Annotated in this window: 35 protein-coding genes and 1 pseudogene (1 of these 36 running past the window's edge); 24 read left to right on the top strand and 12 right to left on the bottom strand. The window is 62.4% G+C overall.

Annotated elements, in window-relative coordinates:
• Positions 1–306 precede the first annotated feature (306 nt).
• From QYQ93_RS17410 to QYQ93_RS17400, 3 genes and pseudogenes are all read right to left on the bottom strand, one after another.
• On the bottom strand, positions 307–633 hold the full coding sequence (locus QYQ93_RS17410; RefSeq protein WP_043046704.1) for a DUF2388 domain-containing protein: 327 nt from the start codon (positions 631–633) through the stop codon (positions 307–309).
• Between the two features lie 571 nt (positions 634–1,204).
• Positions 1,205–1,768, bottom strand: a complete 564-nt coding sequence (locus QYQ93_RS17405) for a hypothetical protein (RefSeq protein WP_043046705.1) — start codon at positions 1,766–1,768, stop codon at positions 1,205–1,207.
• 75 nt (positions 1,769–1,843) lie between these two features.
• Positions 1,844–1,932, bottom strand: a pseudogene (locus QYQ93_RS17400) (DUF159 family protein); the annotation flags it as partial.
• 249 nt (positions 1,933–2,181) lie between these two features.
• On the opposite strand from QYQ93_RS17400, the gene QYQ93_RS17395 reads away from it, so the two are divergent.
• From QYQ93_RS17395 to QYQ93_RS17365, 7 genes are all read left to right on the top strand, one after another.
• On the top strand, positions 2,182–2,346 hold the full coding sequence (locus tag QYQ93_RS17395) for a hypothetical protein (protein WP_161796494.1): 165 nt from the start codon (positions 2,182–2,184) through the stop codon (positions 2,344–2,346).
• Positions 2,346–3,275 (top strand): ZIP family metal transporter, encoded by a 930-nt coding sequence (locus QYQ93_RS17390; RefSeq protein ID WP_338475144.1) that lies wholly within the window; start codon positions 2,346–2,348, stop codon positions 3,273–3,275. The genes QYQ93_RS17395 and QYQ93_RS17390 overlap by 1 nt, the downstream gene beginning before the upstream one ends.
• Before the next feature lie 166 nt (positions 3,276–3,441).
• A complete protein-coding gene (locus tag QYQ93_RS17385) occupies positions 3,442–3,603 on the top strand; it encodes a hypothetical protein (RefSeq protein ID WP_164484442.1) in 162 nt (53 codons plus the stop codon).
• 5 nt (positions 3,604–3,608) lie between these two features.
• Positions 3,609–3,926, top strand: coding sequence for a hypothetical protein (locus tag QYQ93_RS17380; RefSeq protein ID WP_043046708.1), 318 nt, complete (start codon positions 3,609–3,611; stop codon positions 3,924–3,926).
• 150 nt (positions 3,927–4,076) lie between these two features.
• On the top strand, positions 4,077–4,817 hold the full coding sequence (locus QYQ93_RS17375) for a hypothetical protein (RefSeq protein WP_043046709.1): 741 nt from the start codon (positions 4,077–4,079) through the stop codon (positions 4,815–4,817).
• 142 nt (positions 4,818–4,959) lie between these two features.
• Positions 4,960–5,229 carry a hypothetical protein gene (locus tag QYQ93_RS17370; protein ID WP_043046710.1) on the top strand — a complete coding sequence of 90 codons (270 nt, stop codon included), beginning with the start codon at positions 4,960–4,962 and terminating at the stop codon, positions 5,227–5,229.
• A gap of 135 nt (positions 5,230–5,364) precedes the next feature.
• Positions 5,365–7,482, top strand: a complete 2,118-nt coding sequence (locus QYQ93_RS17365; protein WP_338475143.1) for a TonB-dependent receptor family protein — start codon at positions 5,365–5,367, stop codon at positions 7,480–7,482.
• On the opposite strand, the gene QYQ93_RS17360 is transcribed toward QYQ93_RS17365, so the two are convergent.
• On the bottom strand, positions 7,483–9,303 hold the full coding sequence (locus QYQ93_RS17360; protein WP_043046712.1) for a sigma-54-dependent Fis family transcriptional regulator: 1,821 nt from the start codon (positions 9,301–9,303) through the stop codon (positions 7,483–7,485).
• Between the two features lie 353 nt (positions 9,304–9,656).
• On the opposite strand from QYQ93_RS17360, the gene QYQ93_RS17355 reads away from it, so the two are divergent.
• The 10 genes from QYQ93_RS17355 to QYQ93_RS17310 all read left to right on the top strand — a co-directional run bounded on the left by QYQ93_RS17355 (position 9,657) and on the right by QYQ93_RS17310 (position 20,703).
• Positions 9,657–10,751, top strand: coding sequence for an ABC transporter ATP-binding protein (locus QYQ93_RS17355; protein WP_311903544.1), 1,095 nt, complete (start codon positions 9,657–9,659; stop codon positions 10,749–10,751).
• Entirely contained in the window at positions 10,751–11,848 is a 1,098-nt protein-coding gene (locus tag QYQ93_RS17350; protein ID WP_043046714.1) for an ABC transporter ATP-binding protein, read from the top strand. The genes QYQ93_RS17355 and QYQ93_RS17350 overlap by 1 nt, the downstream gene beginning before the upstream one ends.
• Positions 11,845–12,711 (top strand): carbohydrate ABC transporter permease, encoded by an 867-nt coding sequence (locus QYQ93_RS17345; protein ID WP_005789024.1) that lies wholly within the window; start codon positions 11,845–11,847, stop codon positions 12,709–12,711. The genes QYQ93_RS17350 and QYQ93_RS17345 overlap by 4 nt, the downstream gene beginning before the upstream one ends.
• 10 nt (positions 12,712–12,721) lie before the next feature.
• Entirely contained in the window at positions 12,722–13,522 is an 801-nt protein-coding gene (locus QYQ93_RS17340) for a carbohydrate ABC transporter permease (protein ID WP_003232361.1), read from the top strand.
• An 11-nt stretch (positions 13,523–13,533) separates the two neighbouring features.
• Positions 13,534–13,806, top strand: a complete 273-nt coding sequence (locus QYQ93_RS17335; protein WP_003232363.1) for a DUF2160 domain-containing protein — start codon at positions 13,534–13,536, stop codon at positions 13,804–13,806.
• 144 nt (positions 13,807–13,950) lie between these two features.
• A complete protein-coding gene (locus tag QYQ93_RS17330) occupies positions 13,951–15,693 on the top strand; it encodes an ABC transporter substrate-binding protein (protein ID WP_338475142.1) in 1,743 nt (580 codons plus the stop codon).
• Between the two features lie 218 nt (positions 15,694–15,911).
• Entirely contained in the window at positions 15,912–17,291 is a 1,380-nt protein-coding gene (locus QYQ93_RS17325) for an iron-containing redox enzyme family protein (protein ID WP_338475141.1), read from the top strand.
• Between the two features lie 11 nt (positions 17,292–17,302).
• Positions 17,303–18,247: a class I SAM-dependent methyltransferase gene (locus tag QYQ93_RS17320; RefSeq protein ID WP_338475140.1), complete on the top strand. Its 945-nt coding sequence runs from the start codon at positions 17,303–17,305 to the stop codon at positions 18,245–18,247.
• A 5-nt stretch (positions 18,248–18,252) separates the two neighbouring features.
• A complete protein-coding gene (locus QYQ93_RS17315; protein ID WP_338475139.1) occupies positions 18,253–19,371 on the top strand; it encodes a carboxylate-amine ligase in 1,119 nt (372 codons plus the stop codon).
• Positions 19,372–19,455: 84 nt separating this feature from the next.
• A complete protein-coding gene (locus QYQ93_RS17310; protein ID WP_338475138.1) occupies positions 19,456–20,703 on the top strand; it encodes a zinc-dependent alcohol dehydrogenase in 1,248 nt (415 codons plus the stop codon).
• Positions 20,704–20,819: 116 nt separating this feature from the next.
• Here QYQ93_RS17310 and QYQ93_RS17305 read toward each other — a convergent pair whose 3' ends face one another.
• Positions 20,820–21,251, bottom strand: coding sequence for a hypothetical protein (locus QYQ93_RS17305; protein WP_043046719.1), 432 nt, complete (start codon positions 21,249–21,251; stop codon positions 20,820–20,822).
• Between the two features lie 653 nt (positions 21,252–21,904).
• Entirely contained in the window at positions 21,905–22,693 is a 789-nt protein-coding gene (locus QYQ93_RS17300; protein WP_338475137.1) for a helix-turn-helix transcriptional regulator, read from the bottom strand.
• 85 nt (positions 22,694–22,778) lie between these two features.
• On the opposite strand from QYQ93_RS17300, the gene QYQ93_RS17295 reads away from it, so the two are divergent.
• From QYQ93_RS17295 to QYQ93_RS17280, 4 genes are all read left to right on the top strand, one after another.
• On the top strand, positions 22,779–23,777 hold the full coding sequence (locus tag QYQ93_RS17295) for a bile acid:sodium symporter family protein (RefSeq protein WP_034134518.1): 999 nt from the start codon (positions 22,779–22,781) through the stop codon (positions 23,775–23,777).
• Between the two features lie 86 nt (positions 23,778–23,863).
• Positions 23,864–24,226, top strand: a complete 363-nt coding sequence (locus tag QYQ93_RS17290) for a type 1 fimbrial protein (RefSeq protein WP_043050689.1) — start codon at positions 23,864–23,866, stop codon at positions 24,224–24,226.
• 110 nt (positions 24,227–24,336) lie between these two features.
• The gene (locus tag QYQ93_RS17285) at positions 24,337–25,524 is read left to right on the top strand and encodes a sugar transporter (protein WP_338475136.1); all 1,188 of its coding nucleotides are present in this window, start codon (positions 24,337–24,339) and stop codon (positions 25,522–25,524) included.
• Positions 25,525–25,546: 22 nt separating this feature from the next.
• Positions 25,547–26,107 (top strand): hypothetical protein, encoded by a 561-nt coding sequence (locus tag QYQ93_RS17280; RefSeq protein ID WP_043050691.1) that lies wholly within the window; start codon positions 25,547–25,549, stop codon positions 26,105–26,107.
• Between the two features lie 434 nt (positions 26,108–26,541).
• Here the strand turns inward: QYQ93_RS17280 and QYQ93_RS17275 are convergent, their stop codons facing one another.
• From QYQ93_RS17275 to QYQ93_RS17250, 6 genes are all read right to left on the bottom strand, one after another.
• Positions 26,542–26,820: a hypothetical protein gene (locus QYQ93_RS17275; protein ID WP_338475135.1), complete on the bottom strand. Its 279-nt coding sequence runs from the start codon at positions 26,818–26,820 to the stop codon at positions 26,542–26,544.
• 344 nt (positions 26,821–27,164) lie between these two features.
• Positions 27,165–28,364 carry an NAD(P)/FAD-dependent oxidoreductase gene (locus tag QYQ93_RS17270; protein ID WP_043050692.1) on the bottom strand — a complete coding sequence of 400 codons (1,200 nt, stop codon included), beginning with the start codon at positions 28,362–28,364 and terminating at the stop codon, positions 27,165–27,167.
• A 112-nt stretch (positions 28,365–28,476) separates the two neighbouring features.
• Complete coding sequence (locus tag QYQ93_RS17265) at positions 28,477–29,475, bottom strand: GlxA family transcriptional regulator (RefSeq protein ID WP_338475134.1); 999 nt, start codon at positions 29,473–29,475, stop codon at positions 28,477–28,479.
• Positions 29,472–30,395, bottom strand: coding sequence for a transaldolase (tal, locus tag QYQ93_RS17260; RefSeq protein WP_043050694.1), 924 nt, complete (start codon positions 30,393–30,395; stop codon positions 29,472–29,474). The genes QYQ93_RS17265 and tal overlap by 4 nt, the downstream gene beginning before the upstream one ends.
• 183 nt (positions 30,396–30,578) lie before the next feature.
• Positions 30,579–30,830 carry a DUF6124 family protein gene (locus tag QYQ93_RS17255; protein ID WP_217882295.1) on the bottom strand — a complete coding sequence of 84 codons (252 nt, stop codon included), beginning with the start codon at positions 30,828–30,830 and terminating at the stop codon, positions 30,579–30,581.
• Positions 30,831–31,186: 356 nt separating this feature from the next.
• Complete coding sequence (locus tag QYQ93_RS17250) at positions 31,187–31,447, bottom strand: DUF6124 family protein (RefSeq protein WP_338475133.1); 261 nt, start codon at positions 31,445–31,447, stop codon at positions 31,187–31,189.
• Between the two features lie 626 nt (positions 31,448–32,073).
• Here QYQ93_RS17250 and QYQ93_RS17245 point away from each other — a divergent pair.
• The 3 genes from QYQ93_RS17245 to macA all read left to right on the top strand — a co-directional run.
• Positions 32,074–44,985 (top strand): amino acid adenylation domain-containing protein, encoded by a 12,912-nt coding sequence (locus tag QYQ93_RS17245; RefSeq protein ID WP_338475132.1) that lies wholly within the window; start codon positions 32,074–32,076, stop codon positions 44,983–44,985.
• Entirely contained in the window at positions 44,982–56,309 is an 11,328-nt protein-coding gene (locus tag QYQ93_RS17240) for an amino acid adenylation domain-containing protein (protein WP_338475131.1), read from the top strand. Before QYQ93_RS17245 ends, QYQ93_RS17240 begins: the two co-directional genes overlap by 4 nt.
• An 840-nt stretch (positions 56,310–57,149) precedes the next feature.
• Positions 57,150–57,671, top strand: the 5' portion of a protein-coding gene (gene macA, locus QYQ93_RS17235) for a macrolide transporter subunit MacA (RefSeq protein ID WP_217882291.1). 630 nt of this gene lie beyond the right edge of the window; the window shows 522 of its 1,152 coding nt (coding positions 1–522); it begins with the start codon at positions 57,150–57,152; its stop codon lies beyond the right edge, outside the window.

Here is a 57,671-nt window from a genome sequence, read left to right as displayed (position 1 = left end):
GCGCCCGATTCATTGCCGGGGGAAACGATGACCAACGCCCTGGCGAGAGGTCTCGATAGGGCTAGGTTAAATACCCCACTGGCCACCCAATCAATTTCGACCCGAAAACCCGAGAATTTGCCAAGGGCTGGCTCCCGGCGATTCCGCAAGAGCATTAGCGGCTGACTTTGAACGGGAAGGGATCACAGGTTTTGTGGGCCGAGTACGGATGCGCTCTTACAGAATGGGCACCGGCAGCAGGCGGGGAGTTGGATTAGGTCGAGGCACCCGCCGCTGATTGCAGGGAGGATAGGTTAACGGTCGGTATCAGTATGTAGTCGCAATCGCCTGGGCGAGCTGCATATCGGACATGAGGGGCGATCTATAAGTCGAGCGATAATGCCGGGATGCTTGCTCAAACTGCGCACCGCGAATCTCGCCATTCGAGCCTATGTAGGCAAGAGCATCGGTTTTGGCTGATTTGAAAAGCTCTGGCGGTTCGGTCGTGAGAGACGTCGTTGCCCCAATCAGAATAGTTGGCAGGAACGTCGTGATCATCAGACCCTTATCGAAAGGGTTGGCATTTTCCGCCGCTACTACCTGGTTGCCGAACAATGTCATCACGACGATTACAACAGTCTTACATGAGCCCATTCTTTGATGCTTGCATTGCGGTGTGAGGGCGCCACCATAGCAGAGTGGGGGGATCACTAGAAACAAGAAGGCCGGCGCTGGGCCGGGGGCGCAAATCGTCCCGTTCTTAAAATATCACCTCCGATAAAACCTGTTCAGGAGTATCTGAGACCCTTGCATTTCAACCTTTGCTTTAAGTGGCCCGAGGCTGCTGGCCCCGTCTCGTTGCAAGTGGTACTGGCACTGTCTGGCGCCTGACTCAAGCACACCATTGACCAAATGTGGGAGGGGGCTTGCTCCCGATGGGCAGTGGGTCAGTATCAGATGTGCTGACTGACCCTCCGCCATCGGGAGCAAGCCCCCTCCCACAGTTTGATTGCATGTGTACCCCAGCCGAGTACGTCAGGAACCTGGCGTTCAAACGCATGTACAGGCTCTATCGTTGCCGCATGCTCCTTGTGCGGCATCGGGCGTAGGGAACACGATGAAGAGCGCACCATTCAATATACCAGCGCCGCCGCTTTTGTAGCGCTCGGGATCAAGCTGGCTTTTGTGCAAGGTAATTCAGCTTCATGAACACGACTGATTCGATTCAGCAGTTGAACACCGGCGCATAACGCTCTTCGTGCTTTTTGAAGCGAATGGGCGCCATGGGGACTTTTTCACCGTTGACGAAGATATCCGGAAAGGTCAGCGTGAAGTCGTCCATGTCGCCTTTACCCAAAGCTGTGCCTTTAATCGAGGACGTGGATGTTTGCTTGGGGTCGAACCCCGTTTTCAACTGCTCAATACTGACCTGATACGTCTGCCCCGAAGCCAGTTTCACGGTTACGTCAGGCGAGGCCGCACTTACCCAAAGCGATGTGGCGGGGTTGCCCAGATGCGGTTTATACAGGCGACCGAACAGGCGAAGTTCTGTGTCGGTAGCCCTCACCTTACCCGGCCAACTGAGTGTCCCCGGCGGGGCCACATACACCAGCACGTGAACCCAGTTGAGCTCCTCGGACAGTGGCGTAAAACTGATTGCGGCGTGTGCACCCGGGCAGGTTCGTGAGAGCAGGGCATTCTGGCCTACCGACGATTCTGGATGCAGGTAGGGCCCCGTGCTGCACCCCGCGACCAGTGCCAACAGCGAACACAGCAGGTATTTGTTCATTGCGCATTTTCCTTTGCTATCTGGGTATCGCGTGCATTAAAGCATTTCTATCGCCTGGAGCCGTGCACACCAGATAACCCGGGCTCTGACTGGAGCGGCGCGGTGTTTGGCCCAGTGTGGACGCCATCCCCAACGTGGCGATCAGCATGCAGCAGGTCTTCCTGCCTGGGTTTTCTACTTCGGCTCTTCGACCGCTTGTCACCCACCGCCAAATCTATTTGAAATTTTGCCTGACGGGCCATTTCAGATGTGAGGAGGTGAGCCGACGGCCGACTTCGAGCGTTAACCTGGATGCCGATGATGACGCGCTGCTGATGGACATGAAAGCCAGGACGATGTCGGACCCGGATTCCATTGCCCCACGCCCGTAACGGCGTGCGGCCCAAGCAAGAAATTATAATCAGGAGATTCCCATGAGGCGTGATCACGTGAATATGGCTTCGACTTCAGTAACAGCATTGGACGCTCTGTTGCGCTCGGCAGCCGCTTCGTTCGAGCGTGATGCTGGGCGTATCGTCCAGCAACTGGCGCTCAGGAAACGTCCTGCACGGCGCGATTCAATCAAGCGGGGCGGCTGATGTCGGAACTGACCACGGCGCCTGAAGGCTTGAAGAATGGCTGGGTCCGGCGTGCTGCGCAACTGGGCTGGACAGGCGGGATATTCTGGACGGTTCTTGCGACGGTCACTGTCCTGCTGCTCGTTTGCGGGTATAGCGCGATTGTGGATGCCGATAAAAACCATCTTCGCTACGCCGTATTGGGGGGCGTGAGTGGTTTTGTCGCCACGGCAGCCGGTGCCATCGCTGCGATTCTTTTGCGTGATATTGGCGCGAGGACGCAGGATGTAATGCTGGGCTTCGCCGCCGGGATGATGCTCGCAGCGAGTTCCTTCTCATTGATCCTGCCAGGCATCGACGCGGCTCAAGCCATCAGTGGCAATCAGCTGTTGGCCGCGGGCATCGTCGTGTTGGGGCTTGCCCTTGGCGTTGCGCTGATGGTCGGACTTGACCGCTTCGTACCTCACGAACATGCCGAGATTGGACGCCAAGGTCCACAGACCGAGCGCTTCAACCGTGTCTGGTTGTTTGTTCTTGCGATCACGCTGCATAACCTGCCCGAGGGCATGGCCATTGGTGTCAGCTTTGCCCATGGAGACCTGACCGTTGGCATGCCCCTGACAACCGCTATCGCCATCCAGGATATCCCTGAGGGCCTGGCAGTGGCACTGGCGCTGCGCGTGACCGGCATTTCGGCATTGCGCGCCGCGCTTGTTGCCATCGGCTCCGGACTGATGGAGCCGCTGGGCGCCGTGGTCGGCCTGGGGATTTCAAGTGGATTTGCGTTGGGTTATCCCATTGCATTAGGACTTGCCGCAGGGGCAATGATTTTTGTCGTGTCTCACGAAGTCATTCCAGAAACTCACCGCAATGGGCATCAGACATCTGCCACCTTGGGGTTGATGTTGGGCTTTGCGGTGATGATGTTTCTGGACACGGCGCTTGGTTAGCATGGGCAGTGGCTGTGTGGCAGGCCATTACCGTCAGCAAGGCGCTAAAAGCCCCGCAGGCACATATCGGCATTCCCTATTTGTGAATGACATCACGATGCCTCTATGATCAGCACGCGCCCGGCATCGGGCCGCTGAGCCTCAACCCCCTTTGAAGGATAAGAGCATGGACAAGTACTTCGATAATTCAGGCCTTTTCAAACGCACTTCGTATGAAGGCAATGCCTCCCTGGACGCCAGCATCACCGGCTGGGAGCTGAAAAATATCGCGCTGAATACGAAGGAATTTTTGATATGTCCAAAGAACTACTCGGAGTTTTTGCTCTAGGCTTGATGGTGATCGGGGAGTTTTGTGCAATCTACAGCGAGGTGGTAACCGCCCGGCTGGCCCACACCGGCGGCGGTTCCTGGGGAGCGTTTGTGCTACCCGTGGTGGTGATGTGTTTTGCCGGGCTTTGCCTGCTGGGCGCCTATTGGCTGGGGTACAGGGCGGTGGGGGACATCTGGATTGTCACCGTGGTCTCGGTCACGTCCTTGTTGCTACTTGAGCCAGTAGTGGTCTGGTCGCTGTTTCATGAAGCGCCTGGACGCGGCGCGCTGGTCGGGTTCTGCCTGGGCGCCTTGGGTATGCTTGCCACGATACTGCTTTAACGCCCCGCTCATCCAGTGCCGGGTCAGATCAGCGCCTGTAGTCCTATGCTTATCTGACCCGTGCGGCTGCACTTTTTTCCATTCTGTTGATCTATCCCTGTCCCGGCCACCCGACTCCGAGGGTGGCCCACAGAATCAGACCCGGTGCCGATGGATCGAACGTCAACTGTTATTACCTCGCTATGGTCGCTGTTGCTCGCCGTGGTGTTCGCGCTCTGCGCAGTGGGTTGCAGCCAGCAACAAGGCCGCGATATCGCCAGGCAGTTCAGCAGCGGCAAGCCCGATGAGTTCTTCCAGACCAGCGTCGACCGCATGGCGACCCTGGGCATGCGCGACAACCTGCAAAGCCTCTACCTGCTGATGAGCAAGCTCTACCTGCGTAACCCCAGCCAGTGGCGTCAATCGGGTTATCCGGATGCGGTGAGCGCGGCGCGGGTAATCCGCCAGGCCATCGAAAACCGCCAACCCTTGCCCGCACTGGGAGACCGGCGTGATCTGGCTGCCCTGAGTTATTCGTTGAGTCCCGACTTTCGTGGCGACCGGGTCGGCGCGTTTATCTACGCGATCGGTAGCATGCTCGTGACCGCCCACGGCGGGCGCACGCAGTTTTACGTCACTGACTCGATCAACCCGCAGTTCGTCAGCAATGCCGCACGCAATATCGAGAAGGCCACCTGGCTGCTCAGCCAGCGTCAGGATGCCAACGGTGTATTGCTGTTGTTTTCCAATGAAATATCGGAGGAGGGCAGTAACCTCAGTTTTGCTGTCGAGTTTGGCAAGATCGTTGCGCGCCTCGACTTGCTCACCCAAATCCTCGATGAGCGTTACCGCCGCATCGGCCTCAATTACGCACAAAGCCTGTTGCTGATGAATTTTCTGCCGGTGCAGTGAGACGCGGCAGCGCGCATAAATAGCTCAAACGGTGCGGTGTTTCCCTTTCCACTGTAGGAAGCGGCCTATCTTGCCTCCTGCTGCTTGAAACGCGTCCCTGCGGGCAATAGCCTCGGATTTTTCTTAAACACGAGGCCCTACCTTGGGTAAACGAAAAACGGTTTGGCCCACGGATCGCGAAATACGTTTGCGGTTTATCCTCTTCGCCGTGATCGATGCGGCGACGGTCCAGGGCGTCTCTGCCGAGTTGCTGTTGCCGGCCCACAAGCTGCTGCGTGACTCGCCCACGGAGGCCCAGTTGCGCGATGCACTGGGTGAGATTCTGGCCACGGAGCAAATGTACGGGTTCCGCTTTCCGGCAGGTTCGGAAGCCGATGATCTGATGCGGGCGTTAGCGGCGCCGGACGGCTAAATCAGGTTCGATACTGTCTTGGAGGCAGCCTGGTCCGTCAATAAGGCGTGACCTGACGGGCGTGCTTGCCTTCCCATCACTGTTCGCGTGGTGGGCCCGGCCTGCCACGCTCCTGAATTCCAAGGACCCGCCCCAATGCCGCTGCGTCAACCTCCGTTCCTTTTTGCCGCCCTGACCCTCAGCTCGCTGGTACAGGCCGAAGGCCTGCAATTGGCGCCGGTCGAAGTCACTACCGCTGAGGCCAGCGCTGGCGAAATCGCCCAGGCGCAGCTCAACAGCGTGCCCGGCGGCACCAACTACATCGATATGAGTAGCGTGCAACAAGGTCGTGTCAGCACCAACGAAGATGTGTTCAAGTACCAGGCCGGGGTGTACGCCAAGGCGGCGAATAACGAAGGGGTGAAGTTATCCATTCGTGGCTCGGGCTTGAACCGCAGCCCAGGTGCCCATGGCTCCGGCCTGTATGAGATGTTCGACGGCCTGCCGCTGACCGGCCCCGGCGGCACGCCCTATGAGCTCAAGGACCCGCTGTGGCAAAGCCGGGTAGAAGTGTTGCGCGGTGCCAACGGGTTCGATCAGGGCGCGTTGGCATTAGGTGGCTCGGTCAATTACGTCACCCACACCGGCTACGACGCGCCCAAGCTGCAAGTGCGCTATGAGGTCGGCAGTCGCGGCTATGCCCAGCGCGAGATCAGTTCCGGCCAGGTGCTGGGGGATGCCGACTACTACATCAGCCTTACCGATTCAGAGTCCGATGGCTACCAGCACCAGAGCGCCGGCACCGGCAAGGGCATCGCCGCCAACTTTGGCTACCGCTTCAACCCGGACCTGGAAACGCGTTTCTACCTGCGCTACCGCGAAACCACCAACGATTCCCCCGGCAAGCTCACGCGCTACCAGATCAGCCATGACCCACGTGCCGCCAACAGCGTGAATGCCGCTCGCGATTCCAAACGCCTGCAACCGGGCTCCACCTGGATCGCCAACAAGACCACCTTGCAACTGGATGACGCATCGAGGGTCGAGGTCGGGCTGGCCTATCACGACTACCCCATGGACCTGCGCGAAGGCAGCAACCGCCTGAAAGTCGCCTACACCGATATCAGCGGCACCCTCAACTACATCCGCCAGGACAGCCTGTTCGGCCATGCCAGCAAAACCACCGTCGGCCTGCGCACCACCCAGGCGATGCCCAACAATGGCGCCTCCGAGTACGTACGCACCCCCACAGGCAAGACCGCCAGCTACGCCCCCGGCACCAAGACCCGCGACTACAGCTACCTGGGGTCAGACACCGTGCTGCACATCGGCAACGACCTGGAGCTGGTCCCCGACCTATGGCTCACCACCGGCCTCGCCGCGATCTACACCCGCCGCGAAACCCAGGTGACTTACCCCGAGGGCCAGGCGCCGCTCAGTCAACATGACTGGGACTATGCACCGCGCATCGGCCTGCGCTACGACTTCACCCCGCAACTGCAGGTATACGCCAACCTGAGCCGCTCGGTAGAGCCACCGCATGCCTGGTCGATGATCTGGGGTTCCAACAAATACTTCGGTCCTGGCAACGGCGCGGCCACGGGACTACAGCGCGAAGGTGTGAAGTTACGCAATCAGACTGCCACCACCCTGGAAATCGGCGGGCGCGGCGAAGTCTGGCTCGGCCAGTGGGACCTGGCCCTCTACCGCTCCGAAGTACGCCACGAACTGCTCTCCGTGGAAACCCAGGCCCAGACCTCCACCAGCAATGCCATCATTGCCGAATCCAACGCCAGCCCCACCGTGCACCAGGGTGTGGAACTGGGCCTGCTCAGCCCGTTATGGGACGGCGGCTCCAGCGGCAAGCTCGACCTGCGCCAGGCCTACACCTTCAGCGATTTCCACTACCGCAACGATGAACGTTTCGGTGGCAACACTTTGCCTGGCATCCCCGAGCACTATTACCAGGCGCAGGTGCGCTACAGCCACCCGACGGGTTTCTACACCAGCCTCAACACCGAACATGCCTCACGGGTCGCGGTGGACTACGCCAATTCCTACTATGCCGCGGCCTACACCACCTTCGGTGCCACCTTCGGCTACGACGCGCCCAAACAGGACTGGCAAGCCTGGGTCGACCTGCGCAACCTCACCAACCGTCGTTATGCCAATACCGTTACGCCGGGTTACGACGACAAAGGCATGGACGCAGCACGCTCTACCCCTGCCGATGGACGTGGTGTTTACACCGGTGTGTCTTGGCGTTGGCGTTAATCAACCTTCGTGCTGGCGCAGGCGCTTGTACAGGGTGTTGCGGCTTACCCCCAATTCCCGCGCCAGGTGGGAAATATTTCCGCCCACGGCCTCAAGGCGTTGGCTCAGATCCAGGTTGTCATCCAGGCGCTCGCGTGTAGACAGCGGTGCCGCCTCTTTTAGATCGACAAAAAAATCATCGGGCAGATGCTCCGCACGGATCGGCTGCTCTTCGGCCATTGCCAGTGCCACCTGTAATACGCTGCTCACCTGGCGCAAATTCCCCGGCCACGGATGTTGCTCGAACAACCCCAGCACCTCGGCACTCAGCCCGGCCCACTGGGTCGGCTCCCGGTGTTGCTGCCACAGTTGCTGGAACAACGCCCGCTTGTCGGTACGCTCACGCAACGGCGGTAACTCCAGGGTCAGGCCGCCGATGCGGTAGTACAAGTCCTCACGAAAGCGTCCGGCCTGCACCAGCTCACGCAGGGCCCGGTTGGTCGCCGAGATGATGCGCAAGTCCACCGGGAACACCTCGCTGCTGCCCACCGGTTGCACGCAGCGCTCTTGCAACACCCGTAACAGCCGGGCCTGGGTCGGCAATGGCATATCGCCGATCTCATCGAGAAACAGCGTGCCCTTGTCCGCCTTGCGGATCAGGCCGATGCTGCCTTTCTGATTGGCGCCGGTGAAGGCGCCTTTTTCATAGCCGAACAGTTCCGATTCCACCAACTCAGCGGGAATCGCCGCACAGTTCACCGCGATAAACGCCTGGCGGCTGCGGGAACTGGCCTGATGCAGGGCCTTGACGAACACCTCTTTGCCCACGCCGGTCTCGCCGTGGATCAGCAACGGTATGTCCTTTTCCAACAGGCGCTCGGCCTGACGCACAGCTTTCTCCACCCGTGCATCGCCAAAATGCAGGGTCTTGAGGTTGATCGAGGCCGGGGTTGGCGGCGGCGTCGGTTCATTGAACACCCGGGCTTGCACCGGCATCTGCTTGGGTCGCTTCAACAGGCACTGGAACCGATTGCGTCCCGCCGCCTGCAACGAGAACGGCAAGCCCTCCGGCTGGTTGAGCAGCTCCAGCAGCGAGACCTTGAACAAACGGTCGATCATTACTCGCGACAGGCTGATACCCAGCAGGTTGTCCGCACGCCGGTTGGCCGACAGCACCTGGCCGCTCTCATCGAAGATCAACAGGCCGGCCCACTGGCTGTCGAGATTGCTCAAGCCGGTGTTGAACGTCAGTTGGAAATGTTCGCCGCGGAACAAGTTGAGGATCAGCCGGTTTTCCACGGTCTGGCTCATCATTTTGACCATGCCCAGGGTGTGGGAGGGCGGCAGGTAGCTGTCGCTGGACACATCCAGCACCGCGATGATTTCGCGCTGGGCATCGAAAATGGGGGCGGCCGAGCCGGTCATGAAGCGGTTGGCCTTGAGAAAGTGTTCATCGTGTTCGATATGCACCGCCTGGGCGCAGGCCAGCGCGGTGCCGATGGCATTGGTGCCGCTGGAGCGCTCCTTCCAGCTGGCGCCGGGGCTGAAACCACGGGCCAGCTTGGGCTCGATAAAGCGCTGGGTACCCCAGGAGGTCAGGACCTGGCCCTGGTTGTCGGCCAGCATGATCAGGCAGTTGGAATTACTGAGGATGTTCTCGTAGTAGGGCAGCACTTCCTGGTGGGTGGTCTGCACCAGTGAATGCTGGCTCTCCAGCAGTTGACGAATGCCTTCGGCAGGGAGCTGGTCAAAGCTGGGAGCGCTCTGGTGATCCAGGCCAAAGGCGCGGCAACGGCGCCAGGAATCCTGGATAAGGGTGTCGTGAGCCAGTGGTTCGGCCATGGTGCGACCTTCATTTTTATTGTTATTGGATGTGCACATTCAACCATTGAAATGGGTTCAAGTGTGGGAGGGGGCTTGCTCCCGATAGCGGTGTGTCAGTGAAAAAAATGCTGACTGACGCACCGCTATCGGGAGCAAGCCCCCTCCCACATTTTTATCCTCTGTTGGTCATGAGAGTGTTGTTCAGAACTGTTCATTGTCAACCCCGGCAGTGTTCAGTTGTTCAGCTTGATTGTTCACTCGTGAACATCCCAATTAACCGATTTCCTTACGCATCAAGCGTTTGCAGTTTTGGCACGAAACTCGCTCTGACGACTGGCCAGATTCATTCCAATAATAAAAAAGGTCGTGTCATGTCATTGACCCTGGAACATGTCTCCCGCGTTGTCGACGGCCAAACCTGGATCGACGACGCCAACCTGCGTTTCGAAGCCGGTTCGTTCAACGTCCTGCTCGGTCGCACGCTGTCCGGCAAGACCAGCCTGATGCGCCTGATGGCCGGCCTGGACAAGCCCGACAGCGGGCGCATCCTGATGAACGGCGTGGACGTCACGCAAAAACCGGTGCGCCTGCGCAATGTGTCGATGGTTTACCAGCAGTTCATCAACTACCCGACCATGACCGTATTCGAAAACATCGCCTCGCCGTTGCGCCAGGCCGGTGTGTCCAACGAGCTGATCCAGAGCAAGGTGCTGGAAACCGCCAAGATGCTGCGCATCGAGAAATTCCTGCAGCGCCACCCCCTGGAGCTGTCCGGTGGCCAGCAGCAACGCACCGCCATGGCCCGCGCCCTGGTGAAAGACGCCGAACTGATTTTGTTCGATGAACCGCTGGTCAACCTGGACTACAAACTGCGCGAAGAGCTGCGCCAGGAAATGCGCGAACTGTTCAAGGCGCGCCATACCATCGCCATTTATGCCACTACCGAACCCAACGAGGCCCTGGCCCTGGGGGGCACCACCACCATTCTTCACGAGGGCCGGGTGATCCAGAGCGGTAAGGCCGCCGAGGTCTATCACCAGCCGCAGACGGTGCTCGCTGCCGAGCTGTTCTCCGAGCCGCCGATCAACCTGATGCCCGGGCGCATCAGCGGCAACGAGGTCAGCTTTGCCAACTTTGTGCATTTCCCGCTCAACGTCGACCTGCGTCCCATCGGCGAAGGCGAATTTCGCTTTGGCGTGCGCCCCAGCCATATCAGCCTGGTACCGAGCAACGACGATGACCTGGAGCTGGCCGTTACCGTGGAAGTCGCCGAGATCAGTGGCTCGGAAACCTTTCTGCATGTGCGCAGCGAACATTTCCTGCTGGTGCTGCACCTGCCGGGGGTGCACGAGTACGACGTCGACGCGCCGATCCGCGTGTATATCCCCACCCATAAACTGTTTGTGTTCGATGGCCAGGGCCGTTTGGTCCAGGCCCCCGGGCGCCGTATCGCGAGGGTTGCCTGATGGCCGAGATCCATTTGCGTAACCTTGCCCATAGCTACAGCCCTACGCCAGCGGGGCCAGAGGACTATGCCATCCGGGAAATGAACCACGTATGGGAGCAGGGCGGCGCCTACGCCTTGCTCGGGCCGTCGGGCTGCGGCAAGTCCACGCTGCTCAATATCATCTCCGGCCTGCTCAGCCCCTCCGAAGGCCAGGTGCTGTTCGACACCCAGGTGGTCAACGATCTGACCCCGGAGAAACGCAATATCGCCCAGGTGTTCCAGTTCCCGGTGGTGTACGACACCATGACGGTGTTCGATAACCTGGCCTTCCCGCTGCGCAACCAGGGCATGGCCGAGGCGAAGATCCACAGCAAAGTGCAGGAAATTGCCGAAGTCCTCGACCTGCAAAACCTGCTGAGCAAAAAAGCCCGCAACCTCACCGCCGACGAAAAACAGAAAGTCTCCATGGGCCGTGGCCTGGTGCGCGATGACGTGTCGGCAATTCTGTTCGACGAGCCGTTGACGGTGATTGACCCGCACCTGAAATGGAAACTGCGGCGCAAGCTCAAGCAGATCCACGAGCAGTTCAACATCACCATGGTCTACGTCACCCATGATCAACTGGAGGCCTCCACCTTTGCCGATAAGATCGCGGTGATGTACGGCGGGCAGATCGTGCAGTTCGGCACCCCGCGTGAATTGTTCGAGCGCCCAAGCCATACCTTTGTCGGCTATTTCATCGGCAGCCCCGGGATGAATCTGATTGAGGTGCAGGCCAACCCCGGCGGCGTGGGCTTTGCCGACACGCAGCTGCCGCTGTCCGAGGCCTTGCAGCAACGTATCAGCGTCACCGACTACCAAAAGCTCCAGGTTGGCATCCGCCCGGAATTTATCCACGTATGGGACGAGTACAACCCTGACGCCCTGCAAGCCGAGATCGTGCATGTGGAAGACCTCGGCACCTACAAGATCATGACCCTCAACCTCGACGGCGCACCGCTGAAAGTGCGTCTGGCCGAAGACAAACCAGTGCCGCAGGGCAGGGCGTCGATCAGCTTCCCCGCGCAATGGCTGATGCTCTATGCCGACGATTACCTGGTGGAGGTGGCGCCATGAACAAGGTGCAGAACAACAAGGCCTGGTGGCTGGTGTTGCCGGTGTTCCTGCTGGTGGCGTTCAGTGCGGTGATCCCGATGATGACCGTGGTCAACTATTCGGTGCAGGATATTTTCGACCAGTCCAGCCGCTACTTTGTCGGGGCTGACTGGTACAAGCAGGTGTTGCTCGACCCACGGCTGCACGACTCGCTGCTGCGCCAGTTCATCTATTCGGCCTGCGTACTGCTGATTGAAATCCCCCTGGGCATCGCCATCGCCCTGACCATGCCAACCAAGGGCCGCTGGTCATCGCTGGTGCTGATCATCCTCGCCATTCCGCTGCTGATTCCATGGAACGTGGTCGGCACCATCTGGCAGATTTTCGGGCGTGCCGATATCGGCCTGCTGGGTTCGACCCTCAACGCCATGGGCATCAGCTACAACTATGCGGCCAATACCATGGACGCCTGGGTCACCGTGCTGGTGATGGATGTGTGGCACTGGACCTCACTGGTGGCGCTGCTGTGCTATTCCGGGCTGCGTGCAATTCCGGATGTGTACTACCAGGCTGCGCGGATTGATCGGGCGTCCGCCTGGGCGGTGTTCCGGCATATCCAACTGCCCAAGATGAAAAGCGTGCTGTTGATCGCGGTGATGTTGCGCTTCATGGACAGTTTCATGATCTACACCGAGCCATTCGTGCTGACGGGCGGCGGGCCGGGTAACGCCACCACTTTCCTCAGTCAGACGCTGACCCAAATGGCCGTAGGCCAATTCGACCTGGGCCCGGCGGCGGCGTTTTCCCTGGTGTACTTCCTGATCATCCTGTTGGTGTCCTGGCTGTTCTACACCGCCATGACCCATTCCGATGCCAACCGCTGAGGCCGCCAACATGAGCAAGCGCAAGCTTATTCCGCTACTGATCTACATCCTGTTCCTGCTGGTGCCGATCTACTGGCTGCTGAACATGTCGTTCAAGAGCAACACCGAAATCCTCGGCGGCCTGACCCTGTTTCCCCAGGATTTCACCCTGGCCAACTACAAGGTGATCTTCACCGACCCGAGTTGGTACACCGGCTACCTCAACTCGCTGTACTACGTGAGCCTGAACACGGTGATTTCCCTCAGTGTGGCGTTGCCGGCAGCCTATGCGTTCTCGCGCTACCGCTTCCTGGGTGACAAGCACCTGTTCTTCTGGCTGCTGACCAACCGCATGGCGCCGCCGGCGGTGTTTCTGCTGCCGTTTTTCCAGCTGTATTCCTCCATCGGCCTGTTCGATACCCATATCGCCGTGGCCCTGGCCCATTGCCTGTTCAACGTGCCGTTGGCGGTGTGGATCCTTGAAGGCTTCATGTCCGGTGTACCCAAGGAAATCGACGAAACCGCCTACATCGATGGCTATAGTTTTCCCAAGTTCTTCGTCAAGATTTTTATCCCGCTGATCGGCTCCGGTATCGGCGTCACGGCTTTTTTCTGCTTTATGTTTTCCTGGGTCGAACTGTTGCTGGCGCGCACACTGACCTCGGTCAACGCCAAGCCCATCGCGGCGGTGATGACCCGCACGGTCTCGGCCTCGGGAATCGACTGGGGCGTGCTGGCAGCGGCGGGGGTGTTGACCATCCTGCCGGGCATGCTGGTGATCTGGTTTGTTCGCAACCACGTGGCCAAGGGCTTCGCCCTGGGCCGGGTCTAGAGGAATCGATGATGGAATGGATGGCCTGGACCACCCCCACTGCGCTGTTCTTTGGCGGCATAGCCCTGATCCTGGCGGGCATGACCACCTGGGAACTGCGCTCGCCGAGCATCCCACGGCGCGGTTTTCTACCGATCAGCACTACCCGTGGTGATCGCTTGTTTATCGGACTTCTCGGCAGCGCCTACCTGCATTTGCTGGTGATCGGCGTTACCGACTGGAGCATCTGGGTGGCGTCCGCGCTCTCCCTGGTATGGCTGTTGAGTGTGATGCGTTGGGGCTAGGTCTTTACGACCCTGTAGGCGCGAGCTTGCTCGCGAAAATCGTCAACGATAACGCAGTGCTCCTGGTAGCCCGCGGTGTCTTTGAGTTTTTCGCGAGCAAGCTCGCTCCTACAAGCCCCGTTTGAAATTAACCAGGAGGTCTCTATGTTGAATAAAAACAATAAGCTGCGACATAGCATTTCATTGGCCGCCGTACTGGCCCTCAGCGGTTTGAGCGCCTCGGCCTGGGCCGATGCCTATGAAGATGCCGCAAAAAAATGGATCGGCAGCGAGTTCAAGCCCTCCACCCTCACCGAAGCCCAACAGCTTGAGGAGTTGAAGTGGTTTATCAAGGCGTCGGAACCCTTTCGTGGGATGAAGATCAACGTGGTGTCGGAGACCCTCACCACCCACGAGTACGAGTCCAAGGTGCTGGCCAAGGCTTTCAGCGAAATCACCGGGATCAAGCTGACCCACGACCTGCTGCAGGAAGGCGACGTGGTGGAGAAGCTGCAAACCCAGATGCAGTCCGACAAGAACATCTATGACGGCTGGGTCAATGATTCCGACTTGATCGGTACGCACTTTCGCTACGGCAAGACCGAATCCATCACCGACCTGATGGCCAACGAAGGCAAGGATTTCACTTCGCCGACCCTGGACCTCAAGGACTTTATCGGCCTGTCCTTCACCACCGCGCCGGACGGCAAGATCTACCAGCTGCCCGACCAGCAATTCGCCAACCTCTACTGGTTTCGCGCCGACTGGTTCGAACGCCCGGAGCTGAAGGCCAAGTTCAAGGAAAAATACGGCTACGACCTCGGCGTACCGGTGAACTGGTCGGCCTATGAAGACATCGCCAAGTTCTTCAGCGAAGACGTCAAGGAAATCGACGGCAAGCGCATCTACGGGCACATGGACTACGGCAAGAAAGACCCGTCCCTGGGCTGGCGCTTCACCGACGCCTGGTTCTCCATGGCCGGCGGCGGCGACAAGGGCTTGCCCAACGGCTTGCCGGTGGACGAGTGGGGCATTCGTGTGGAGGACTGCCACCCGGTGGGTTCCAGCGTGACCCGCGGCGGCGACACCAATGGCCCGGCGGCAGTGTTCGCCACGCAGAAATACGTGGACTGGATGAAGGCCTACGCGCCGCCGGAAGCAGCCGGCATGACCTTCTCCGAATCCGGCCCGGTGCCGTCCCAGGGCAACATCGCCCAGCAGATCTTCTGGTACACCGCGTTTACCGCCGACATGGTCAAGCCGGGCCTGCCGGTGGTGAATGCCGACGGTACGCCGAAATGGCGCATGGCGCCGTCGCCGGTCGGACCTTACTGGGAAAAGGGCATGAAAAAGGGCTATCAGGACGTAGGTTCCTGGACCTTCCTCAAGTCCACCCCCGAGAAGCAGAAACTCGCGGCCTGGCTCTACGCGCAGTTCGTCACCTCCAAAACTGTGTCGCTGAAGAAAACCATCGTGGGCCTGACGCCGATTCGTGAGTCGGATATCAACTCCCAGGCCATGACCGACATGGCGCCCAAGCTCGGTGGCCTGGTGGAGTTCTACCGCAGCCCGGCCCGCACCGAGTGGTCGCCGACCGGCACCAACGTGCCGGACTACCCACGCCTGGCGCAACTGTGGTGGAGCAACATCGCCGCCGCCGCCAGCGGCGAGAAAACCCCGCAACAGGCGTTGGACAACCTGGCCAAGGAGCAGGACGCGATCATGACGCGCCTGGAGCGCTCCAAGGTGCAACCGGTATGCGGCCCGAAAATGAACCCCGAGCGTGACGCGCAATACTGGTTCGACCAGCCGGGTGCACCGAAGCCGAAACTGGCCAATGAGAAGCCCAAGGGCGAAACCGTGAACTACGACGACCTGCTCAAGCAGTGGGAGGCGGCGCGTAAATAGTTCATCAGAGTGTGCTGAATGTGGGAGGGGGCTTGCTCCCTCCCACATTTGGACCTGCGTTATGCCGTCAATGACCGCTTATCTACCTCAACCCAACCTCATTTGAATTTTTCGCACATCCCAATGCTCTGCATTTTAGAAGCGCACATTTTTGAGCGCTCTTGCGGGGCCGCCTGATTGGGAGGCCCGTCGTAACGGACTTTGCGGAAACTGCCATCATGACACTCCTTACAGCGCTGTCAGGCCAGCCGGCCTCCATGACCCCATCGGCTCACGGCCCGTACCAGGAGCTTTACCAGCAGCTCTATGGGGAAACCCATGGCTGTGAAGAAGCTGCGCGCAACTTCCTGCAAGCGCAATTGGCCCAAGTACGCGAGGCACCCAGCGAATTGCCCGAAATGCCCGAGCAGTTGCCGGCCTGGATCGAACAGCGTTGCGCGGACGTGGCCCAGGCTTACGCCGACTACCTTGAGCAACGTCAGCAAGGCCGGCCTCGGCGCTATTTCCAGAACAAGGCCCATGCGTTGTATTTCCTGCAGCGCGTGGGCCCGACCAAACAGGTGGATGGCGCCTGGCTCAACGGCTTGCTGCGCTATTGGCAGGACCCGCGTTTCGATGGCCTGCTCACCACCTACCTGGAAGAGTTGGGCGATGGCGAGGCCGCGCAGAACCATGTGGTGATCTACCGCAAATTGCTCAGCGACCACGATGCCGACAGCGAAGCCGGCCTCGACGATGACCACTACCTGCAAGGTGCGCTGCAACTGGCCCTGGGCCTGTGCGCCGAAGAGTTCCTGCCGGAGATCATCGGCTTCAACCTGGGCTACGAACAGTTGCCCCTGCACCTGCTGATTACTTCCTACGAGCTGAGCGAACTGGGCATCGACCCCTATTACTTTACCCTCCACGTCACTATCGACAACGCCAGCAGCGGCCATGCCTGTAAGGCTGCGCAATCGGTGCTGAGCCTGTTGCCGTTGGGCGAGGGCAGGGCGGATTTCTATCGGCGTGTGGCGCAAGGGTATCGCCTCAATGATCTTGGCCCGGGCACCACGGCGGTGATCAAGCAATTCAACCTGCAGGACGAAGTGGTCGCCATGCTTGAACGCAAGCGCACCTTCGGCCAGCACATGCATTCGGACTACTGCCGCTTCGAAGGCAAGACCGTCAACCAGTGGCTGGCCAAGCCGGGGCAGATCGGCGATTTCCTCAAGGCCCTGGAAGACAAGGGCTGGATCAAACGCAATGAGGATCCCGTCGAGAGCCGTTTCTGGCAATTGATCGAAGGCGCCGGCGCGGCGATGTTCGGCGTGTTCAGCGGCTATGAAAAACAACTGATGCATGACTGGATCGCCGGGGACTGGATAAGCAGCCAGCGCGTGCCGCCGGTTCGTCCGGGACGCGGCAGCCGTTTCTCCCGCGAACAGCATCGCCCGGCGGATCCGGATACCCAGGCCCTGGTGGATTCACTGTGGCAACTGCCCGATGACCAGCAGCTCACAGCGCTGATCCCCTGGATGTCGGCGCGCCGTCACTGTACGCCCGCAGGGTTGTACGCGACCCGCCGCTTTATCCAATTGCGTGCGCGTTTGCGCTAAGGAACTTGCCCATGTCTGCACAACAACTCGCTGATCGCGCCTTGCTGAACCTGGGCCGAGGGTTGAAGGAAAGTGGCTATCGCTTTATCACGCCAACGCCCCTGACCCACGAGCGTGTCTACCGGCGTTTGGCGACGCCGCTGGCGATGAACATGCGTGATGTATTCGGCTGGTCGATGCCGTTCGACAATGAGCTGTTGCCAGAGGCGTTTCGCGAAGAGTTGCTGCAAGCCGGCGCGATCGAAAAACATGACGCTTTGTGGCGCAGCACGGTGCGTTGGTCGAGCCTCGATGGGCTGCTGTTTGCCCATTCACCATTTCCCACCGTACAAGCCGATGCGGTATTTTTCGGCCCCGACAGCTACCGTTTTGCCCAAGTAATCGAAGCCCATCTGCAACAGCGTTTCGAGCCGCTCAAACGCGCGGTGGATATCGGCTGTGGTGCCGGTGTTGGCGCCCTGATGGTTGCCCGCGCACGGCATGACGCCGAGGTGCTGGCGGTGGATATCAACCCCCGCGCCCTGCGCATGACTGCGGTGAATGCCGAGTTGGCCGGGCTGAGTAATATCAGCGTCTATCACAGCGATGTGCTGGCCAGCGTCGAGGGTGAGTTCGACCTGATCGTCGCCAACCCTCCGTACATGAATGACGATTGCCAGCGCGCCTATCGCCATGGTGGCGGCGCGTTGGGCGAGCAGTTGTCGGTACGCATCGTCAGCGAGTCCATCGGGCGCCTGGCCCTTGGCGGCAGCCTGGTGCTCTACACCGGCGTGGCGATGGTCGCCGGTGCCGATCCGTTCCTGGAGGCAGTCAAGCCGCTGTTGGCCAACGATGCCTATGGCTGGACCTACCGTGAATTGGACCCCGACGTCTTTGGCGAAGAACTCGACAAACCGGGGTATGAAGGTGTGGAGCGCATCGCCGTGGTCGCGCTCACCGTCACACGGCTGCGCTGACGTCCATGCTCACCTTTGGTATCGAAGAGGAATATCTGCTCACCGATCTGCACACCCGCTGCATGCTCGCCGAACCCTCGGCGGCGGTGCTGGCGGCCTGCCGTGAGGCGATTGGCGGGGGCTTCGCCTATGAGATGTTCCAGGGGCAGATCGAGGCCGCCTCACCAGTCTTCACTACCAGCGGCGAAGCGGCGGATTACCTGGCGACAGTGCGCGGCAACCTGGCCGAGGCCCTGGGCGAATTCGGCCTCGGGGCAGTGTGCGCCGGCAGCCACCCCCTGGCCGATTGGCGCATGCAGCGGCCAACCCCGCAGGCGCATTTCCAGCAACTGTTCGATGATATCCAGTATGTGGCGCGGCGCAGTGTGTTGTGCGGGCTGCACGTGCATGTGCAGGTCCCGCAAACACTGGACCGCATCGCCGTGATGAACCAGGTTTCGCCATGGCTGCCGTTGTTGTTGCTGCTCAGTTGCTCGTCGCCATTTTGGGACGGCGCGCCCAGCGGCTTCATGAGCTACCGCCAGGCGGCTTGTGATGAGTGGCCGCGCATGGGCGTGCCCGAACATTTTGCCGATTGGAACGAGTACCTGCGCTACCTTGCGTTGCTGCAGCGCGTGGGCGCGATCAAGGCCGATGGCAACGGCTGGTGGGGCATTCGCCCGGCGGCGCGTTACCCAACCCTTGAACTGCGCATGACCGACGCCTGCCCACGGCTGGCGGATGCCTTGGCCCTTGCCACGCTGTTTCGGGTGATGGTCACCCACGCCTGCACCCTGGAGCGCCCCGGCGCCGAATTCAGCGCCCAAGCGCGTTGGCTGCTCAAGGAGAATCGCTGGCAGGCTAAACGCTACGGCGCTGAGGGCCGGTTCGCGTTGAACGACACGGGTGCCATGGGCAGCGCTGAGCAATGGTTGCAATGCGCCCGACAAACCTTTGCCGCCACCGCCGAAGCCATGGGCGAGTCGCAGCTGTTCGTTTCCCTGCAAGCACTGCTGCGGCGCGGCAACAGCGCCACCGAACAATTGCGCTGGCACGCCCAGGCGCGGGCCGATGGTGCCGATGAGCTGGAGTGTCTGCGCCATGTGGTCGACAAACTGCTGGACCAAAGCAGGGGCGACCACTGATCGGGTGCTCCACCAAATTGAAGGAACACTGACGCAATCGCGCCGCCCTTAACTAGTAACCTCTCAATAGCAGGAGCGCAGAGCATGCGAGCAATGACTTACCAGGGCGCACACAAGGTGCAGGTCGACACGGTGCCCGATCCGACCATTGAACAACCCGACGATATCATTCTGCGTGTCACCGCCACGGCCATCTGCGGCTCGGACCTGCACCTGTACCGCGGCAAGATCCCCACCGTGGAACACGGCGACATCTTCGGCCATGAATTCATGGGCATCGTCGAAGAAACCGGCCCGGCGGTCACCGCGGTGCAGCGTGGCGACCGCGTGGTGATTCCGTTCGTGATTGCCTGTGGCGATTGCTTTTTCTGCCAGCTCCAGCAATACGCCGCCTGCGAAACCACCAACGACGGGCGCGGGGCGATCCTGAATAAAAAAGCCATTCCACCGGGCGCGGCGCTGTTCGGCTATAGCCGTCTGTATGGCGGCATTCCCGGCGGCCAGGCAGAGTTGGTTCGGGTGCCCAAGGCCAACACCGGGCCGTTCAAGGTGCCGGGCACCCTGGCCGATGAAAAGGTGCTGTTCCTCTCCGATATCCTGCCCACGGCCTGGCAGGCAGTGACCAATGCCGGTATCGGCAAGGGCTCAAGCGTGGCGATCTATGGCGCCGGGCCCGTGGGCCTGCTCAGTGCGGCGTGCGCGCAGATGCTGGGGGCCGGGCAGATCTTCATGGTCGACGACCATCCGTACCGGCTGGCCTATGCGCAGAAGATGTACGGCGTGATCCCGATCAACTTCGAAGAAGACGATGACCCGGCCGATACCATCATCCGCCAGACCGCCGGCATGCGTGGCGTCGATGGCGTGGTGGATGCGGTAGGTTTCGAAGCCAAGGGCAGCACCACGGAAACCATCCTCACCACCCTCAAGATCGAAGGCAGCAGCGGCAAGGCCCTGCGCCAGTGCATCGCTGCCGTGCGCCGCGGTGGCGTGGTCAGCGTAGCCGGGGTGTACGCCGGATTTATCCACGGCTTTATGTTCGGCGATGCCTTCGACAAGGGCCTGACCTTCAAGATGGGCCAGACCCATGTACAGCGCTTTTTACCCGAGCTGCTGGAGCATATCGAACTGGGGCACCTGAACCCCGAGGCGATCGTCACCCATCGGCTGTCCCTGGAACAGGCCGCGCGGGGCTATGAACTGTTTGATAAAGCCGAGGAAGAGTGCCGCAAGGTGATCCTGCTGCCGGGGATCAGTGATCGGCCGCTGACCGAGCCGCTGGAAGAGGAACTGACCCCTGAGTTACGCGTGCAGGGCGTGCCCGGTTTCTAGAAAGTACCCGGTACAAATGTGGGAGGGGGCTTGCTCCCGATAGCAGCGTGACGGCCCCTACATCGGTTGACTGGCACGCCGCGATCGGGAGCAAGCCCCCTCCTACATTTACAGTGTCAGGCCATGGACTGCGGCTGAATGCGCAACTCGCCGTCCACATCCTTGACCAGCCCGCTGGCCACGAACAACGGCGCCAGGCGCTTGTGCAATTGCGGCTCGACAAACTCCTTCACCATCTCCACCACCAGCACGCCACTGAGCGGCAGCTCGACCTTGGTGTACGACAACCACGCCTTCTTCAGCGCCATCAACACATCACTGCCCGCTGTCGAAGCAAAGCGACGGTGCATCGGCTTACCGTCGAAGGTGAACGTGTGCTGGAACTCATAGCCGCTTTCATCACCGCCGCTGGCAGCGCACCGTACGCAGGTGCACGGGCCGTCACCAAAGGCGCTGCGCAGGTAAGCGTTGAAGTCCACCACGGGCTTGAGTGACAGGCGCTTATCGACCTCGAACAGGTCCCCGGTCATTTTTTCGTCAGTGTTCAACGTCCATTTCCTCGCAGGTCAGTAGCGGTATTTCAACGCGCGGCACAATACCAGCCGAGCGCGGGTTTGTGGGTTATTTGCATGACAATAGATCCCGATATTCTGTCCGGGCCCTGTGGAGCGCAGGCAGCCAACCCCGTTCTAGACATGAAATGCCGTCAAAAAATGTGGGAGGGGGCTTGCTCCCGATGGCGGTGTGTCAGCCACAGTTGTGTGTGCTGATACTCCCTCGTCGGGGCATGGGTATCTACACAACTGCTTGCTCTTGCGCTGTTGCTGTTGCTCTGGCTTTTGATCTTGATCTCAGGCGCCCCGTCAAACACGCTGGCCGAACGCAGGCTTGAGGCCGTGGGTAACCCGGCAGGACGCCGGGTTAGCCGCCCCGCGCCATGGGTGGCGCGTGGCGGCGGCCCACGGATCCAAGCCTGCGTTCGGGCACACCGAGCCTAAGCGAGGTGCCGAGTGTTGGGGCGAAGGCCTTTTGGTTACTTTTGTGCCTTTACAAAAGTGACACGCCGTAAGGGCGTAACCCTAAGTGGCCGTTACCGCAGCAACGGATATGTACTCGGTCTGATCCAACATCCTGGTCGGCTGTCAGGCCGCCATCGGGAGCAAGCCCCCTCCCACATTTTGATCCTCACAGCCCCAAAGGATCAGCGGAAAAACTCACCCGGTGTCGTTTCAAACTGCTGACGAAACGCATTGATAAATGCCGACGTCGATTCATACCCACATCCCAACGCCACATCCGTCACCCGCTCACCTCGTTCCAGGGCGGGCAGGGCGCTCAGCAGTCGCAGGCGCTGGCGCCAGGCGCGGAACGTCAGCCCGGTGTCACTCAGGAACACGCGGCTGAGGGTCTTTTCGCTGACCCCCAGCTTGGCGCTCCAATCCCCCAATGTGGTCTGCTGCTCCGGGCGTAGGCTCAGGCTGCGATAGATCTGCCGCAGGCGTGGGTCATGGGGCAGCGGCAACATCAGGTCAACCTGGGGCGCGGCGGCGAGTTGGTCGAGCAGCACCTGGGCCAGGCGTCCATCGGGCCCGTCCTGGGCATATTCCACCGGCACTTCGCTGAAACTGCGGATCAACTCGCGTAGCAGGCTGCTCACCTCCAGTACCTGGCAACGCTCGGCCGCCCAGGCAGTGACGCTGCAATCGAGGTACAGACTGCGCATTTCGGTATGGGGCGAACTGAACACCCGATGGGGCATGCCCGCCGGGATCCACACTGCACGTTGCGGCGGCGCGACGAAGCGGCCGACGCTGGTCTGGATCTCCAGCACCCCGGAAATCGCATAGGATAACTGCACCCACGGATGACTGTGCCGTCGTGTCAGCGCCCGATTGGGCAAGGATTCAGTACGCCCATACACCGACCGTGGCAGGCTGGAAAGCCCGGGCACACTGCGTCGAACGGCTTTTTCATGTCCTTTAGGCGGCATTTACTGGCTCATTGGCGTTAGTCGGTAACAGGCGGTTACGTTAGAGTCGCCACGACGCTCTTGGCAACCCCTGGAAGACTTGCTTATGACCCGCCCGCGCTTTCTACCCGATAACTTCACTCTGACCTTGATCGCCACGGTGATCCTCGCCTCCCTGCTACCGGCCAGCGGCCAGACCGCCGTCGCCTTCGGCTGGGTCACCAACCTGGCCATCGCGCTGCTGTTTTTCCTGCACGGCGCCAAACTGTCGCGCAAGGCTATTGTTGCTGGTGCCGGCCACTGGCGCCTGCATTTGCTGGTGTTCAGCCTGACCTTCGTGCTGTTCCCGCTGCTGGGCCTGGCGCTCAAGCCGCTGCTGTCGCCTTTGATCGGCAACGAGCTGTACATGGGCATGCTCTACCTCTGCGCCTTGCCGGCCACCGTGCAATCGGCGATTGCCTTCACGTCCCTGGCCCGGGGCAATATCCCGGCGGCCATCTGCAGCGCGGCGGCGTCCAGCCTGTTCGGTATCTTCCTGACGCCGCTGCTGGTAGCGCTGCTGCTCAACGTGCACGGTGATGGCGGCTCCACAGTCGATGCGATTGTCAAAATCAGCGTGCAGTTGTTGCTGCCGTTCATTGCCGGTCAAGTCGCCAGCCGCTGGATTGGGGGTTGGGTCGGGCGTAACAAAGCCTGGCTGAAATTCGTCGACCAGGGCTCGATTCTGTTGGTGGTCTACGGCGCCTTCAGCGAAGCGGTCAATGAAGGCATCTGGCACCAGATTCCTCTGTGGGAATTGGGCGGCTTGGTGGTGGCCTGCTGCGTATTGCTGGCCCTGGTGCTGGTGGCGTCCACGCTGCTGGGCAAGGCGTTTGGCTTTAATCAGGAAGACCGCATCACCATCCTGTTCTGCGGCTCGAAGAAAAGCCTGGCCACCGGTGTGCCCATGGCCCAGGTGCTGTTCGCCGGGGCGAGCATGGGCGTGTTGATTTTGCCGTTGATGCTGTTTCACCAGATCCAGTTGATGGTCTGCGCGGCGTTGGCCCAGCGCTATGCCCAGCGTCCGGAAAGTATTCCTGAGTTGATGGGGCAGGTGGATCCGTGATCCACCTCTCATTCTCGGGTAAATAAGCTCAAGTTAACCGCCGCGCCGACGACTAACTTCTTACTAACCCAAGAAGGAGTGTCGGCATGAACGTTGGTCGTTTTTCAGTAATGGCGAGCCTCCTTTGTCTATGGGCAAGCACCTGCGGCGCGGCGGAGATAGCTGGGCAGGGCACTCTCAGGTTCACCGGCGCCATCGTCGAATCGGGGTGTGCGACAAATGCGCGCAGCGGTTCGGTGATGGAACTGCGCGGCTGTGCCAGAGTCAGTCGCGGCAGCCGCTTCGAGGTGCGCAATGTAGCGTCGGTTGCCAGCGTCAACGCGGCCCATGTGCGGCTGGTGGCGGACAGCGGCGAGGGGCGCTATTACGACCAGCGCTATCTGCTGGTGGACAATGCGGGTAAGGCCATCGAGTCGGGCAACTACGTGATTACCATGACCTCGCCATAGCTCTCGGGCGACGATCCGCCTCAACAGCCGCCCGAGAAACCTATAGAATGCTCGGCGGCGGCGCTTGTCCTGGGCGGCGCCTGATCATCGTCAGAGTACCGCGCCCGTCAATGAGCCTTTCAGCCGCAACCCCCCAAGCCAATTGGCAACCGGTCATCGCCCTGGCGCTGGCCGCGTTTGTGTTCAATACCACCGAATTCGTCCCTGTCGGGCTGCTCAGCGCTATCGGTGCCAGCTTCGACATGCCCGTAGCCAGCGTCGGCCTGATGCTCACCATCTATGCCTGGATCGTGTCGCTGACCTCGCTGCCGGTAATGCTGCTGACCCGCAACGTCGAACGGCGCAAATTGCTGATCGTGCTGTTTGGCCTGTTTATCGCCAGCCATATCCTTTCCAGCGTGGCCACCAGCTTCGGCTTGCTGATGGTCAGTCGGGTCGGCATCGCCCTGGCCCATGCGTTGTTCTGGTCGATCACGGCTTCTTTGGCCGTACGCCTGGCGCCGGAAGGCAAGCAGGTGCAGGCCCTTGGCTTGCTGGCCACCGGCACGTCCCTGGCGATGGTGCTGGGCATTCCTTTAGGTCGTCTGTTGGGCGAGGCCATGGGCTGGCGCACCACCTTCCTGGTGATCGCCGCGTTCGCCGCCGCCCTGGTGTTCTGGCTGGCGCGCACCTTGCCGCCGCTGCCCAGCCAGAACTCCGGTTCCCTGCGCAGCCTGCCACTGCTGTTCAAGCGCCCGGCGCTGGTGGCCCTCTACGTGCTGACCGCGATGACGGTCACCGCGCAATTCACCGCCTACAGCTATATCGAACCTTTCGTCGAAGGCGTCGCCGGGCTGGGCGGCAGTGCGGTCACTGTGATCCTGTTGGTGTTCGGTGGTGCCGGCATTATCGGTTCGTTGTTGTTCAGCCTGGTGCATCGCCTCAACCCCCATGTCTTCGTGATCAGCACGGTATTCCTGCTCGCCGCATGCCTGGCCCTGATGCTGCCGTTGAGCGGCGCCGAGTCTTACCTGGTGGTGTTGAGCATTTTCTGGGGCATGGCGATCATGGGCTTTGGCCTGGCCATGCAGTCCAAAGTGCTGGTGCTTGCACCGGACGCCACCGACGTGGCCATGGCGATGTTCTCCGGTATCTACAACATCGGCATCGGCGGTGGCGCGTTGATGGGCAGCTGGGTCGGCAGCCACTTCGGCTTCGCCTGGATCGGCGCGGCGGGCGGGTTGCTGGCGGCGCTGGCGTTGGTGGGATATTGCCTGGCGATTCGGCGGTTTGGGCAGGGAGTGCCGTTCAACAAATAAAATTCACAGGGACTGGTGATTGATGAAGTACTTAATGGTTGTTTGTGTTCTGTTATCGCTCGGTGGCTGCGTTACCAACCAGTTGCACTTCGCGGCGTACTCGACGGAGGCCGAGTTGGCGGCAATCAAAGGTCGTGTTGTACAGGCCGATATCGTGCAAGTGACTGGCGGTGAAAAGTGTACGCGCTGTAAGGAGTCGAGCAAGATTGTTTGGCATGCTGCGAATTACAATGTCGGCCTTTACGAGGGGTTCGCCAACGTTCCTGTTGACGACTGGACCGAGTTCACCAAACGTGCTGTGGACGCTTCTCCCACTTCGACACTCAAAACCAGCGTCGAAATCGACAGAGTCTTCGTCAAGACTTGGAACTCTCCTGACTATTACGCCTGTGAGGTTAGCCTGACGGTGGACATCGCCGGCGCGAAATACCCTGGGCGCTCCCGGCTCAAGTTGAAGCAGGTGGGGCAAAGCTTAATCGGTGACAAGGTTGCTGCTCTTAACGCGCAGGTATTGGATACTGTAGGCCTGACAGTTAAAGCGGCCTATATGAATGCTTTGACCAACTATCACAAGGCGCACTGAATAAGTGCGGTTTTGCTGATTGGCTGAGCTTATAGAGGCATGGGTATCTACACAACTCTGACGTAGCGACCGTCAGTAACCACGATGCGAAGCGAGCCGCTCTTGATCTTGATCTGCTTTTGATCTCAGGCACACCGAGCCTAAGCGAGGTGCCGAGTGGTGGGGCATGAGCCTTTTGCTTACTTTTGGGCTTTTCAAAAGTGAGCCGCAGTAAGAGCGGAACCAATAGTGGCCGTTACCTAAACAATGGATATGTACGCAAACCAACTCAACATCCTGGTCGGCTATCAGGCCGCCATCGGGAGCAAGCCCCCTCCCACATTTGGATCGCTGCATCAGCTAGATAGCTATAAGCTGCCAGGGAGCAGCGGTGTATCAAAGTTGTGTCGATACCCATGCTTATAGAGGGCGACCGCGAGGCCGCCCGTTTTCGTCTATGACATCCTTGCCCTTAGCCTACGCCCAATCACATCCAGTAAATCGCAGCCGTCACGCAATGGAATACTTAACAGCAACGCGAAGTCCTTCAACACAACGGTATCGCTGTTTATTTCATCGCGAAGTGCCAGGTTTTCCAGAACTTGAGTGACTGCCCGAATGCGAAAAACAGCTGCGTCATGCAAGGCATCAAGCGGTGCCTGAGTATCGATTAGCAGGGTAGGTATGGTGCAATCGGGGCCCGTGATGGGCATGTATCGATCAGATGAGGTCATGGTTCTTGCTCCTATATCTAAGTGAGCCGTCACCTTCTGCCGCCAAGCAGAATTAGGGTGGCGGATTACGCAAGGTTGGCGGACCGGGGATATAGGACCCGGCACTTCCGAAGAAGTCCCTGCGCAACCCGCCATTGCACGAAATCACGGGCGCAAAAAAAGCGCCTGCAATCGTGTTGGGGGCGCCGTTGCGCCTATATCTGGTCGGACCGCCAAGTCCAATCGCAGCACTTGCTGCGAGTTGGAAGAGTAGCGTGGAGGATGCTCTATCGCAACCGGGGAGTGGACGACATCAAAAAATTGAATCGATCTCTCCCTGTCAATGTGGTGAGCAACGCGAAGTTCTACGCCACCGGAATCAACGGATCCGCCGCCGCCAGCGCCACTGCCCGATCTGCCGCCGGTGGGTAGATCCACACACTGTTGATCTGCTGCTTGAGTGCCTTGGCCTCTTGGCCCACCAGTTTCAGCTGGCGGTCCCAGCCTTCGGTGTACACCGCGCCCCAGGCGCCGAGGTCGAGGCAGGTCACGTATTTGGGTTGGCTGTAGGCCATCGGCGCCACGCCGATCAAGTCGGCGGCGACGTTGTTGCCGGCGTAGCGGCCCAGGGCGATGGCGTGCTGGCAGGACATGGCGGCGAAGTTACCCAGCTCGTCGGTGGCGGCGTAGGCCACGTCACCGGCTGCAAAGACAGCGGGCTGGCCTTTGACCTTCAAGTGTGCGTCCACATGCAAGCGACCCTGGGGGTCACGGGTGCCGTCAACATGTTCGGTCAAGGGGTTGGCGCGAAAGCCAATGGTCCAGATCACGGTACTCGATTCAATCCGCTGCCCGTCCGCCAGGGTCACGCCGCCGGCATCCACCGAGGCCACCGAAGTATTCAGTATCCATTGCAGTCCCAATTCCTGGCTGGCTTCGATGATTGACGGGCGTATGCCATCGCCCATGGATGCTGCGATTTGCGGGCCGCGGTCCACCACGATCACCCGAATATCGGCAGCATCTCCCAGCGCCGCACGCAGCCGCGCCGGCATCTCGGTGGCGGTCTCGATGCCGGTAAAACCGCCGCCGGCGACCACCACGGTGTTGCGGGCCGGGCTGTCGGGCAGGTTTTTCAAGGCCTTGATATGGGCTTCAAGGCGCGTGGCATCTTCGATCTGGTCCACATCGAAGACGTGCTGGATACCGTGCATGTCGGGGCGATTCAAGCGGCTGCCGGCGGCCAATACCAAGCGGTCGTAGCTGAGGGCGGTGGGGACGCCGGCCGCGTTGCGGTAGGTCACCTGCTTGGCATTGACGTCGATGCTTTCGGCGGCGCCTTGCACGAACGTCACCCCCACTGCATCGAACAGCGGGCCCAAGGGCGCCAGCATATTGTGTACGTCGGGCTCGTAGAAGCGTGGGCGAATGCGCAGTTCCGCTTGCGGGGCGAGCAGGCTGATGTGCACATCGTTGCGGTCATGTTTGTCCAGCAGCCGGGCCGCGCTCAAGGCGCTCCACACGCCGCCGAACCCGGCGCCGATGATGAGAATGTGTTGTTTCATGGGGTTGCTCCAGAGACCAGATAAGCCGCAAGGCATTGCCTGATCACTGTAAAAGCAGCGCGGACTGGCAGAAAGGACATAAAACCCTGGATGACTGCCAGCACCGTCAGCGCTAACGAGAAAAGCGCTCCCGGTAATCACGGGGCGAGATGGCCAGATGACGGTGGAAGGTGCAGCGCATGCGTTCCTCGTCGCCAAACCCGCACAGCCGGGCGATCTGGTCGATGCTGCGTTGGGAGTCTTCGAGCATGCGTCGCGCCGCTTCCATGCGAAACAGCTCGATGGCCTTGGCCGGGGTGCGCCCGGTTTTCTGTTTATAGACCCGGGCAAAGTTGCGCGGGCTCATATGGCTCTGGGTGGCCAGGCGTTCTACGCTGAGGTCGCTGTGTTGCAGGTTGTCGCTGATCCAGACATGCAGCGCATCGAAGACGGCGCTGTCGGTGGTTTGCGCTTGCAGCACCTGGCTGAACTGCGCCTGGCCACCGGGACGCTTGAGGAACACCACCAACTCCCGCGCCACTTGCAGCGCCACTTCACGGCCGCAGTCGGCTTCCACCAGCGCAAGGGCCAGGTCGATCCCGGCACTCACGCCAGCTGAGGTCCACACCTGGCCTTGCTGCACGAAGATCGCGTCCATATCCACTTCGATGCTCGGGAAGCGTTGCCTGAGCAGGTCGCACATCGCCCAATGGGTCGCGGCGCGGCGGCCCTCGAGCAAGCCGGCCGATGCCAGCAGGAAGGTGCCGCTGCACACCGAGGCGGTGCGTCGAGCCTGGCCGGAGGCGTTGCGCAGCCAGTCCACCAGGGCGGTGTTGTCCGCCATGGCTTGTTCAATGGCGGGCGCGCCGGGCACCACCAGGGTATCGATGGTGCCCGGTTCAAACTGGGCCAACGCCAGGGTGTCGACGCTCAAGCCCTCGGCAGTCGGCATCAGCCCACCTGCCAGGCTGGCGTTGTGCACCACGTAGCCGGGTAGACCACGCTCGGTCATGGCCTTGGTCGCAGCCCAGAACACGGTTTGGGCGCCGGTCAGGTCGAGCAGGCCCATTTGTGGATAGGCCAGGAACACCAGGGAACGCGGTTGGCCTAGCGGGGCGATGGATGATGTCATGCGCTGGCCAAGAGCTTTTCCAGTTTTTCCTGGTCCCGCGCAAACTGGCGGATGCCTTCCGCGAGTTTTTCAGTGGCCATCGCATCTTCATTCGAGGCCCAGCGAAATTGCGCTTCGGTCAAGGTCTGGCGCGCTTCGCCCTCGGTGCCGGGCACCAGCTTGCGCGTCAGCGGGCCGTTGTCGTCGGCGAGTTTTTGCAGCAGGTCCGGGCTGATGGTCAGGCGATCACAACCGGCCAGTTGCTCGATCTGGCTCAGGGTGCGGAAGCTGGCGCCCATCACCACAGTGGGTATCTGGTTGGCCTTGTAATAGTGGTAGATACGCGTCACCGACTGCACGCCCGGGTCATCCACGCCGGTGTAGTCCAGGCCGGTGTTCTTGCGGTACCAGTCATAAATGCGGCCCACGAATGGCGAGATCAAGAACACTCCGGCATCGGCGCAGGCCACGGCCTGGGCGAAGGAGAACAGCAGGGTCAAGTTGGTCTGGATGCCGGCTTTTTCCAGGCGTTCGGCGGTGCGGATGCCTTCCCAGGTGGAGGCCAGTTTGATCAGCACGCGATCGCGGCCGATGCCGGCCTGGTCATAGAGGGCGATCAACTGGTTGGCCTTGGCCCACAATGCGTCTGCGTCGAAGGACAAGCGCGCGTCGACTTCGGTAGAAATGCGCCCCGGGATCACCTTGAGAATCCCCGCACCCACCGCCACCGCGAAGTGATCGCAGGCCAGGCCCACGTCGCCCTTGGACTGCGCGACGACACTGCGCAGCAACTCGGCGTATTCCGGTATGGCGGCGGCCTTGAGCAACAGCGACGGGTTGGTGGTGGCGTCCACCGGGCGCAGGCGGCTGATGGCTTCCAGGTCGCCGGTGTCGCAGACCACGGTGGTGAATTGCTTGAGTTGTTCGAGCTTGGATGTCATGAGTGGTGGCCTCCAGGGAAGTGGCAAGGACCCCTGTTGTACCACTTCCCGCCGGCCTTGTTTACCCTGGGGTTGCCAGGTCTGTACCGCCGAATGTGTGGGGCTTGCTCCGATGGCGGTGGGTCAAATATGGATTAATTGACTGACCCACCGCTATCGGGAGCAAGCCCCCTCCCACAGGGGTTATGGAGTGTTGGCAGGTGTGGGTTGCAGGCAAACCAGTGCGCGGTCGGCGAGGGTGCGGGCCATGTCGATCAAGTGGGCGGTGGAGCAGGCCATGTCGCGTTGGGTGCCTTTGAGGCCCTCGGCGGTTTCGGTTGCTGTGGTTGCGGCGCAGCGTAGCAGCGAGGAAATGCTGGCGATGGCGTCTTCGAAGCTCAGGTCTTCGTGGGCGACAAAAACGGGATAGGGTGGATCGGGGACGACTTTGTTCATGCTTGAAGCTCCTGCTTGGATTGGAAGCCATTCTTTTGCCGATCTCACACGTCAAAAGGTGGCAGCTATGTGCGGGGTGAGATACCGGAAGCAGGACCCGGCCAGACCGAAGTCTGCCCGCACATAGCCGCCATAGACGGTTGTAGCGCATGACGCCTGCTCATACACGGGATCTCACACCCGATCGCTGATATGCAGCGACGAAGCGAAGGCTAGCCAGTGGACTGAGCAGGCGCAAGGCCGAAGAATTGTCTAGGAAACGTCCTGAAAATTAAAGGGATATGGATTGCTGGCCTTTAACAATGCATGTCGAACAGGCGACACAGGCCAAAATGTGGGAGGGAGCAAGCCCCCTCTCACAGGGGGTATGGGGTTTTGGTAGGTGTGGGTTGCAGGCAAAGCAGTGCGCGGTCGGCGAGGGTGCGGGCCATGTCGATCAAGTGGGCGGTGGAGCAGGCCATGTCGCGTTGGGTGCCTTTGAGGCCCTCGGCGGTTTCGGTTGCTGTGGTGGTGGCGCAGCGTAGCAGCGAGGAAATGCTGGCGATGGCGTCTTCGAAGCTCAGGTCTTCGTGGGCGACAAAAACGGGATAGGGTGGATCGGGGACGACTTTGCTCATGGATATAGGTCCTACTCAGTTGGGGCGCCATCCGGTGCCGTTTCCACACGGCAGATTGGGTGGCAGCCATACGCGGGGTGGAAACCGGGGAGTAGGACCCAGTCAGACCGAAGTCTGCCCGCGCACAGCCGCCATTGAGCGTTTGCATACGATCATGACGCCTACTCATTCCCGGGTTTCCACACCCGATCGCTGATATGCAGCGACGAAGCGAAGGCTAGCCAGTGGACTGAGCAGGCGCAAGGCCGAAGAATTGTCTAGGAAACGTCCTGCAAATTAAAGGGATATGGATTGCTGGCCTTTAACAATGCATGTCGAGCAGGCGACACAGGCCAAAATGTGGGAGGGGGCTTGCTCCCACAGGTGTGACATGGACGTCATTACCGCTGTACTGGTAAAACTCAGCTAACTTGAAGACCCACGAGCAAAAACGGGAACCCTCCCGCCCCACACTTGTCCCCGCTTCCCATGTCACCCCCCACCCTTCAAATCCCTTAATTTTCCAAGCCTGCCGGAAGCCCCTCCTGGCCCCCGGCTGCGCCCGTTGTTTTTCAAGGGCGCCGCGCCTAGCGGAAAAACTGAATACGGACATTCTCTAAAACCGTGACTTATCAGGCAGGTTCCCCATGCAGTTCAGCGACTTACTGGCAGCGATTTCCACCCACGCGATCCGTCTGCAAACTGAAGAGGGCGACCTGATCATTCTCGGCGATGACGAAGCCCTGGATGATGCGCTCTGGGATCAATTGATCGCGCACAAACCCCGGCTGTTGCAGTTGGTCGCCGAGCATGGCGGTGACTGGTTGAGCCCGGCCTATCGCATCACCCCAGCCATGTTGCCGCTGGTCAACCTGGACCAGTCGGCCATCGACCGGATCGTCGCGGCCATCCCCGGTGGCGCGGCGAATGTGCAGGACATCTACCCCCTGGCGCCGCTGCAGGAAGGCATGCTTTACCACCACCTTTCGGCAGCGCAGGGCGACCCCTACGTACTGCACGCGCAGTTTGTGTTCGACAGCCGCGCCCGCCTTGAGGCCTTCGCCCGGGCGCTGCAATGGGTAATCGACCGCCACGATATCCTGCGCACCTCCCTGGTGTGGGAGCGCCTCGACGAACCCCTGCAAGTGGTGTGGCGCAAGGCTGAGTTGACCTGCGAAGAAGCGCATTTGGACAGCGGCGACCGTCTCGCCCAATTGCTCGCGCGCTATGACGCCCGCACCTATCGCATGGACCTGAGCCAGGCACCGCTGCTGCGCCTGGTGTTCGCCGATGACCCGGCCAACCAGCGCGTGGTGGCGATGCTGCTGTTCCATCACACCATTCTTGACCACACCGCCCTGGACCTGGTGCGCCATGAAATCCAGCTCTACCTCGCCGGTGAGCAGGCCCAGGCCGCCGCGCCGGTGGCGTTTCGCAGCTACATCGCCCAGGTGCGCCATGGTGTCAGCGAGCAGGCCCATGAAGCATTCTTCCGCGACATGCTTGCAGATATCGATGAACCAACGCTGCCGTTCGGCCTGCAGGATGTGCAGGGCGATGGCCAGGGCATCGATGAAGCGCGCAGTTCCGTAGACAGCACACTCAGTCGCCGCCTGCGCAGCCTGGCACGTCCATTGGGGGTGAGCGTGGCGAGCCTGATGCACCTGGCCCTGGCCCGGGTGCTGGGCGTGGTCTCCGGGCGTGAGGCGGTGGTGTTCGGCACCGTGATGCTCGGTCGTATGGGCGCGGGCGAGGGCGGTGAACAGGCCCTGGGCATGTTCATCAACACTTTGCCGCTGCGGGTGGATGTCGGCGAACAAGGCGTACGCGCTGCCGTCAAGATCACCCATGAACGCCTCACGCGTTTGCTCGATCACGAACATGCATCCCTGGCGCTGGCCCAGCGTTGCAGTGGCGTGGCGGCGCCGACTCCACTGTTCAGTGCGATGCTTAATTATCGCCACAGTGCTGCCACTGACATGGCTGCGGTGATCAATGTCGCCGAGGGCATCCAGGTGCTGGGCGCCGAGGAGCGCACCAACTACCCGTTGACCGTCAACGTCGATGACCTGGGGGAAGACTTTGCCCTTACGGTGATGGTCGATGCATCCATTGGCGCGCAGCGGGTCGCCAGCTATCTGCATACCGCCCTGGAAAGCCTGGCCGAGGCCCTTGAGCAGCGACCGGAAATGCCGCTCTGCGGCCTGAACATCCTGCCCGACGCTGAACGCCACACCCTGCTACATACCTTGAATCACAGTCCCACGCACTACGCCGACACCACGCTGATCCACCAGCAAGTCGAAACCCACGCCGCCATCCAGCCCGAAGCCATTGCCGTGCGCTTTGAGCAACAACGTCTCACTTATCGCCAACTCAACGAACGCGCCAACCAGGTCGCCCATGCGCTGCTGGCCCAGGGCGTGGGCCCGGACAATCGCGTGGCGATCTGCGTGGAGCGCGGCCCGCAGATGATCATCGGCTTGCTCGGCATCCTCAAGGCCGGCGCCGGTTACGTGCCGATTGACCCGGCTTACCCACAGGAACGCATCGCCTTCACCCTGGCCGACAGCCAACCCGTGGCCGTGCTGGTGCAGGCCAACACCCGCCAGTTGGTCGGCGAGCTGGCCCAGGTTGATCTCGACAACCTCGGCCAGGCGTCCCTGCTCAACCCACGCCTGCACCTGAGCCCGGCCAACCTTGCCTATGTGATCTACACCTCCGGCTCCACCGGCCAACCCAAGGGCGTGATGATCGAGCACCGCCAGGTGGCGCGCCTGTTCAGCGCCACCCAGCACTGGTTCGGGTTCAACCAGCACGATGTATGGGCGCTGTTCCATTCCTTCGCCTTCGACTTTTCCGTGTGGGAAATCTGGGGTGCGCTGATGTACGGCGGCCAATTGCTGATCGTGCCGCAACTGGTCAGCCGCTCACCGGACGAGTGCTACGCGCTGCTCTGCGACGCCGAGGTGAGCATCCTCAACCAGACGCCGAGTGCGTTCCGCCAGTTGATCGCCGCCCAGGGCCACAGCACCCGGTCGCATTCGCTGCGCCAGGTCATCTTCGGCGGCGAGGCCCTTGAACCGGGCATGCTCAAGCCCTGGTATGCGCGAGCGGTGAATGCCGGTACGCAGTTGGTGAACATGTACGGCATCACTGAAACCACCGTGCACGTGACCTATCGTGCATTGCAGGCGGCGGATGCCCAGTTGGTCGGCGTCAGCCCGATTGGCGTGCGTATTCCTGATTTGCAGCTGTACGTACTGGACGCACAGCGCGAGCCGCTGCCATTGGGTGTGATCGGCGAGCTGTACGTGGGCGGTGCCGGAGTGGCGCGCGGTTACCTGAACCGCGAGGCGCTCAACGCCGAACGCTTTCTTGCAGACCCGGCCACCGGTCTGCGCATGTACAAGACCGGCGACCTCGGCCGGCTGTTGGCCGATGGCAGTGTCGAATATCTGGGGCGTAATGATGACCAGGTCAAGATCCGCGGTTTCCGGATCGAGCTGGGCGAAATCGAAGCGCACCTGGCCAGCGCCGACGGCGTACGCGATGCGGTGGTGATCGCCCGGGAAGACGAACCGGGTGACAGGCGCCTTGTGGCCTACGTGATCACCGAGGGAGAACCCAGCGTCGCCGCCTTGCGCGACCACTTGCTGCTGAGCCTGGCCGAGTACATGGTGCCCAGCGCCTTTGTGCGCCTGGACAAGTTGCCGCTGACCACCAACGGCAAGCTCGACCGCAAGGCTTTGCCCGCACCGGACGCCGATGCCTTGGCCCGGCGCGGTTATGCGCCGCCCCAGGGCGCGGTGGAAAACGCCATCGCCACGATCTGGCAGGAGCTGCTCAAGCTCGACCAGGTTGGCCGCGACGATAACTTCTTCGAGCTGGGCGGGCATTCACTGCTGGCGGTCAAGCTCATCGAGCGCATGCGCCAGGTTGAGCTCAGCGCCGACGTGCGCGTGTTGTTCGGCCAGCCGACCTTGGCGGCGCTCGCCGCGGCGGTGGGTGGGCAACGGGAGGTGCAGGTGCCGGTCAACCTGATCCAGGCACACAGTGAACAGATCACCCCGGACATGCTGCCGATGGTGGAATTGGACCAGGCCGCCATTGATCACATCATCCAGGCCGTGCCTGGGGGCGTGGCCAACGTGCAGGACATCTACGGCCTGGCGCCGTTGCAAGCCGGTATTCTTTATCACCACTTGGCAACCAGCGAGGGCGACCCCTACGTGTTGCAGGTGCAATTGCGCTTCAACGACCAGGGCGCCGTGGATGGGTTTATCCACGCGCTGCACAGCGTCATCGAGCGCAACGATATCCTGCGCACCGCGATTCTCTGGGAGGGCCTGGAGGAGCCGGTGCAAGTGGTGCTGCGCCAGGCACCGCTGGCCGTCGAGCGCGTCGATAGCCAGGGCGTCGATGCCCTGGCGCAGTTGCAGCAGCGCTTCGACCCACGCCACTATCGCCTGGACCTGTCCCGCGCCTCGCTGATGCGCCTGGCTTATGCCGAAGAGGCCGGCGGCCTGGTCGGTATCCTGCTGCTGCACCATATCCTGCTCGACCATACGGCACTGCAAGTGCTGGTCGAAGAAATGAGCGCCAGCCTCAGCGGCAACAGCGCGCAGCTGCCCGACGCGGTGCAGTACCGCAACTACGTGGCCCAGGCGCGCCTGGGCCTGAGCCAGGCGCAGCACGAAGCCTTCTTCAGCGAGATGCTTGGCGATATCGACGAGCCAACCCTGGCCTTCGGCTTGCAGGATGTGAATGGCGACGGCAGCGGCATCCATGAAGCTCACTTGCCGCTGGAACCGGCCCTCAGCCTGGGCCTGCGTGAACAGGCGCGGCAACTGGGCGTCAGCACTGCGAGCCTGGTGCATCTGGCCTGGGCCCAGGTGCTGGGCCAGGTGTCCGGCCAGCAGGAAGTGGTGTTCGGCACCGTGTTGCTGGGGCGCATGCAGGGCGGCGAGGGCGCCGACCGGGCGCTGGGGATGTTTATCAATACCTTGCCGTTGCGGGTCAGCCTCGGCGCCGTCGGCGTACAAGCCGGGGTGCGCGCCACCCATGCGCGCCTGGCGCAGTTGCTGGGGCATGAACATGCCTCGCTGTCCCTGGCCCAGCGTTGCAGTGGTGTGCCGGGTTCGTTGCCACTGTTCAGCACCTTGCTCAACTACCGCCATAGCGCGCCGGATGAAGCACCGGGGGACAATCCCTTCGCCGCATCCGGCATCCAGATCCTCAGCTCCCAGGAGCGCAGCAACTACCCGCTGGTGCTCAATGTCGATGACCTGGGTACAGGCTTCACCCTTACCGTGCAAGGCGTCGCCGAGCTGGATGTGCAACGGGTGGGCGACTACATGCTTACCGCGCTGCGTCACCTGGTAGCGGCGATGCAGCAGGCACCGACCACGCCATTGCAAGCGGTGTCGATTCTACCGCCCGCCGAGCGTCATCAAGTGCTGGTGGATTTCAACGCCACTACCCGTCACTACCCTGCGCAACTCACTGTGCCGCAGTTGTTTGAAGCCCAGGCATTGGCCCGCCCTGAAGCAATGGCGGCGGTGCAGGGCGAGCTATCGTTGAGCTACCGCGACCTTAATCGTCGCGCCAACCGCCTGGCCCATTATCTGATCAGCCAGGGCGTGCAACCGGGTGAAAGCGTGGCGATTGCCTTGCCACGATCTCTGGATTTGCTGGTCTGCCAACTGGCGATCCTCAAGTGCGCGGCGGTCTACGTGCCGCTGGACGTCAACGCCCCTGTGGAGCGCCAGGGCTTCATCGTACGGGACAGCGGTGCACGCCATGTGCTGGACAACCTGGCGCAGATGAACCTGGACGCACTGTCGCCGCATAACCCCGACCTCACGCATTCTTCGCAAAGCGTCGCTTACATCCTCTATACCTCTGGTTCCACCGGAGCGCCGAAAGGTGTGCAAGTGCCCCATCGCGCCATATCGCGGCTGGTGCTCAACAACGGCTACGCCGATTTCAACGCCCTAGACCGGGTGGCCTTCGCGTCCAACCCTGCATTTGACGCCAGCACCCTCGACGTGTGGGCGCCATTGCTCAATGGTGGTTGCGTGGTGGTGGTCGAGCAAGCGCAGTTGTTGTCCCAGGCCGCGTTCGCCGAACTGTTGCAGGCGCAGGCCGTCAGCGTGCTGTGGATGACCGCCGGGCTGTTCCACCAATACGCCGACGCGCTGATGCCAGTGTTCCGCCAGTTGCGCTACCTGATTGTCGGCGGCGACGTGCTCGACCCCCAGGTGATCGGCCGTGTGCTCAAGCACGGCAAACCCCAGCACCTGTTGAATGGCTATGGGCCGACCGAAGCCACCACGTTCTCCACCACCTTTGAGATCACCACGCTGGGCAACGGGGCTATTCCGATTGGCCGGCCGATTGCCAACGCTCAGGCCTATGTGCTGGATGCGCGCCAGCAACCGTTGCCTGTGGGGGTGACTGGCGAGCTGTATATCGGCGGCGCGGGCGTTGCCAACGGCTATCTGAACCAGCCCCAACTGAGCGCAGAAAAATTCGTCCCCAACCCATTCGGCGATGGCCTGCTGTACCGCAGCGGCGACCTGGCCTGCTGGCAGGCCGACGGTACCCTGCTGTACCAAGGGCGTAATGACCTGCAAGTGAAGATTCGCGGCTATCGCATTGAGCCTGGAGAAATCGAAACCTGCCTGGCTAGCTGCGCCGGGGTCAAGGAGGCTGTGGTACTGGTCCGGGAAGACGAGCCTGGCGACAAACGTCTGGTTGCCTACTACACCGCCGACACCGTACTGGATATCGAAGCGCTACGTGCCCACCTGCAAGGCCAGTTGCCCGACTACATGGTGCCTTCGGCTTATGTTTGGCTGGCGCTGTGGCCCCTCACCGCCAATGGCAAGCTGGATCGCAAAGCCTTGCCAATACCGGACCAGAGCGCCTTGCTCAATCGCGGCTACGAGCCCCCGCAAGGCGAAGTGGAAACCCTGCTGGCGCAGATCTGGCAGGACGTGCTCAAGCTCGAACGCGTCGGGCGTCACGATCACTTCTTCGAATTGGGCGGGCATTCGCTGCTGGCGGTGAGCCTGATCGAACGCATGCGCCAAGTGGGCCTGAGTGCCGATGTGCGTGTGCTGTTCAACCAGCCAAGCCTGGCGGCGCTGGCGGCAGCGGTGGGCGGTGGTCGCGAGATCGTGGTGCCGGTCAATGGCATCCCGGCAGGCTGCACACAGATCACCCCGTCGATGCTGAGCCTGGTGCAACTCACGCCGGATGCCATCGAACGTATCGTCGCCAACGTGCCGGGTGGAGCGGCGAATGTGCAGGACATCTACCCGCTGGCGCCGTTGCAGGAAGGCATTCTCTACCACCACATCAGCGCCGAGCAGGGTGACCCGTACCTGCTGCAATCGCGCATGGCGTTTGACAGCCTCGAACGCCTGCACGGGTTCATGGGCGCGCTGCAACAGGTGGTGGCGCGCCACGATATCCTGCGCACAGGCGTGGTCTGGGAAGGCCTGAACAGCCCCGTCCAGGTGGTATGGCGCGAGGCGCGGCTGATGGTACAGGAGGTGCATCTGGACCCGGCCGAGGGCGGTGCCATCGAACAACTGCATGCACGCTTCGATGCCCGCCACTACCGCCTGGACATCACCCAGGCGCCGTTGCTGCGCATGGTCTATGCCCGGGACCCGGCGCTTGACCGCGTCGTGGCGATCCTGCTGTTCCATCACCTGGCGCTGGACCATACCGCCATGGAAGTGGTCGGCCAGGAGATGCGTGCCTTCATGTTCGGCCAAGGGCGTGACTTGCCCGAGGCCGCCCCGTTTCGCAACTACGTGGCCCAGGCACGGCTGGGTGTCAGTGTGGCGGAGCATGAGCAATTTTTCCGCGACATGCTCGCCGACGTCGACGAGCCGACCTTGCCGTTCGGCCTGCAGGATGTGCAGGGTGATGGCCGTGCTATCGAAGAAGCCGGTTTGCAGCTGGACGCCGAGCTGGCACAGCGGCTACGCCAGCAGGCACGACAGTTGGGCGTGAGCGCGGCGAGCCTGATGCACCTGGCCTGGGCCCAGGTGGTGGGGCTGGTGTCCGGCCGTGATGACGTGGTGTTCGGCACGGTGTTGATGGGGCGTATGCAAGCCGGCGACGGCGCGGACCGGGCGCTGGGGATGTTTATCAACACCTTGCCACTGCGGGTCGATGTGGCGGCCGGCGCTTCGGTGGCGGTCAAGGCCACCCATGCACGCCTGAGTGCCTTGCTTGGGCATGAACATGCCTCGCTGGCCCTGGCTCAGCGTTGCAGCGGTGTGCCGACCAGCACGCCCTTGTTCAGCGCCTTGCTCAACTACCGTCACAGCAACCCCGGCGAAATGGCCCGCGACGGCCATGGCATCTGGGAGGGCGTGCAACTGCTCGGTGGTGAGGAACGCAGCAACTACCCGCTGACCCTGAGTGTGGATGACCTGGGTGTCGGCTTCGGCCTGAGCGTGCTGGCGGTGCCACAAATCGGCGCACAACGCCTGTGCGACTACATGCACAGCGCCGTGGCTCAGTTGGTCACGGCCTTGGAGAGTGCTCCCCACACCGCGCTCAACCAACTGCCCATCCTGCCAACCGCCGAGCGCGATACCCTGCTGGGTGAGTTCAACGCCACGGCCCAGGACTTCCCCCGGGGCCAGACCCTGCATGGCGCATTTGAGGTGCAGGCCGAGCGCCAACCCCACGCGATTGCCGTACAGCAAGGCAGCGATACGCTGAGCTATCAGCAACTCAATCAACGTGCCAACCAGTTGGCCCATCACCTGCTGGAACTGGGTGTGCAAGCGGATGATCGCGTGGCGTTGTGCTGCCGCCGTGGCCCGCAGATGCTGGTGGGGTTGCTGGGCATTCTCAAGGCGGGTGCGGGCTACGTGCCGATTGACCCGGCGTACCCTTCCGAGCGTATCGCCTACCTGTTGCAGGACAGCGCCCCGGTGGCCGTCGTGGCCGAAAGCAGCACGCGCGGGCTACTGGGGCCGGTGGCGATGGTCGACTTGCATGATCCCAACTGGCAGCGCCACGCCGTCAGCAATCCGCAGGTGGCCGCGTTGACCCCGGCGCACCTGGCCTACGTCATCTACACCTCCGGCTCCACCGGCCAACCCAAGGGCGTGATGGTGGAGCACCGCACGCTGGAAAACCTCGTGCACTGGCACTGCGAAGCTTTCGGCCTGACTGCCGTGAGCCACACCAGCAGCGTGGCCGGTTTTGGCTTTGATGCCATGGCCTGGGAAGTCTGGCCGGCCTTGTGCGTCGGCGCGACCCTGCACCTGCCGCCCGCCGAAGTGGGCAACGAGAACATCGACGAACTGCTGGCCTGGTGGCTGGCACAACCGCTGGACGTGAGCTTCCTGCCCACGCCAGTGGCCGAGTACGCATTCAGCCAGCCGCTGCAACACCCGACTTTGCGCATCCTGCTGATCGGCGGTGACCGCCTGCGTCAGTTCACCAAGGAACGGCGCTTTGCGGTGATCAACAACTACGGCCCCACCGAAGCCACGGTGGTTGCCACCTCCGGCCGTGTACGCGCCGGGCAGGCGTTGCATATCGGTCGGCCCATTGCCAATGCCAGCAGCTATGTACTGGATACGCAACTGCGCCCGGTGCCGGTGGGCGTGGCCGGTGAACTCTATATAGGCGGCAGCGGCGTGGCGCGGGGTTACCTGAATCGCCCGGACTTGACCGCCGAGCGCTTCCTGCAAGACCCGTTCAACCACGGGCGCATGTACCGCACCGGTGACCTGGTGCGCTGGTTGTCCGATGGTAATCTCGAGTACCTGGGCCGCAACGACGACCAGGTGAAAGTACGTGGCGTGCGTGTGGAACTGGGCGAGATCGAAAGCCGCCTTGCGGCACTGGACGGCATTCGCGAAGCGGTGGTGCTGGTGCGCGAAGGCCGCTTGCTGGCCTGGTTCACCGAGCAGCGCGCGGTGGATATCGAGACCTTGCGTGGGCAGCTGCACGCGCAGCTTCCGGATGCGCTGGTGCCGGTTGCCTATATGCGCCTCGACGTGCTGCCCCTGACAGCCAACGGCAAGCTGGACCGCAAGGCACTGCCGGACCCCGACCAGTCGGCCTTGCTCAGCCGCGAGTACCAAGCCCCCCAAGGCGAGGTCGAAACCGCCCTGGCACGTATCTGGGCCGAGGTCTTGCAGGTGGAGCAAGTGGGCCGCCATGACCACTTCTTTGAACTGGGCGGCCATTCACTGCTGGCCGTCAGCTTGATCGAGCGCATGCGCCAGGTCGGCCTCAGCGCCGACGTGCGCGTACTCTTCAGCCAGCCGACGCTCGCCGCGCTGGCCGCCGCCGTCGGCAGTGGTCGCGAAGTGCAGGTGCCGGCCAACCGTATTGCCGCCGACTGCCAACGCATCACCCCGGACATGCTGTCCCTGGTCACCCTTGACCAGTCGACCCTCGACCAGGTGATCGCCCAGGTGCCCGGTGGTGCCGCGAATGTGCAGGACATCTACCCGCTGGCGCCGTTGCAAGAGGGCATTCTTTACCACTACATCACCGCCGGGCAGGGCGACCCGTATCTGCTGCAATCGCACCTGGCGTTTGACAGTATCGAGCGCCTGCAAGCCGTTGTCGGGGCGCTGCAACAGGTGATCGACCGCCATGACATCCTGCGTACCGGGGTGGTATGGGAAGGCCTGGCGCAACCGCTGCAAGTGGTGTGGCGCAAGGCTGAGCTGAGTGTGCAGGCGCTGCAGCTGCAAGGCGACGTACTCGCCGGTCTGCATGAGCGCTTCGATGCGCGACGCTATCGCCTGGAGATCAGCCAGGCGCCGCTGATCCGCCTGATGTACGCCCAGGACCCGGCCAACCAACGCGTGGTGGCGGTGTTGCTCTACCACCATATCGCCCTGGACCACACTGCGTTCGACGTGGTGCTGCGCGAAATGCAGGGCTACCTGCTGGGGCACGCCGCGCCCACCGCCGCGCCGATGCCGTATCGCAACTATGTGGCCCAGGCGCGGCTGGGTGTCAGCGAGCAGGAACATGAAGCGTTCTTTCGCGACATGCTTGCTGATATCGATGAGCCGACGTTGCCTTTCGGTTTACAGGATGTGCGCGGCGACGGTGTCGATATCCACGAACACAGCCTGCACCTGGACAGCGACCTCAATCGCCGCCTGCGCGCCCAGGCGCGGCTGTTGGGTGTCAGCACCGCCAGCCTGTTTCACCTGGCCTGGGGGCAGGTGCTGGCAGCCACGTCGGGCCGCCAGCACGTGGTGTTCGGCACCGTGCTGGTTGGCCGCCTGCAAGGCGGCGAGGGCGCCGACCGGGCCCTGGGGGTGTTTATCAACACCTTGCCGCTGCGCCTGGACATCGACGACCAGGGCGCCCGCACCGCCGTGCGCGCCACCCATGGGCGGCTTACGCAATTGCTCGGCCATGAACACGCCTCCCTGGCCCTGGCGCAGCGTTGCAGCGGCGTGGCGGCACCGGCGCCGTTGTTCAGCTCAATGCTCAACTATCGTCATCGCGGCGCCGCCGGCCGTGCTGCCGATGCGCAGCAGGCGTGGGAGGGCATGCAGACCCTGGCCAACGACGGGCGCACCAACTACCCGCTGACCTTGAACGTGGATGACCTGGGCGATGGCTATGGGATCACCGCCTTGGCCCAGGTGGATGCGCAGCGGGTCTGCGGGTATATGCAGGCGGCGTTGTCCGGGCTGGTCGAAGCGCTGGAGCAGGCACCCGACCAGGCATTGAATCGCTTGCCGATCATGGGGCTCGAGGAGCGTCATAAACTGCTGGTCGAGTTCAACGCCACCGCGGCGGACTACAACCTCGACCAGACCCTGCACAGCCTGTTCGAGGCCCAGGTGCTGCGCACACCGCAGGCCGTGGCGGTGAAGGCGGGCGAGCAACAACTGAGCTATCAGCAACTCAATGAGCGCGCCAACCGCCTGGCCCATCACTTGCGGAACATGGGCGTCGAGCCCGATTCGCGAGTGGGGATCTGCCTGGAGCGCGGCCTGGACATGGTCATCGGCCTGTTCGCCATCCTCAAGGCCGGTGGCGGTTACGTACCGCTGGACCCGACTTACCCGCAGGAACGAATCGCCTACATGCTGCACGACAGCGCGCCGGTGGTGGTGCTGGCCCAAGGCGCCACCCGTGCCTTGCTCGGTGACGTGGCGGTGATCGACCTCGACCACAGCACCTGGCACCAGCAGCCAGCCACCAACCCCCAAGTGCCGGGCCTCACCGCCCGGCACCAGGCCTACGTGATCTACACCTCTGGTTCCACCGGCCAGCCCAAGGGTGTGATCAACGAACACGCCGGGGTGGTCAACCGCCTGTTGTGGATGCAGGACGCGTACGGGCTTACGGCCAGCGATACGGTGTTGCAGAAAACCCCGTTCAGCTTCGACGTGTCGGTGTGGGAATTCTTCTGGCCGCTGTTCACCGGCGCACGCCTGGTCATGGCGCGCCCGGGCGGGCACAAGGAGCCGGCGTACCTGTGCGAGGTGATCGAGGCAGAACAGATCACTACCCTGCACTTTGTGCCATCGATGCTCGATGTGTTCCTGGCCCACGGTGATGTCAGCCAGGCCGCCGGCCTTGTACGGGTGATGTGCAGCGGCGAGGCGTTGCCGGGCAGCCTGGTGCGCCGCTTCAAGCAGCAACTGCCGGGCAGTGGCTTGTACAACCTGTACGGCCCCACCGAAGCAGCGGTGGACGTTACCGCGTGGAACTGCGCCGGCTCCGACGTGCCGGACAACACCCCCATCGGCAAGCCGATTGCCAACACGCGTATGTACGTGTTGGACGGGCAGTTGCAGCTGCTGCCGCTGGGCGTGGTTGGTGAGCTGTTTATCGCCGGCGTGCAAGTGGCGCGGGGTTACCTGAACCGCCCTGAGTTGACAGCCGAACGCTTTCTGGATGACCCCTTCAGCCAAGGACGGATGTACCGCACCGGCGACCTGGGTCGCTATTTGCCCGACGGTAATATCGAATACCTGGGACGCAACGATGACCAGGTCAAGATCCGTGGCCTGCGCATCGAGCTGGGGGAAATCCAGGCACGCCTGGTCGAGCATCCGGCGGTCAAGGACGCGGTGGTGGTGGCCCGTGAAGAGCGCTTGGTCGCCTATTACACCGGCGTGCCGAGCGACATCCAGAGTCTGCGTGATCAACTGCTGCACCACCTGCCGGAGTTCATGGTGCCGGCGCTGTTCGTGCACCTGGACGCCTTGCCCCTGAGCCCCAACGGCAAACTCGACCGCAAGGCCCTGCCTGCACCGGGCATGGACGCGCTGCGGGTACGCGAATACGAGGCGCCCGAAGGCGATACCGAAATCCTGCTGGCCCGGCTCTGGGCCGAGCTGCTCAAGGTGGAGCGGGTAGGCCGGCATGACCACTTCTTTGAACTGGGCGGGCACTCGCTGCTCGCCGTGAGCTTGATCGGGCGCCTGCGCCAGGAAGGCATGGAAGCCGATGTACGGGCGTTGTTCGAACAACCGACCCTGGCCGGCTACGCCGCAATGACCGAACGAATGGAGATCGTCCTGTGAACATCCTTGAGCTGCTGGCAACCCTGAAAACCAAGGACGTGCAACTGGCGCTCAAAGGCGAGCAGTTGGCGGTGAACGGCAACAAGCAAGCCTTGAGCGACCCGGCAATATTGGCTGCCTTGCGCGAGCACAAACCGGCGCTGATCGAGCTGATCAAGGCCGGTGAATACTCGGCGACCAAGGCTGGCGAAGTGGCGGTGCCGGTCAATGGCATCCCCGTCGGCGCCGCACGCATCACCCCGGCGATGCTGACCCTCTCGAGTCTGAGCCAGGACGAGATCGAGCGCATTGTCGCCACCGTGCCGGGGGGTGTAGCAAATATCCAGGACATCTACCCGCTGGCGCCGTTGCAGGAAGGCATCCTGTTCCACCATGTCAGCGCCGAGCAGGGCGACCCGTACGTGATGCAATCGCAGTTCGCCTTTGACAGCCTGGAGCGCTTCGAGGCGTTTGCCCAGGCGCTGCAAAGCGTCATGGACCGCCACGACATCCTGCGCACTGGCGTGGTCTGGGACGGCCTGTCGCAACCTTCGCAAGTGGTGTGGCGCCAGGCGCGGCTGCCGGTGCAAGCCTTGATGCTGGACACCGCCAACGGCGATATCGCCGCGCAACTGCATGAGGTATTCGATGCCCGCCACCATCGCCTTGACGTCACCCAGGCGCCGCTGCTGCGCCTGGTGCGGGCTGAAGACCCGGTCAACCAACGCATTGTCGCCACGCTGCTGTTTCACCATATGGCGCTGGACCACAGCGCCCTGGAAGTGGTGTGCCATGAGATGCAGGCGTGCCTGTTGGGGCAGGGCGCCGCCCTGGGCCAGGCGGTGCCGTTTCGCAATTATGTAGCGCAGGCGCGGCTGGGTATCAGCGAGCAGGAGCATGAAAGCTTCTTCCGGCAGATGCTCGGCGATATCAGCGAGCCGACCCTGCCGTTCGGGTTGCAGGATGTGCAAGGGGATGCGCGGGGCATCGCCGAGGTCAGCCAGCCGGTGGCGCCGCAACTGGCGCTGCGTTTGCGTGTGCAGGCCCGCCAGCTCGGCGTGAGCGCCGCCAGCCTGTTCCACATGGGCTGGGCCCAGGTGCTGGGTGTATTGGCCGGCAAAGCTCAAGTGGTGTTCGGTACCGTACTGATGGGGCGCATGCAGGGCAGTCATGATACCGACCGTGCCTTGGGTATCTTCATCAATACCTTGCCGTTTCGCGTGAATGTGGACGCCCAGGATGTGCGCAGCGGGGTCAAGGCCACCCACGCACGCCTGACCACCTTGCTGCGTCATGAGCATGCGGCTTTAGCCCTGGCCCAGCGCTGCAGCGGCGTGATAGCGCCGACGCCGCTGTTCAGTGCGCTGCTCAACTACCGGCACAGCGCACCCGCCGCCAGTGCCGAGGCAGTGTCGGCCTGGCAGGGCATCGCCGCGTTGCGCGCCGAGGAGCGCACCAACTACCCGCTGACCCTGAGCGTGGACGACCTCGGCGAGGGCTTTGGCCTGAGTTTGCTGGCCAGCACCCTGGTCGACCCCCAGCGCGTGTGCGCCTACCTGCACACCGCGCTGGAAAACCTCGTCACCGCGCTGGAGCAGGCGCCGCACACGGCGCTCAACCAGCTCTCGGTAGTGCCTGCAAGCGAACAGCGTCTGTTGCTGGAGCAGTTCAACACCACCGAGGCGCTGTTCCCCCAAGGCACCACGTTGCATGGCCGCATCGAAGCCCAGGCCGAGCTGACCCCGGACGCCATCGCTGCGGTGCACCAGGGTCGGCAACTGACCTACGCCGAACTCAACCAGCAAGCCAACCTGCTGGCCCATCACCTGCTGGCGCTGGGGGTCAAGCCCGATGACCGCGTGGCCATCGTGGCGCGGCGTGGCCTCGATACCCTGGCCGCCTTGTTGGCGATCCTCAAGGCTGGCGCCGGGTATGTGCCGGTGGACCCGTCTCACCCGGCCGAGCGCCTGCACTACTTGCTCAGCGACAGTGCCCCGGTGGTGGTGCTCACCCAACACGCCTTGCTGGGGCGCCTGCCCGAGCTTGAGGTGCCGGTGATCAACCTCGACCGTTTCACCTGGCAGCACCATTCGGCGAGCAACCCCAAGGTTGGCGTTGGCCCCAAGCACCTGGCCTATGTGATCTACACCTCCGGCTCCACCGGCTTGCCCAAAGGCGTGATGGTCGAACACCACACCGTCGCCAACCTGGTGGACTGGCATTGCAGCGCCTTCGACCTGCGCGCCGGCCGGCATACCGCCAGCGTCGCCGGTTTCGGCTTTGATGCGATGGCTTGGGAAGTGTGGCCGGCGCTGTGTGTGGGCGCCACCTTGCACCTGCCGCCGGCCCATGACGGCGCCGAAGACATCGACGCGCTGCTGGCCTGGTGGTGCGCACAGCCCCTGGACGTGAGCTTTCTGCCCACGCCGGTGGCCGAGTACGCGTTCAGCCAGAACATCGAGCATCCGACCTTGCGCACCCTGCTGGTCGGCGGCGATCGCCTGCGCCAGTTCGGCCGGGCGCAGCGCTTTGAACTGATCAACAACTACGGCCCCACCGAAGCCACGGTGGTGGCCACTTCCGGCAAGGTCGAGGCGGGCCAGCCGTTGCATATCGGCAAGCCCATCGCCAATGCCGCGGTGTACTTGCTCGACGACCAGCAGCGCCCGGTGCCGTTGGGTGTTGCGGGTGAGCTGTACGTGGGGGGCAAGGGCGTGGCACGTGGTTACCTGAACCGTCCGGAGCTGACCGCCGAGCGCTTCCTGCGCGACCCGTTCAACCCGGGGCGCATGTACCGCACCGGCGACCTGGCGCGCTGGTTGCCGGACGGCACGATCGAGTACCTGGGGCGCAACGATGACCAGGTGAAAATCCGCGGCGTGCGTATTGAACTGGGCGAAATCGAAACCCGGCTCAACCAATTGCCGGGCATCCTGGAAGCGGTGGTGCTGGTGCGTGAAGAACGGCTGTTGGCCTATTTCACTGAGAACCCGCAACTCGATGCGCTGACGATAAGCGAGATCCGTGCCCACCTGGTGGCGCACTTGCCGGACTACATGGTGCCCGTCGCTTTCATCAAGCTCGACGCGCTGCCGCTGACTGCCAATGGCAAGCTCGACCGCAAGGCCCTGCCGGCGCCGGACATGGCCGCGGTGTTCACCCGCGAATACGCCGCGCCCCAGGGCGAGATCGAAACGCTGCTGGCGCAGATCTGGGCCGAGGTGTTGCAGGTAGAGCGGGTTGGGCGGCGTGACCACTTCTTCGAGTTGGGCGGGCACTCGCTGCTGGCGATGCGCATGGTTTCCCAGGTCCGCCAGCGTCTGGGAGTGGAATTGGCGCTGGGCGATTTGTTTGCCAATGCTGAACTGACGGCGGTCGCCGAGCTGCTGGCCCAGGCCGGGCGCAGCACCTTGCCGGATATTTTGCCGGCCAATCGTGATGACGACATGCCGCTGTCGTTTGCCCAACAACGCCTGTGGTTCCTGGCGTTGATGGAAGGTGCCAACACCGCCTACAACATTCCCATCGGTCTGCGTTTGCGTGGGCAGTTGCATGTGCAGGCGCTGCAACGGGCCTTGGCGCGCATCGTCTCGAGGCATGAAACCCTGCGCAGCCGTTTCGCCCAGAACGGCGATCAGGCCCAGGTGCTGATCGTGCCCGCCGAAGAACTGCAAGCCCTGCAAGTGCAGGACCTGCGCCGCCACCCGCAACCCCAGCAAGCCCTGGACGCGCTGATCCACGGCGAAGCCTCGGCGCCGTTCGACCTCGAGCGTGGCCCATTGCTGCGCGGGCGCCTGGTGGTGATGGCCGACGATCACCATGTGCTGTTGCTCACCCTGCACCATATCGTCTCCGATGGCTGGTCCATGGGTGTTCTGACCCGCGAACTGATGGCGCTGTACCAAGCCTTCAGTCATGGCCACGTCGATCCGCTGCCGCCGTTGCCGATCCAGTACGCCGACTTTGCCGTATGGCAACGCCTATGGTTGAGCGGCGAAGTCCTGCACCGCCAGAGCAGCTATTGGCAGCAGGCCCTGGCCGGCGCCCCGGCATTGCTGACCTTGCCTACCGACCGCCCACGTCCGGCGCAGCAGGACTACGCCGGCAGCAGCGTCGAAGTACGCCTGGATGAACGCCTCACCGCCGGGCTCAAGGCTTTGAGCCAACGTCATGGCACCACCTTGTACATGACCTTGATGAGCGCCTGGGCCGCGTTGCTGGCGCGCCTGTCCGGGCAGGATGACCTGGTGATCGGTACGCCGGTGGCCAACCGCACACTTACCGAGGTGGAAGGGTTGATCGGCCTGTTCGTCAACACCCTGGCGTTGCGTATCGATACCTCGGGCGAGCTGAGCACCGAGGCGTTGCTGGCACGGGTCAAGGCGCTGACCCTGGCCGCCCAGGCCCATCAGGACCTGCCGTTCGAGCAGGTGGTGGAAATCACCCGGCCGCCGCGTAGCCTGGCCCATAGCCCGTTGTTCCAGACCCTGCTGAGCTGGCAGGACAGCAGCGCACCGACCTTGGCGCTGGGCGACCTGGCCCTGGAAGGCATTGTCGAGAACAGCCACTTTGCCAAGTTCGACCTGTCGCTGAACCTGGGCGAAGTGCAGGGCAGCATTCTCGGTGCGCTGGAATATGCCGTGGCGCTCTTCGATGAGTCGACCCTGCGGCGTTATGTCGGCTACTTCACCCGCGTACTGCAGGCCATGGTCGCCAACGACCAGGCGGTGCTGGCGCATGTGCCGCTGGTGGATGAGCGTGAGCGTCGGCAATTGCTGGTGGATTTCAACGCCACCGCGGTGCACTACGACCTCGACCAGACCCTGCATGGCATGTTCGAAGCGCAAGTAGCCCGCAGCCCTGACGCCATTGCCCTCAAGGCGGGCGAGCAGCAGTTGACCTATGCCGAACTGAACGCCCGCGCCAACCAATTGGCCCACCACCTGCAAGCTCTCGGGGTGCAGCCGCAGGCGCGGGTAGCCATCTGTGTGGAGCGTGGCGTGGACATGGTCATCGGTCTGTACGCCATCCTCAAGGCCGGCGCCGCCTATGTGCCGCTGGACCCGGCGTACCCGCTGGAGCGTATCGCCTACATGCTGCACGACAGCGCGCCCACCGTGGTGCTGGCCCAAGGCAGCACCCTGGGTTTGCTGGGTGACGTGCCGGTGATCAATCTGGGCCAACCCACCTGGCAGCACCAGCCCATCAGCAACCTTGATGTGGCCAGTGTGGCCGCCTACGTGATCTACACCTCCGGCTCCACCGGCCAGCCCAAGGGCGTGATCAACGAACACCCCGGGGTGGTCAACCGCCTGCTGTGGATGCAGGACGAATACGGGCTCACGGCCAGCGATACGGTGCTGCAGAAAACCCCATTCAGCTTCGACGTGTCGGTATGGGAATTCTTCTGGCCGCTGTGCACGGGTGCACGCCTGGTCATGGCGCGCCCTGGCGGGCATAAAGACCCTGAGTACCTGTGCGAAGTAATCGCGGCAGAAAACATCACCACCCTGCATTTTGTGCCGTCGATGCTCGACGTGTTCCTGGCCCATGGCGATGTCAGCCAGGCAGCCGGCCTGGTGCGTGTGATGTGCAGCGGTGAAGCGCTGCCGGGCAGCCTGGTGCGGCGCTTCAAGCAGCAATTGCCGGGCAGCCAGTTGCATAACCTCTACGGGCCCACCGAAGCAGCGGTGGATGTTACCGCGTGGGACTGCACAGGCGCTGACGTGCCCGACAACACGCCTATCGGCAAGCCGATTGCCAACACGCGCTTGTACGTGCTGGACGGGCAGTTGCAGCCGGTGCCGTTGGGTGTGGTAGGCGAGTTGTTCATCGCCGGTGTGCAAGTGGCGCGCGGTTACCTGAACCGGGCCGAGCTGACCGCCGAGCGCTTTGTCGATGATCCATTCATGCCGGGGCGCATGTACCGCACCGGTGACGTGGGGCGCTATTTGCCGGACGGTAATATCGAGTACCTGGGGCGCAATGATGACCAAGTGAAGATCCGTGGCCTGCGCATCGAACTGGGGGAAATCCAGGCGCGCCTGACCGAGCATCCAGCGGTCCAGGAAGCCGCGGTGATTGCCCGCGAGCAGCGCCTGATCGCCTATTACACCGGCCTGCCCACCGAGATTGAACACCTGCGCGCCCATTTGCTGCTGCACTTGCCGGAGTTCATGGTGCCGGCCAGCTTCGTGCATCTGCACGCTTTGCCCCTGAGCCCCAACGGCAAGCTTGACCGCAAGGCGCTGCCGACGCCGGGCCTGGATGCCCTGGTAGTGCGTGAATACGAGGCACCCCAGGGCGACACCGAAATCACTTTGGCCGCGTTGTGGGCCGAGTTGCTTGGCGTGGAGCGCGTGGGCCGGCACGACAACTTCTTCGAGCTGGGCGGCCACTCGCTGCTGGCGGTCAGCCTGATGGGGCGCCTGCGGCGCCTGGGTTTGTCGGCGGATGTGAAAGCGCTGTTTGGCCAACCGACCTTGTCGGCCCTGGCGGCGGCATTGGGCGGCGGGCGTGAAGTGGCGGTGCCGGCCAATCGCATCGCGGCCGATTGCGTGCGCATCACCCCAGACATGCTGACGCTGATCGACCTCGACCAAGCGGCTATCGAGCGCATCGTCGCCTGCATCCCGGGCGGCGCGGCGAATGTGCAGGACATTTACCCGCTGGCGCCGTTGCAGGCTGGCATCCTGTATCAGCATCGCGCTGCACAGGGCAGCGATGACTATGTGCTGCAGGCGCAGTTTGCCTTCGACAGCCGCGTGCGTCTGGAGGCATTCGCCCGTGCGTTGCAGGCAGTGATCCAGCGCCACGACATTTTGCGCTCATCCCTGCATTGGGACGGGCTGGAAGAACCGGTGCAAGTGGTGTGGCGGCATGCCTCCCTCAGCATTGAAAACGGGCCCTTGCCGCAACGCCTGGACCTCGGCCAGGCGCCGCTGATGCGACTGGTGTACGCCGAGGAACCGCAACGGGTGGTGGCGACGTTGTTGTTCCACCACCTGGTGATGGACCATATCGCCCTGGAGATTCTGCAGCATGAAATGCAGGCGTTCCTGCTGGGTACCGAGGATGCCCTGGACGCGCCCGTGCCGTATCGCAACTACGTGGTGCAGACCCGTTCGGGTGCGGCTGATCACGAGCGGTTTTTCCGCGAGATGCTCGCTGATATCGACGAACCGACTGACGTTCCTCACCTCGGCGCCGATGAGCACACGCAACTGAGCCTCGACCCGTCGCTGAGCCAGCGCCTGCGCGGCCAGGCCCGCCAGGCAGGCGTCAGTGCGGCCAGCCTGATGCATCTGGCCTGGGCCCATGTGCTGGGCAAGGTCTGCGACCGTGAGCAAGTGGTGTTCGGTACGGTGCTGCTCGGCCGCCTGCAAGGCGGCGAAGGCGCCGAGCGGGCCATGGGTGTGTTTATCAATACCTTGCCGCTGCGGGTCGACCTGGGTGAGCACTCGGTGCTGGCGGCACTGCGTGCCACCCATGGACGCCTGAACCAACTGCTCAGCCATGAGCACGCGCCCCTGGCATTGGTCCAGCGTTGCAGCGGCGTGCCCCTGGCGACGCCATTGTTCAACGTGCTGTTCAACTATCGCCATAGCGCAACCCAGGCGGGTGGTGTAGCTGTGGCGTGGCAGGGCATCGAGTTGCTCAAGGCCCAGGAGCACACCCATTACGGGGTCGCGATCAGCGTGGACGACCTCGGTGAAGGCTTCCGCCTGACGGCCATGGGGCAGGGCGCCCAGCGTTTGTGCGCGTACCTGGAGATTGCGCTGACGCAATTGGTGCAGGCCCTGGAAGACCACCGCGACATCGCCATCGGCCGTTTACCGATCCTGCCCGAGACCGAACGCCAGCAACTGCTCAAGGGTTTCAACGCCACCCACCGCAGCTTTCCCCATGAACATACCGTGCAGCGCCTGTTCGAAGCCCAGGCCCAGGCGCGGCCCGACGCCGTGGCGGTGTTGCACGGCGAGCAGCAGGTCAGCTACGGCGAGCTCAATAGGCGCGCTAACCGCCTGGCCCATCATCTGCTTGGCCTGGGTGTGCAACCGGGCGATAACCTGGCGATCCTGCTGCCGCGTTCGCTGGAGTTGCTGGTCAGCCAATTGGCGATCCTCAAATGCGCTGCCGCTTATGTGCCGTTGGACATCAACGCACCGGCCGAACGCCAGGGCTTTATGCTGCAAGACAGTGGTGCGGCCTGGCTGCTGACCCGCAGTGAGAGTGTCATGGATAGCGAAGCGCGCCGCCTGGACCTGGATACCCTGGCCCTTGATCCGCAACCGCACCACAACCCGGACCTGTCGCAGTCCTCGGACAGCGTGGCGTACATCATGTACACCTCCGGCTCCACCGGCACGCCCAAGGGTGTATTGGTGCCCCATCGCGGCATCACGCGCCTGGTGCTCAACAACGGCTATGCCGATTTCAATACCCGTGACCGCGTGGCCTTCGCCTCGAACCCGGCTTTCGATGCCAGCACCATGGACGTCTGGGGGCCGTTGCTCAACGGCGGCCAGGTGCAGGTGATCGACCATGGGACCTTGCTCGACCCGACCGCCTTCGGCGTGGCCTTGCAGGGCGCTACGGTGTTGTTTGTCACCACCGCGCTGTTCAACCAGTATGTGCAACTGATTCCACAGGCCCTGGCCGGCTTGCGCATCCTGCTGTGCGGCGGCGAGCGTGCCGACCCGGCAGCCTTCCGCAACCTGTTGGCGCAGGCACCGGCGCTGCGCCTGGTGCATTGCTATGGGCCGACCGAAACCACCACCTACGCCACCACCTATGAAGTGCGTGCGCTCGCCGCTGACGCCGACAGCGTGCCGGTGGGCCGGCCGATCTCCAATACCCAGGTGTATGTGCTGGATACGCAGTTGCAGGCGCTGCCCCTGGGTGTCACTGGTGAGATCTGCATCGGCGGCGACGGTGTTGCCAAAGGCTATTTGAATCGTCCTGAGTTGACCGCCGAAAAGTTCGTGCAGGACCCGTTCAACCCAACCGCCCTTATGTACCGCACCGGCGACCTCGGACGCTGGACGGCCGACGGCTTGCTGGAGTGCATCGGGCGTAACGATGACCAAGTGAAGATCCGTGGTTTTCGCATTGAGTTGGGTGAAATCGAAGCCCGGCTGGCGACGTTCGACGGCATCCAGGAGGCCGTGGTGCTGGCCCGTGAAGACGTGCCGGGGGACAAGCGCCTGGTGGCCTATTTCACCTGGGCAGGCGCACCCGTAGGCATTGAACAGGTGCGTGCATATCTGCAGGCGCAATTGCCGGACTACATGATGCCGTCCGCCTACGTGGCGCTTGAGCAGCTGCCGTTGACCGCCAATGGCAAGGTCGACCGTAAAGCCTTGCCTGCGCCAGCCTGGGAAGCCTCGACCAGCCGCACGTTTGAAGCGCCGGCCGATGCCCTGGAGCAGACCCTGGCGCAGTTGTGGGCCGAGGTATTGAAGCTTGAGCACGTAGGGCGGCACGACAGTTTCTTCGAGCTGGGCGGGCATTCATTGTTGGCGATTCGCCTGGTCAATTTGCTCGACGAAGCCGGGCTGCCGCTGGCGTTGGCCGAACTGTTCGAACATGCCAGCGTGGCCTCGGTCGCGGCGTTGCTGCGCCAGCGTGGGGATCAAGCACTGCCTGACACGGCGGTGATCACCGTGCGTAGCAGTGGCTCCCAGGCACCGCTGTTCCTGATACATGAGTTCAGCGGCATGGACGTGTATTTCCCGGCCCTGGGCCAGCACCTGCCCGGCGATTATCCAATCTACGGGCTGCCAGGCCTGGCGCTGGGCGAGGCGCACCTGGACAGCATGGAAGGCTTGGCGGCGCGCATGGTCGGGCTGATCCGCGAGCGACAGCCCCACGGCCCGTATCGTGTGGCGGGCTGGTCGTTTGGCGGTGTGCTGGCCTATGAAATCGCCATGCAACTGCTGGGGCTGGACGAGACCGTGGCCTTCCTCGGCTTGATCGACAGCTATGTGCCGCGCATGACCGACCAGGGCAAGGCGCGCTGGAGCGGGCCGCAGGCATTCACGCGGCATTTGCTGTTGCAGTGCAGCGCGTATTGGAAAGCACAGGGAGGTGTGAATGAGCTGGCAAGCCTTGAACAACTGGAGGCGCAGATTGGACAGCTGGACTTTGCGGCTGTGCTGCAACGCTGTCGCGATGAAGGTCTGCTATACGCGCAAATGGCGGCGGCGACGGACGCTGACCTGCTGAGCTTTATCCAGCGGGAAGTCGGGCATGGGCACGCGCTGGCCCATTACAGCCTGTTCCCGCTGCCGATACCGGTGCACCTGTTCAGCGCCGAGCAACGTCCCACCGAGTTGTCGCGGCGCAGCAGGGTGCTGGGGTGGGATATCGCCCTGGCGCCAGGGCAACTGCGCCAGGTGGAGGTGCCGGGGGATCACCAGAGCATGATGCAGGCGCCGCATATCCAGGGCCTTGGCCGGGCGATCACGGCGGCACTGGCGGCGAGTACGCCGGTAAGTTGCGCGGTGCATCAACCCCTGTTGCGTATCCAGAGTGGGCGCGCCGCCCATGCTCCGGTGTTCTGCGTGCCGGGGGCCGGTGACAGCGTGACCGGGTTTGTGGGCTTGAGCGAGGCCCTGGGGCGTGACTGGCCGCTGTTGGGTTTGCAGCCCCGCGGGCTGGATGGGCAGGCCGTACCCCATAGCCAGGTTGAGGCGGCAGCGCAGTGTTATCTGGCGGCGCTGGAGCTGGAGCGCCCCCAGGGGCCTGTACATCTGGTCGGGCATTCGTTTGGGGGCTGGGTCGCGCTGGAGATGGCGCTGCGCTTGCAGGCCATGGGGCGCGAGGTGGCCTCGTTGACCGTGATCGACAGTGAGGCGCCGGGGCGGGCCGGCAAGCCGTATACCTCGACGGCAGCGTTGTTGCGGTTGATCGAGGCGATGCAGTTGGCGGCAGGAGAGTCCCTGGGGATTGATCCGGTGGATTTTGCCGGGCGGAATGAGGTGGCGCAGCGGCAATGGTTGCATGCGGGGATGGTCGGCGTCGGGTTGCTGCCGGCACGGGCTGCCGTGGGCGCCATGGACGGGCCGGCGCGCACGTATGCGGCGGCGTTGCGTACGGTTTATCGGCCGCAGGCTCGGTTTGATGGTGTGGTGCGCTTGGTGTTGGCGCAGGATCCGGCGTTGGATGCGGCGGGGAACCAGCGTGAACAGGGATTGATGATTGAGGGGTGGAAAAGGCAGGGGAGTGGGTTGGAGGTTTGGTATGGCGGGGGGAATCATTTCACCTTGCTCAAGGCGCCGAATGTGTCGGGGTTGGCCAAGTGGTGGGTTGAGTGCGTGGCGGTTGGGGAGGTGGTGTCTTGATGGCTGTGTACCGGTCCGAATGTGGGCGGGGGCTTGTCCTCGATGGTGGTCGTTCGGGGTACATATCCGTTGCTGCGGTAACGGCTACTTATGGTTCCGCTCTTACAGCGGGTCACTTTTGGAAAGGCCCAAAAGTAACCAAAAGGCCTTCGCCCCACCACTCGGCACCTCGCCCAGGCTCGGTGTGCCCGAACGCAGGTTTTGGAGCGTGGGCCGCCGCAATGGGCCATCCATGGCCCAGTGCGGCTAACCCGGCGTCCTGCCGGGTTACCCACGCTCCAAAACCTGCGTTCGGCCAGCGTGGTTTAACGGGGCGATTCCAGATCAAAAGCAAAGCGCGGCGGCCTTATAGCCGACCGGTTGGTGAGGCCGGGTACCGTAAGAAATGTGGGAGGGGGCTTGCCCCCGGTAACCACGATGCGAAGCGAGCCGCTCTTGATCTTGCTCTGCTTTTGATCTCAGGCGCCCCGTTAAACCACGCTGGCCGGAATTCGACAGGGATTTGGGGGGTAAACCGGCAGGGATGCCGGTTTAGCCGCCCCGCGCCATGGATGGCGCGTGGCGGCGGCCCCCCAAATCCCTGGCGGATTACGGGCACACCGAGCCTAAGCGAGGTGCCGAGTGGTGGGGCAAGAGCGCTTTGGTTACTTTCGCGCTTTTCGAAAGTGACCCGCCGTAAGGGCGGAACCAATAGCGGCCGTCACCCAAACAATGGATATGTACTCAGTCCGATCCAACATCCTGGTCGGCTCCAAGGCCGCCATCGGGAGCAAGCCCCCTCCCACATTGGAAGCCGCGTTTACCCAAGTAACGGATCTGTACTCAATCAAGAAGCCAACTATGCAAACGTCTAAATTCCGCAAAATCGGCCTTCTGGCAGTGTTGGCCGTCGCCATCGGCCTGATCATCTACACCGTAAAGGCCCCCGCCGACGCTCCCCAATACCTCACCGCCAGCGCCGAACGCGGCGATATCGAAAACGCGGTATTGGCCACCGGCCTGCTCGAAGGCATCAAGCAAGTCGACGTCGGCGCCCAGGTCTCGGGCCAATTAAAGTCCCTCAAGGTCAAAGTCGGCGACAAGGTGAAAAAGGGCCAGTGGCTCGCCGAAATCGACCCGCTGATCCTACAAAACACCCTGCGCAAAGCCCAGGTCGATGAAGAGAACCTCCAGGCCCAGCGCCGTGCCACGGCGGCGCAGCTCAGGCAGGCCAAGTCGGTGTACGAACGCTACAAAGGCCTGCAGGTGGATGAGTCGGTGTCGCGCCAGGACTTCGAAGATGCCGAATCAAGTTTCCAGGTGCAGCAGGCCAACCTGTTGTCCCTGGATGCACAGATCAAAAGCGCGCACATCCAGATCGAC

Origin of the sequence: Pseudomonas khavaziana, assembly GCF_036704165.1 — a bacterium.
In the GTDB taxonomy this organism is placed as follows: domain Bacteria; phylum Pseudomonadota; class Gammaproteobacteria; order Pseudomonadales; family Pseudomonadaceae; genus Aquipseudomonas; species Aquipseudomonas khavaziana.
The sequence above is the reverse complement of the archived record's forward strand: the minus strand, read 5'-3'. Positions and strand labels throughout refer to the sequence as shown.

Bases quoted from the DNA above. Each gene is read 5' to 3' on its own strand.
- QYQ93_RS17350 (WP_043046714.1), top strand. From the start codon at position 10,751: ATGGCCGAGATCCATTTGCGTAACCTTGCCCATAGCTACAGCCCTACG.
- QYQ93_RS17375 (WP_043046709.1), top strand. From the start codon at position 4,077: ATGGATCGAACGTCAACTGTTATTACCTCGCTATGGTCGCTGTTGCTC.
- QYQ93_RS17380 (WP_043046708.1), top strand. From the start codon at position 3,609: ATGGTGATCGGGGAGTTTTGTGCAATCTACAGCGAGGTGGTAACCGCC.
- QYQ93_RS17335 (WP_003232363.1), top strand. From the start codon at position 13,534: ATGGAATGGATGGCCTGGACCACCCCCACTGCGCTGTTCTTTGGCGGC.
- QYQ93_RS17360 (WP_043046712.1), bottom strand. From the start codon at position 9,303: ATGGCCGAACCACTGGCTCACGACACCCTTATCCAGGATTCCTGGCGC.
- QYQ93_RS17340 (WP_003232361.1), top strand. From the start codon at position 12,722: ATGAGCAAGCGCAAGCTTATTCCGCTACTGATCTACATCCTGTTCCTG.
- QYQ93_RS17410 (WP_043046704.1), bottom strand. From the start codon at position 633: ATGGGCTCATGTAAGACTGTTGTAATCGTCGTGATGACATTGTTCGGC.
- QYQ93_RS17300 (WP_338475137.1), bottom strand. From the start codon at position 22,693: ATGCCGCCTAAAGGACATGAAAAAGCCGTTCGACGCAGTGTGCCCGGG.
- QYQ93_RS17310 (WP_338475138.1), top strand. From the start codon at position 19,456: ATGCGAGCAATGACTTACCAGGGCGCACACAAGGTGCAGGTCGACACG.
- QYQ93_RS17385 (WP_164484442.1), top strand. From the start codon at position 3,442: ATGGACAAGTACTTCGATAATTCAGGCCTTTTCAAACGCACTTCGTAT.
- QYQ93_RS17320 (WP_338475140.1), top strand. From the start codon at position 17,303: ATGTCTGCACAACAACTCGCTGATCGCGCCTTGCTGAACCTGGGCCGA.
- QYQ93_RS17250 (WP_338475133.1), bottom strand. From the start codon at position 31,447: ATGAGCAAAGTCGTCCCCGATCCACCCTATCCCGTTTTTGTCGCCCAC.
- QYQ93_RS17285 (WP_338475136.1), top strand. From the start codon at position 24,337: ATGAGCCTTTCAGCCGCAACCCCCCAAGCCAATTGGCAACCGGTCATC.
- QYQ93_RS17325 (WP_338475141.1), top strand. From the start codon at position 15,912: ATGACACTCCTTACAGCGCTGTCAGGCCAGCCGGCCTCCATGACCCCA.
- QYQ93_RS17280 (WP_043050691.1), top strand. From the start codon at position 25,547: ATGAAGTACTTAATGGTTGTTTGTGTTCTGTTATCGCTCGGTGGCTGC.
- QYQ93_RS17405 (WP_043046705.1), bottom strand. From the start codon at position 1,768: ATGAACAAATACCTGCTGTGTTCGCTGTTGGCACTGGTCGCGGGGTGC.
- QYQ93_RS17265 (WP_338475134.1), bottom strand. From the start codon at position 29,475: ATGACATCATCCATCGCCCCGCTAGGCCAACCGCGTTCCCTGGTGTTC.
- QYQ93_RS17295 (WP_034134518.1), top strand. From the start codon at position 22,779: ATGACCCGCCCGCGCTTTCTACCCGATAACTTCACTCTGACCTTGATC.
- QYQ93_RS17245 (WP_338475132.1), top strand. From the start codon at position 32,074: ATGCAGTTCAGCGACTTACTGGCAGCGATTTCCACCCACGCGATCCGT.
- QYQ93_RS17315 (WP_338475139.1), top strand. From the start codon at position 18,253: ATGCTCACCTTTGGTATCGAAGAGGAATATCTGCTCACCGATCTGCAC.
- QYQ93_RS17345 (WP_005789024.1), top strand. From the start codon at position 11,845: ATGAACAAGGTGCAGAACAACAAGGCCTGGTGGCTGGTGTTGCCGGTG.
- QYQ93_RS17330 (WP_338475142.1), top strand. From the start codon at position 13,951: ATGTTGAATAAAAACAATAAGCTGCGACATAGCATTTCATTGGCCGCC.
- tal (WP_043050694.1), bottom strand. From the start codon at position 30,395: ATGACATCCAAGCTCGAACAACTCAAGCAATTCACCACCGTGGTCTGC.
- QYQ93_RS17395 (WP_161796494.1), top strand. From the start codon at position 2,182: ATGAGGCGTGATCACGTGAATATGGCTTCGACTTCAGTAACAGCATTG.
- QYQ93_RS17355 (WP_311903544.1), top strand. From the start codon at position 9,657: ATGTCATTGACCCTGGAACATGTCTCCCGCGTTGTCGACGGCCAAACC.
- QYQ93_RS17365 (WP_338475143.1), top strand. From the start codon at position 5,365: ATGCCGCTGCGTCAACCTCCGTTCCTTTTTGCCGCCCTGACCCTCAGC.
- QYQ93_RS17255 (WP_217882295.1), bottom strand. From the start codon at position 30,830: ATGAACAAAGTCGTCCCCGATCCACCCTATCCCGTTTTTGTCGCCCAC.
- QYQ93_RS17390 (WP_338475144.1), top strand. From the start codon at position 2,346: ATGTCGGAACTGACCACGGCGCCTGAAGGCTTGAAGAATGGCTGGGTC.
- QYQ93_RS17275 (WP_338475135.1), bottom strand. From the start codon at position 26,820: ATGACCTCATCTGATCGATACATGCCCATCACGGGCCCCGATTGCACC.
- QYQ93_RS17270 (WP_043050692.1), bottom strand. From the start codon at position 28,364: ATGAAACAACACATTCTCATCATCGGCGCCGGGTTCGGCGGCGTGTGG.
- QYQ93_RS17290 (WP_043050689.1), top strand. From the start codon at position 23,864: ATGAACGTTGGTCGTTTTTCAGTAATGGCGAGCCTCCTTTGTCTATGG.